The organism is Winogradskyella sp., assembly GCF_028282165.1.
GTDB lineage: Bacteria > Bacteroidota > Bacteroidia > Flavobacteriales > Flavobacteriaceae > Winogradskyella.
Map to the genome: position 1 here is coordinate 1 of NZ_JANQIM010000017.1, position 49,149 is coordinate 49,149.

Here is a 49,149-nt window from a genome sequence, read left to right on the forward strand (position 1 = left end):
TTTAATGGTAAACCAATCTTTATAGGGTGAATCCTGCTGGTTTTTTAATACATCCTGAAAGGCAAAACTGTTATAGCCAAGATGGTTAAACACACCATCAAAAATAATTTTCATGCCTTTTGCATGTGCTTTCTCTATAAGTTGTAGCGCTAATTCATCCGCGCTAGTCCATACCCATGTCGATGGGTCTATGGGGTTTTCTGTGTCAATTAGCTTTCTGTCTCCTTCTGGGTCAGGACCAAAGTTAGGATCGATGTGATGATAGCTTTCCCCGTCGTATTTATGCAACGAAGGCGCTTGAAAAACTGGGTTTAAATAAATTGCAGTAATACCCAAACTATCCAAGTAATCTAGTTTATCGATAACACCTTGTAGGTCGCCACCATATCGTCTTCGTAAAAGGTGTTTCCATTTTTCAGGTTCGCCGTTGGCTATTTCGTAAGGTTGTGGTTTATACCAATCGCTTCCCCAAGGATGAATTTGCCAAGCCTTGGGCGGTTCCTGTGGGTCAGCTCCAAGAATATCATTTACGGTTGGGTTATTAGAGGTATCGCCATCTCTAAAACGCTCAGGGAAAACTTGATACCATACGACTGTTTTTGCCCAATGTGGCACGAATTCTTTGTCTTTCATTTCTGGAATGGGGTCTTTTTTAGATTGTTGACAGGCACCAAACAATAGGATGATAAAACCAATTGTTGTAAACAATGATAATCTTTTGGTGGACTTCGTATTCATGTTTAGTTTTTTTTAAGGCGGACTCAGTTAACATTGCTGGAGTATTTCTACTAGCAAACCTTTCAGTTTATGATCGACCTTTGTTTTATGACTTAAATGGTTATTACTTACATCTGTTGCGCATTTGAAAAGATTTATGTTCAAAAAACCGTTAGTTCGAGTTTTTTCTATAAGAAAAAAGTATCGAGAACCTTTCCGTCTCGCAGGAGGGCAAGGTTTTTGCGGGTTAAAATTCTATTCTCGATACAATTTTCCTTCATTCCATTTCGAAAAATCACTCGAATTGACGAATTTTATTCCAAATGCACTACTAGCTACTTATATATTTCTAGTTAATGCTTTATTTTTTAATTGAAAAGTATATCAGCGTTCACCCAATAAACTTCACCTTTTTCAACACCTGCCCAACCTTTTTTTTGAGGATTATTATATCTTCTAGAAAAGATAAAATATTTTCCATCCGAAGACATATACGGGCAATAATAACGCCAATTGCTTTCATATTGTAATGGTACTTCTTTCGGTTTTGTCCATTCACCATTATCATTAAACGTTATTTGAAATTTACCTTGTCCATTAGTAATTGCATACTGTTCATCTGGTGAAACATAGGTTATGAGTTCATTTCCCTCTGTATTGATATTTACCATAACAGGTGTTTCAAATGTTTCATTCCCCAAATATTGTGCACGATATGTGCTCATACCGCCATAGTCACTTGGTCTATTTGAGCGAAAATATAAACTCCCATCTAACGTAACAACCGGATAGGTTTCAAAGTGCTCCGTAGAGACTGAAAAATCTACTTTAGAGGCTAATTCCCATTTTCCGTTCACTTTTTTACTCTTATAAATGTCTGGAGGTATCGCGTAAAGTTCTTCTCGGGTTACATCATTTTTATAACGCTTAGGATCAACCCCAAGAAAATACATTGTTTTTCCGTCATTGGTAATTGTAGGGTCACAAGCCACTGAAACTAAGACAGTATCCTCATACATTGCAATGGGTTTAATATCAGACCATTTCCCATTAATCAATTCAGAATGATGAATAACAAAACTGTTGTCTACAATTCTTGAAAAGAACATTTCAGTATGGTCATGATTAAAAACTACATTAAGTTCTATACTATCAGTATTAACGATTGATGGTGCAAATAGTTTTGGAGTTGTAGAGGGAGGTTCTTGATAAAAATATGAAATGGTATTGTTTTTACAACTAAAACATACTTGGATGATCAAGAATACGAATAAAAATTTATTCATCACTTTCAATATTGCTAATGATTTATGCTTTGACAGTTGCGTGACCATTAATAATTGCCCGTTTTCAAGAATAAACTAGCCTCTAGTTTAGTACGCTTACCCTGGCAACCCAGTCATGGTAAATATCATCACAAAAAGGGCAACCGTTTCAACCACACCGATTATCATAATATACTTTGCCGTATCATTAGCACCCGATGCTATAGCGTCACAAGCTCTTGCACCTGCCTTTCCTTGAAATATTGCAGAACCTGCCATAGCAGCACCAGCAAACAAGCCAACGATAATTTGCCAGATATATGAATCAGGACTTAAATTAGCATCAGAAATGGCATTTTTTAAGATCATACCATAAATCACTTGTGATAACGGTGCACCAACAAAAATCAATAAAGCTGTTGCTGCTTTCTGGCCGCTGGTTATCATTTTTTTCCAAGCGCCAATAGCTGCCATTCCGGCAATACCTGTTCCAATGGCAGAACCAATAGCTGCAATGCTTAAGGACATACCCATATCACCTAAACCTTCGACTGATGTTTGTATAAATGTTAAAAAACCCATAGTTATCTTGTTTTAAAATATTGTTATTAGTTAAAATTCTTTTATTCTATTTTCTTAAACGACGTTAGTTCGAGTGTTCCGACGTTTACTGTCGGAATGTATCGAGAACGCTATTAATTGCTTACTCGAACATCTCGATACGATTTGTCAAACGCCAAATCACTCGATGTGACAGTTTTTCATTTTTCATTATTTACCATTAACTTAAATGGTTTATAGGCTTCTCCCGAAAACTGTACACCTAAATGGCCAGCAAATTCCAGCATGTTCAATCGTATACCGTGAACCATAACTGCCATTAAAGCTAAAGCAATATTCAAAGTATGCCCTAGAAGTAATGCAATAGCAGCCATTACAAAATCCAAAACACCCATTCCTGCTATACCATCGGGCAATGCCATATTGTTAAAACTTGCAGCAACCGCAGCAGTAGCCATACCTACGGCAAACAGTCTCACATAAGATACAATATCCGAAAATCCGCTAATCAAGCTCAAGGGCAAATTAGCAATGGATGCTCCCATACTCTTTAAGAAGCTATTGCTTTCCTTGGAAAACAGCACAACCAAAGTTGCCCCAACAATAAACAACCAATTATACCAACTTGGTGCTGGATTTCCTAAGACTAATTGTTCGGTTATAAAAAAGAGTCCCCAAACCAGTGCTATCCATCCGACTTCGCTTAAAGCCTTAATAGAGTTGATAAACTGAAAGACTCGAATGCCATGTGCAACGGTTAAATGAATGGCGCCTATCAAAAACGACAAATGCATCATAAAGTTGATGTTATCAACACCAAAACTTGAAATGTTTGGAATCACCATATCCTTCAAAAACGGTAACTGTGCAATTTGCTCAGCACCAAAATAAGTTCCGCTCAACACGCCCCAAATGATAGTTGATCCACTTAAAACAAAAATCAAAGTGCGTAGCTGTGGAGCCATTTTTTTTCTGAAAATAATAGCCAGTACCAAAAAAATGAGACCATAGCCCGCATCACCAACCAACATAGCAAAAAACAAAGCAAAAGCAATCAAAAAATAGATAGACACATCAATTTCCTTATAACCGGGAACAATGTCGATGAATTTCATCATCGGATTGATAATGCTAATCCATTTTGGATTTTTAATGTATACTGGTACTTCGTCCACGTTAGTTGGTTCGGAAATAGAATAACCCCAATCTTCTTTTTTAGCGATTGAAGTAAACCTGTCCACAGCATCTTTAGGCAGATATCCTCTTAAAAATTTCACCTTGCCTTCAATGTCTCCCATACTTTCTAGGGCTGTTTCAGAATTTAAACGATCCTCTAAAAATTGGCTGTAGTCATTCAAAATAGCTTCGTAGGCTTTTTGCTCATTTAAAAAAATCTTTAGTTGATCTAGCTGACGCTCTTTTCGTTGTTTTACGTCTAGCAAAGCCGGGTAAGATAATTTAGGAATGGTCACTTCCTTAAAGTCAAGTCTATCCTTAACATTTTGAGAAAATAAAGCTACTGGTACTTTTCCTTCTTTCTCCGGGAAAGTGACAATAGTTTTGTCTTCTGGAAGTGTTTTTGCCTGAGATTTTCCGATATAATACAACCTAATGAAAATATCCTTTTGCCATAGAAAATCAAGATCTTTTTTAAGGAACTGTTTTCCCCAAGTATCGTAAAATTTCAATTGGCTATTGATGTCTTCAATAGTGTTATGTATGTTTTTCTCAACTGTTTTGGACTTTAGCAAACGACCAATTATACGCTTAGGATCTTTTCCATTGGTATCTACGGTGTCTTTGGAAATCTTATCAGATAACTCATGCTGTTCTAAAATAGACAGTGCCTGATTGGTATTGTCAATATCTTGCAAACAACGTTCTATAGTATCACCCTGAGGTGGATTCACCTCTTTAATATCCACAACACCCAATTCCCCTAATTTTTGAATGGTGGCATCAACAGTGTGAGCACTGGTAAAGAGCAATATTTCCTTCATCCGTACTATCATACAACTTCGCTTTTTACCTGTTTTTTCTTTTTCACCAGTTTGGCGCATCCAATCGCTAAGCGTTCCACATCGCCTAAATAAATTTCAATCTTACGAATATTATTTTGCGTTTCTGGAATAAAGACTTCTTTAAGTGCATTTTTCATACGTCTAGCTTCCGCCAATTCCTCACGAACACTTTCTAAGTTCTTCAATTCCAATTTCAGCATCTCCTGATTGGTAGTTTGGTCTTTTATAGAGCCTAAAGCCGCATCGACCCAAAGCGGTGTTTCAAAGTAGTCTATATCTCCTTCATCAAAATCAATAGAGACAAATTTCTCTATGATAACTCCTGCTATTTCACGGGTTTTGGTTTTAAGTTCCTTTACTGCAACCAATTGACCTAAATCTATGGTAGGTTCTGTCATAACAGCTGCCCACTGTTTAACATCGGTATTGGTTGTTTCAATGGCTTTCTGCAAACGTTCTACAACTGCTTCTATAGTCTGAATAACTTCCTTCAACTGTTGTTCCTTCATTTCAAAAACTGGCAGCGCAGTTCTGTAGCCTTTTAATTCGTTCTTTAAGGCAGCTAAGGTATTTTTGTTCATCAAAATCTTATCTGCCATATCACGCTATTTTTAAAGATTGTTGAAAAACTTGAAATCCAACTTCTGAATCGAACTGCCACCAACGTAATAAGACTTCTAGTTTTAGTTTGTAAAGTACCAAAGCTGACAGGTTTGAATAATGACCAATAGACAAAGTATCTAGTTTTTGCCATTGGATATCGAGTAAATATTCCTCAGCTTTTAATGGATTTTTAGGCAATTCACCTAATAGTTCGTAATTGATCTTACCTAGTGGCTCTTCAGATTTTCGGGCTATACGAAAAGCTTTCAATTCACTTTTTAGTCGAAACATGAATCTTGAAAATTCCGAAACAACTTCAATATTGCTATTTTGAAATTGCGCTTTATGTATGGTATTTAAGCTAATACTATCAAACTTCTGAAAATCTCGTAAGGAGAGATATTTGGATGCTTCATTGTTTAATATGGAAACTAAACTATCAGATGCTTCCGAAGTAGAGGCATATTTTTGAAACAGTACCTTAACGTTCTGCTGAACTGTTTCCGAATCGCTAAAGGACAAATTCGGTAGGCTACTGATAAGATATTCTAGGTTTCCAGTAAACATGTTCTATTCATTTAAAGACCTCTCGACTCCGCTCGAGGTGACATTAGCTTCAAATAATTATGCTCTAAATTTATTTATGCTTTAATAATTCTACCCATTTCTGGCTTAAGTGCTGGCTCAGCAATTCGGATACTTCTTCAGCCGTAATATCGTAACTCCAACCTTCGTCAGTTTTTGTTACCGAAAGACCAGAAAGCAATTGCTCTTTCTTCAGAATTTGAGGTGTTGCTTTAGATACAGCTACTTTCTTTTGAATCGTCTTTACTAATTGGTCTTCAGTATCTGCGGGTAAATCAATGGCAACATTGCTTCCTAAACTGTCCATGATCTTCGAGATTACAGTAGTGTACAAGTCTGGTGTAAAGGCTTCTTTTACCTCTGCTTCTAATACCAACTTGAACAATTTCTGAATGTCGTTTTTTACTGAAATCTCAACATCACGCGCTGCTTGATTCAAGGCTACCTTGCCTTTATCCACTAAAGCTTCAGCTTTAGTTTGGGCGTCATTAAGAAGTGTTTCTTTTTGAGCTTCAGCCTCAGTCACTATATTTTGTGCTTTCTGCTTGGCGTCATCAATGATTTGCTTAGCTTCTTTTTCTGAAGCTTCAATAGCCTCAGATTTCACCTTGGCAATCAATCCATCTAAAGTGTGCTCACTCATACGTACTGTGCTTTTAAAATCTTAAACTTTCCTTTTTCGGGCCAATATTTTTCTACTAATTCTGATGATAGTCCGGCTTCCTCTTTCTTAAAATGATTGGATAAAATATCCCAGCATAAATCCAACGCATCCTCTAGTTCCAAATACCGAAATGGGTCCATCAATTCACGCTGGAAGGTTTTACGATAGTCTAACAAGCGTAAAGAATAATCATCCTTAACCGAACCAAATTTTTGTGCCTTAACGCGCTCTTCAGCTTCTGAAAGTAAACGTGCCATGGCATTCATAATTCCACGATGATCATCGCGAGTCTTATCATTGACCTGTTGTTTCAGTCGGCTTAGCGATCCAAACAATTCCAAATAACCATCTTTCATAAAAAATTGACCCTCAGTGATATAACCCGTATTGTCTGGTACAGGATGCGTCACATCGTCCATAGTGGTTACCCCTAATATGGTTAAACTACCAGAACCTTCAATATCTGCTGCTTTTTCGTAACGGCTTGCTAATTGAGAATATAAATCACCTGGATAACCTTGATTTGCAGGAATCTGGTCTTGAGCATTGGCCACCTGACGCAAATAATCGGACCATTGGGTCATATCGGACAATAAAACAAAGACGTTTTTACCTTGCAAGGCAAAACGTTCTCCAACGGCCAACGCCAAATCTGGCACCATCAAACCTTCTACAATAGAATCACGGTGGGTATGTATAAACATAATGGTTTTACTCTTGCTACCTGCTTCCTCAATCCGCTCTTTAAAATAATGGTACTCGTCATACTTTAGTCCAACACCGCCAATTATAATGACATCGGCATCGGTCTGTGTGGCCACATTTGCTAATAAACGGTTGTATGGTTCGCCTGCTCTAGCAAAAATGGGTATCTTTTGTGACCGTACCAAGGTATTAAAGACATCAATCATTGGTACACCTGTACGAATCATACTCTTTGGAATAAGCCGTTTCACGGGATTAATAGATGGGCCAGCAACACGCGTCATATCTGAAGTCAGCTGTGGTCCGCCATCAATGGGTTGGCCATTTCCTGCATATACACGACCCAGCATATCATCCGAAAACCCCACTTGTACTGGATGTCCTAAAAAACGCACTTTACAATCGGTAGACACCCCAAAACCACCACCAAAAAGTTGTAAGGTGACCTTGTTATCGTTAAGAGCAATGACTTGGGCAAAAGCCTTTTTACCATCTGGGTAAATAACTTCAGCCAATTCTTTGTTGTGCACATCTTTAGCTTCAATCGTTAAAATGGCTCTTCCTATACTATCTATATTTTCATACGTTTTCCTTAGCATGTGCTTTTTGTTTAACCAGATTTACAATTTTAGATTTTTGGTTCTCGAATTTTGGATCATCCAATTTTAGGTTATTCCAATCGATAAATGCCTGACGTAAAAAGTTGAAATGCGAGCGTATGTCATCCTTAGTATCAATATGGACAGGCGCGTCAATAATGTGCTTTATCATATCGAACATCATACGCAAACGCTCTGGATTGGTTACACCATCAATAGGATGAAAACTGTTCTGTTGCAGAAATACTGCATCCAACAATTCGGCTTTTTGATACGCGATATAAGCCTCATTAGTGATACCGCGTTCACCCATGAGCAACAAATTTGAGGCTATGGTTTTTCCTTCTCGAAGCAGTTCTTTTAAAAACTGTACTTCTTCCTCTGTGATGAGCGAGGGGTATTTTGAGCTACTATCTATACGATCGATAGCAGGATATTTCCTTGCATCCGACAGTTCCCTAGATAAGCCTAAAAAAGCACCTGTACTCAATAAAGTAGCTTGGGTTACGGGCTCGTCAAAGTTTCCTCCTGCTGGTGATACAGTACCTATAATACTTAATGAACTTTTGGTACCGTCTGGTAAAATCTCTACACCTGCCCTATCATAAAATGCTGAAATCAATGTCGAAATGTACATTGGAAAGGCTTCTGGCCCTGGAATTTCCTCTTTTCTACCTGAAGTTTCCCTAAGCGCTTGTGCCCATCTTGATGTAGAATCTGCCAAAATCAGTACATCCAATCCTTGTTTGCGATAATACTCACCAACGGCTGTAGCCATATATACGGAAGCTTCACGCGCTGCCACTGGCATGGACGATGTATTCCCAACGATATAGGTTCTATCCATTAGGGACTTTCCTGTTCTTGGATCAATAAGCTCTGGAAAATCCTTAAAGACCTCTACAGCTTCACCTGCTCGTTCACCACAAGCGGCTATGATAACGACATCTGCTCTGGAATGCTTAGCGATGCTGTGCTGTAAAACAGTTTTTCCTGCACCAAATGGTCCAGGACTACATGCTGTACCGCCATAAGCTATTGGAAAAAGTGCATCTAGAATACGCATCCCTGTTGGCAATGTTTCTGTGGGTACAGAACGTTCATGAAATGGCATAGATTGCTTTACAGGCCAATCAAAGGTCATAGTTAACGCAATAGTGTTCCCAGAATCGTCTTTTATTGTAGCTATGGTCTCTGAAATTGTATAATCGCCTTTTTCAACTATTGTATCGATAGTATATTCTCCTTTTAATGAGAATGGGACGAATATGTTATGGGTAAATAATTTTTCAGGAACCGAGCCTAAAATTGAACTGGCACTTACAGTATCTCCTTTTTCAACTTTGGGTGTAAAATGCCATTTTACTGTTGCATCGAGAGGTTCAACGACCATACCTCGTTCAAGAAACCATTCTTCTTTAGCCAATTCGTAAAGTGGATTTTGAAGACCGTCTGTAACCGTGCCTAAAATACCTGGACCTAGTTTTACGGATAAAGGCAAGCCAGTAAATTCTACTGCATCACCTACACGCATCCATGAGGTATCTTCAAATACCTGTAGATAGACTAGCTTACCTGGTTTTACATCAATAACCTCTGATTTTAATCGTTTTCCATCTTCTAGGATGATATACGCCACCTCGCCGTTCATTACTGAACCTTCAGTGTTTTCCACACCTACTAAGGATTCATTAACACTGACGACTTTACCTTTTGCTTTTTCCAAGTCCTTTGCGTTTATTTCTTTTTTACAATTTTTATTATTTCTAATAATCAATACAATTAGCTTTTGTGCGTCACTAAACTAACTAATTGCCAAATAGGCTCTACAATTTTAGCTTCCTCTTAACTTACGTACTTCCTCTTCAACTTTACTATACCAAATTCGCTCTTTAATTTCATTCGCACTTTTTCTGTAAAGTGCTGCTTTTTCTGGTTCTCCTAACTTATCAAAAAGCTTGGCAATGGCACTATATGCTGGTACATGCATCGTATTAATACCCAAACTGGCCTTGTATTGTTCTATAGCCTCTTCAAAGAAACCATCTTTTTCCAACTGTTCACCAGCGGCATACAGCGTCTCAAAATCCTTGATATCAGTTTCTAAATGTAAGCTAATGACATCTTGAGATTTTAAGGTTAGGAAAGAACACGGTACTTCCCGTATTACTTTTTCTGTAACACTACCTACTACCAAGCGGTTTAGACCAGTACGTCCTGCGGTTCCCATTATGAGAAGATCCACGTTATTTATAGTTATGGCATTCAATATTTCTTGTGCTGCATCTCCAGATGTTTCCATTCTAGACCAGTTTAAATTTCCTAGCTTAAATTGCTCTAAAAATTGGTCAAATTCCTCTTTGTTTTTTTCAAAACGTTCTGCATTTTCTTTTTGAAGGTCTTCTTTGGAACTGAACCATGAAGATGTTTGCTCTTCAGACACACTTAAGATAATAAGGTGGGCTTCTAAACGTCTGGCTATAATGATAGCATTGTTTAAGGCACGCTTTGATGGATCTGAAAAATCCACAGGACAAAGAATGGTCTTTATATCAAAGTTGTCACCTTCTTTAATGACCAAAACAGGTTTTTCACTATTTTGAATAACGCGTTCTGTAGTAGTTCCTAATTTGAATTTATCTTCCAATTTATTTTCGCCAGAACCTATCAAAATCATATTTGCGTTTACGGCTGAAGCCGACATGACAATTTGGTCATGAGCCGCACCATACTTTATAAGTGGTGCTTCTACACTAACACCTTGCGCCTTCATAGTCTCAGACATCGCGCCCAATCTATTCAATGCTGTATCATCTAACAAAGCTTTGACTTTTGAATTCACAATATCATCTGGCAGTACGTGCATTGGCACGATGGTTGATTTGAAGGTTTGGGCTAATGAAATAGCCACAGATTCTAGATTTTTTGAGTTAGTCATAAAATCCTGAGCGAATACTATTTTATCGAGTATTTTCATGTAATCTATTACAACGATTTAAAGGTTAATTATTGTATTAAAAGATACCTTAAAAATACATTTTTTAAGACATTTTTAATCTACTCAAAATTAATAAAATCTCAAAACAATTAAATGACTTATCTCATGTTTATTCTAATATATTACGGAGATATTTACTATATCAATTTTAATAAAGCGTTAAGAAACTAACAATTATTGAATTTGCTTGATTGTTTCGATTAGTTCTTATATATTTAGTTGAAACTTTAATACACTTAACTTTGAAAATGAAACGAATTCTAGTCCCAGTAGACTTTTCTGATACTTCTAAAAATGCTTTGCGCTACGCTATTAGCTTATTTGATAACGATCAATTAGAAATCACAGTTCTTCATATTTATGGCACGCAATCTACAGCTCTAATGATGAAATCAATCGATAGAATTCTCATTAGTGATGCTGAAGATCACATGAATACTCTTATCAAAGAAATGGAAGCTGAGGCACCTCTTGTTGTGTTTAAAACTAAGCTATCCAAGAATTATCCTGTTTCGACCATTTCTGAGATGGCCTCTAGAGGTAACTTTGATTTTATAGTAATGGGCACTAAAGGCGTTAGCGGCTTAAAAGAAGTTTTTATGGGCAGTGTCGCTGGTGGTGTAGTTTCTAAATCCATTGTCCCTGTGATTGTGGTGCCACTCGATTACGAGTTAAAGGCCATAAAAAATGTTGTATTTGCCATAGGTGATGACTCCATTGATGATATTGCTGTTCTAAAATCGCTACGGGATATAGTGGAGCTACACAATAGTCATCTAGAAATTCTCCACATTTCAGAAAATGGCCTTCCAGATTTCAAAGACACTATTTCATCCCTAGAAGATTTAAATCCTACGTTTACTAACAAAAAAGCAAAAGGAGAAGATTTAAACAAACAACTCAATGTGCACATTAATAATAATGATGTTGATTTATTATGCTTAGTAAATACAAAAAAAGATTTTTTTGATAGATTGTTGAGCGGTAGTGTGACATTAAAACAAACCTTCAATAGCCCTGTACCTATTTTGGTTCTACACAAATAATTATACTCTGGATGATAGACCTGAATATTTAGTTGAATACTATTTGTTTTAAAACATAAAAAAAGCCTGAAGTGTTACTTCAGGCTTTCTTGAATCACTAACCTTATTTAAATGGTAGTTTTTATAGCCGCTTGGGCAGCTACCAATCTCGCTATTGGTATGCGATATGGTGAACAACTTACATAATCAATTCCTGTGTTATAACAAAATTCAACAGAGGCAGGTTCGCCACCATGTTCGCCACAAAGACCTACTTTTAGATTTGGTTTTGTACTGCGTCCACGTTCTGTTCCAATTTTGACCAATTGCCCAACACCTTCCTCATCTATAACTTCGAATGGGTCAGCTTTAAGGATACCTTTTTCAATATATATTGGCAAGAACTTGCTAGCATCATCTCTAGAATAACCAAAGGTCATTTGTGTGAGGTCATTAGTACCAAATGAGAAGAAATCGGCCTTTTTAGCAATAATATCTGCCATTAATGCTGCTCTTGGGACTTCAATCATAGTACCTACTAAGAAATCAATACGCTCATTACGTTCTTTGAAAATGATTTCTGCCGTTTCTCTAATAATGCCATCTTGAACCTCAAACTCCCGAACTGTTCCCACTAAAGGAATCATGATTTCTGGTTTACAAACAATTCCACGTTCTTTGAGATTAAGTGCAGCCTCAATGATAGCACGCGTCTGCATTGCCGTAATCTCAGGATAAGTATTACCTAAACGACAACCTCTATGACCGAGCATGGGGTTAAATTCTTCCAACTCCGCAACCTTATTCTTTACTGCTTGTAATGAAATGTGCATATCTTCGGCCAGCTCTTTTTGAGTGGCTAATTGGTGTGGCACAAACTCATGTAATGGTGGATCTAAAAGTCTAATGGTTACGGACATACCATCCATAGCTTCAAAAATACCCTCAAAATCAGCACGTTGCATAGGTAATAACTCTTCCAAGGCCTGTTTACGCTCCTTAACAGTATCTGCTAAAATCATTTCGCGCATAGCCTTAATTCTGTCGAGTTCAAAGAACATATGTTCCGTCCTTGTTAATCCTATACCTTCGGCACCGAAGCTTCGTGCAGTTTTAGCATCTCTTGGTGTATCTGCATTGGTACGAACCTTCATTTTGCGATATTTATTAGTAAGTTGCATTAGTTCTGCAAAATCGCCACCTAATTTGGGCTCCATAGTTTCTACTTTACCTTCAATCACGTTACCTGTTGAACCGTTTAATGAAATCCAATCACCATCATGATAGACGTTACCATCAACAGTTAAAGTTCTATTTTTGTAATTGATTTTAAGTGCACCTGCTCCAGAAATACAGCATTTACCCATACCACGAGCTACGACTGCAGCATGCGAAGTCATACCTCCACGAGCTGTAAGGATACCCTTAGCGATGTTCATACCTTTTAAATCTTCTGGCGAAGTTTCCATACGTACCAAAATGGTATTTCGATACTTATCTGCATCATCGGCAAAGAAGACAATTTTACCAGTTGCTGCTCCTGGTGATGCCGGTAAGCCTTGGGCAATTGTTTTAGCACGTTTTAAGGCATTAGGCTCAAAAACAGGATGTAACAATTCATCTAGCTTATTGGGTTCCATCATCAATATGGCCTCTTTTTCATTAATCATACCTTCTCTAAGTAAGTCCATTGCAATTTTCACCATGGCTGCACCGGTACGCTTACCATTTCTAGTTTGTAGAATCCATAATTTTCCATTTTGAATTGTGAATTCCATATCCTGCATATCACGATAGTGCTTCTCTAGTATATCCTGATAGCGATTTAATTCATCAAAAATGGATGGCATTAATTCTTCCAAAGATGGAAAATCGTTTAGTCGATCGTTCTCTTCAATTTTGGCCAATTCTGCCCAACGCTTAGACCCTAATTTAGTAATTTGCTGTGGTGTTCTTACACCTGCAACGACATCTTCACCTTGTGCATTGATTAGGTATTCTCCATTAAAAACATTCTCACCAGTACCTGCATCTCTTGTAAAGCAAACACCTGTACCAGAATTGTCGCCCATATTACCATAAACCATGGCTTGTACATTCACAGCTGTTCCCCAATCGGCTGGATAACCATGCATGTTACGATAGTAGACTGCTCTATCGCCGTTCCAACTATTAAAAACTGCTATAATAGCACCCCAAAGTTGATCCCATGGATCGGTTGGAAAATCCTGACCTGTGCGTTTCTTTATAGCATCTTTAAAATCATATACCAAATCTTGTAAATCCTGAATTGTGAATTCAGTATCAAGTTCAATACTGCGCTTATGCTTAAGATGTTCCATGATTTCCTCAAATGGGTCAATGTCATCTTTAGATTCTGGCTTCATACCCAAAACTACACCGCCATACATCTGAATAAATCTTCGGTATGAGTCCCAAGCAAATTTTTCGTTCTTTGTTCGTTTTGCCAAACCAAGGACTGCTTCATCATTAAGTCCCAAATTAAGAACTGTGTCCATCATACCTGGCATTGAAACACGTGCACCAGAACGCACTGAAATTAAGAGTGGATTTTCTTTGTCTCCAAAGATAGTTCCCATCTGCTCTTCTATACTAGCAATGGACTTTTCCACCTCATCTTTAATCAATTCTATAACAGCTTCTTTACCAAGTGCATTGTATTCTGTGCACACTTCTGTTGTTATAGTAAATCCAGGTGGAACAGGAATGCCTATAGCGCTCATTTCTGCTAAATTAGCCCCTTTGCCACCTAGTAAATTTCTCATTTTACTGTTTCCGTCTGCAGTTTTGTTCCCAAATCTGTAAACTCGGGTTTTTAACCCTTCGAGTACTTCCATTTTAATATGTATTTATGATTCTTATTCCGTGTGAAGTGATGTTGTAATAACATGGTATAAAGGTACTTTCAAACACTTATAAATTAGCTGACAATTGTCAGCAAATAGATTTTTTTTGATTGAAAATGAGCTAATTTTTTCTTAAAAATTTTGATTTTGAAAGCTAGAAATGTGAATAGCGGATTTTGAAACATTAAACCGCTTCGCTTTGTAGTAGCTTCTGAGATTTCTTAACTGAAAACTGCATGGCAATAGCAATTAAAAATGCTAACACAAACAACCCTGAAAATACCTTTAAAGTGATATCTAGTGAGCCAGTGGTTGTCTTCACATAATCATAAATGGCTGGGCCAAGCAAACCTGCAAATCCCTTTGAAATCAACACCACACCAAGGATAGTTCCCAGTTGCTTGGTCCCGAATAGATCACTTAAAAATGCAGGGAGCGTGGCAAAAGCACCACCATAGATAGTTATGATTAGCATTAAAACGCCAAGGAACAAAAATTCTTGGCCGATTTGAGCCAAAAAGAAAAAGGCTATCATTTGAATTAAAAAGAAAATAATAAAGGTGATTGGTCTCCCAAAGAAATCTGAAAATGCCGACCAAAAAATTCGACCTAAGCCGTTAAATGCACCTATTAGGCCGACAACACCAGCAGCTTGCATTGGTGTATAGCCTAATTGGAACTGTGAAATCTGACTAGCTTCAGCAATAAGAGCAATACCACAGGTAATGTTGATAAACATCATTATCCAGATATAATAAAAACGCTTAGACTTTAAAGCTTGTTTAACCGTGAAATCTATAGATTCCGAAGTTGTCGATTTTGTCTTGATTAGTTTAAATCCTTTGGGTCGATACCCTTCAGGTGGGTTTTCAATATACGATGCAGCCAAAAGAATCAACAGTGTATAAATGACACCCAAACTATAAAAGGTTGAAGTTACACCAATAGTTTCGAATAAATATTGCATCAAAGGGCCAAATACCATAGATGCCAATCCAAAGGCCATAATGACAATTCCTACCGCTAAACCGCGCCTATCAGGAAACCATTTTACTAAGACACTAACAGGGGTGATGTAACCAACACCTAATCCGATGCCTGCGACGAGGCCATAGGCAACATAAAATAAAAATAAGGATTGTAACTGCAAGGCAAGTCCGGTGCCCAAAATACCAATACCATAACAAACACCTGCAATTGTGGTACTTCTTTTTGGTCCCATCCTAGTTACCCATTGCCCAAGAAAAGCTGCTGAAAAGCCCATAACTAGTATAGCAATTTGAAATGCCCACTTTACAACTGAAGCATCAACATTAAAAATAGTTTTCACAGGATCGGTAATTACAGAAAAGGCATACACCGAACCTATGGAAATATGAATTCCGATGGCGCTTAGAACCATTAACCATCTATTCTTCATATTCTTTTGCATTTCAATCTCTAAAAAGCTATTTTATTCTTGTAGTTTGTATTTTTTGTTTTGGCTTCTTCCGTACGTTTTGCATTGGCATTGTAGACCAAATTCACAGAACGTTTCATTAATAAAGATACTATAAAAGCGATTAAAAACAGACCCGAAAATACTTTTAAAGTAATATCCAAAGAACCTGTAGTGCTTTTAACAACATCGTAAACCGTTGGACCAACAACACCGGCCAAAGCCCATCCTGCTAGTACCATTCCATGGATAGCACCTAACTGTTTGGTTCCAAACAAATCGCCGAGGAATGCTGGCAATGTTGCAAATCCGCCGCCATACATAGTGATAACCGTAAAAAGAACGACAAGAAAGACTAATTCTATGGTAATTTGCGGTAAGAAGTAAAATGCTAATATCTGAAAGGCAAAGAAAATCACATAAGTATTTGGACGACCTAAATAATCGGACAATCCAGACCATAAAATACGTCCTAAACCGTTAAAAACACCAATCAACCCAACTACAGTTGCAGCTTGCATTGGCGTATAACTTAGTTTTTCTTGCATCATTGGGCTAGCAGCTGCAATAATGGCAATACCACAGGTTATATTTATAAACATCATTATCCAGATGTAATAAAAGCGTCTTGAGCTTAAGGCTTCCTTAGCTGTAATATTAGAAATATCTGCCCTAACTGTTTTTGATGCTTCGTTCTTAAAACCTGTTGGTATATAACCTTCAGGTGGCCTTTCAATATATCTAGCTGAAACCAAAATTAAAATCATATAAATGAATCCCAGTAAGTAGAATGCATTGGAAATCCCAACAGTTTCAAAAAATGATTGCATTACGGGACCAAATATCAATGCGGAAAATCCAAAGCCCATAATGGCCATTCCTGTTGCCAATCCGCGTTTATCTGGAAACCATTTTACTAAGGTACTAACTGGTGTAATATAACCCAATCCAAGACCAATACCACCAATTACGCCATAACAAATATAGAATAAAACCAATGACTCTAAATGCACCGCTAAACCTGACCCTAAAATACCAACACCGTAAAACAGACCTGCTGTAGTTCCGCTAATTCTTGGCCCAACTTTCTCGACCCAAGGTCCTAAAAATGCTGCTGAGAAACCAAGGAATAAAATAGCTATTTTAAATGCCCACTTTATGGTACTCCCCTCAACATCAAAAATATCCTTAACTGGGTTTGTAATTACTGAATATGCATAGACCGATCCAATAGAAATATGGATTCCGATAGCAGACAATGCTATCAACCAGCGGTTTTTTATCTTATGAGTTGCCATAGTTTTTAGTTTTTAGCGTAGGTTAGTTAATGCTAATTGATTTGAAATAAGGTTTTAAGACCATTTGGGCAGTATGAAGTTCTTCATCAGTATTCTCTCGAGCGTCTTTAAGTTGGTATTCCCATCCTAGGGCTTCCCATTTGTGGACACCCAATTTATGATACGGCTGAATCTCTAATTTTTCAATTGTTTTGTAATCCTTAAAATAATGACCCATAGATTCTAGCTGTTCGGGATGGTCGGTTAAGCCAGGAATTAACACATAACGCAACCACATGGGTTTACCAGAGGCTTCTCTATGCGTGGACACATTAAATGTAGTTTCCTTGTTTTTCTGTCCAGTGATTTGCTGATACCCTTCTTCGGTCATGGATTTAATATCTAACATCACCAAATCGGTATAATCATCCATCAATTCCTTAGCAAAGTGATTCAGTATGCGACCATTGGTATCTAATGCGGTATGAATGCCTTCAGCCTTTAATTTTTTGAACAATGGAATCAATGCTTTAGCTTGAAGCAAAGGCTCGCCGCCTGAAACTGTTACGCCACCATTTTTTCCAAAATAGGGTTTGGACTTTACGACAATTTCATACAACTCATCAACTGTGTAAGGTTTACCTCCATCCATAGCTATAGTATCTGGATTATGGCAATACAAACATTTAAGTTTACACCCTTGCAAAAAAACAACACAACGAACTCCTGGCCCATCATGGGTACCGAAAGTCTCGATGGAGTGTACATTTAATATGTTTCCTCTTGATTTGATAAGCCTAGAATTAAAAAAGCATCTGAAAACAATTTAAAGCTTTCAGATGCTTTTAATCAACCTAATTACATTGTTTCATGGAATGATCTTGAAATGACCTCAAGTTGCTGTTCTCTTGTAAGTCTTACAAAATTTACCGCATAACCAGAAACCCTGATTGTTAATTGTGGATATTCTTCAGGATGCTCCATGGCATCACGTAGTGTTTCTTTATCTAACACATTAATATTTACGTGCTGTGCGCTATTTTCAAAATAACCATCTAAAATTGCCGTTAGGTTTTCAATTCTGGTTTCAATATCAGAACCTAATGATTTAGGTACAATTGAAAATGTATTGGAAATACCATCTTGGGCATCTTCGTAATTAATTTTTGCTACTGAATTTAAAGAAGCTATAGCACCTAATTCATCACGTCCGTGCATAGGGTTGGCACCTGGTGCAAACGGAACACCTAAAGCTCTACCATCTGGTGTAGCACCAGTTTTTTTACCATAGACTACGTTAGATGTAATGGTTAAAACAGATAATGAAGGTTCTGCATTTTTATAAACCTGAAACTGTTTCAATTCATTATTAAAATCTGCTACCGCATCTGCTGCAAGCATATCTACTCTATCATCGTCATTTCCATATTTAGGGAATTCTCCTTCAATTTCAAAATCAACAGTCAATCCCTTTTCATTTCTAATAGGTTTTACTCTGGCATACTTAATTGCTGATAATGAATCTGCTACTATGGACAATCCTGCAATACCATAGGCAATATTAACATGAGGATTAGTGTCTATCAGTGCCATTTGCGCTTTTTCGTAATAATACTTATCGTGCATGTAATGAATAATGTTCATGGCATCGGCATAGACTCTTGCAATTTCTTGCATGGCAATTCTGAAATTGGTCTGCACCTTATCGAAATCCAAATATTCATCTTTATCTTCGGGTACACCTTCAAAGATTTGAACACCTGTTAATTCGCATTTACCGCCATTAATAGCTAGTAATAATGTTTTTGCCAAATTGGTACGTGCTCCAAAAAACTGAATAGATTTTCCTAAATCCTGATGAGATACACAGCAAGCAATACCATAATCGTCACTGTAGCGTACATCTCTCATTAGTCTATCATTTTCAAACTGTAGTGATGATGTTTCTATAGCTACTTTAGCACAGAATTTTTTAAAGTTTTCTGGTAAATCATCAGACCAAAGCACTGTCATATTTGGTTCTGGTGATGGCCCTAAGTTATAAAGTGTATTTAAGAAACGGAATGATGTTTTGGTTACCTTGGTTCTACCATCATTAAACATCCCTCCAATCGCTTCAGTTACCCAAGTTGGGTCACCAGCAAAAATCTCATCATAAGCTTTCATTCTTAAATGGCGTACCATTCTTAGTTTCATCACAAACTGATCTACAAGCTCTTGTGCTTCAGATTCTGTAATTAAACCCTCTTCCAAATCATTTTCAATAAAGATGTCTAAAAAGGTAGATACATTTCCTAGTGACATTGCCGCACCATCTTGTTCTTTTACAGCCGCTAAATAGGCCATGTAGGTCCATTGCACAGCTTCTTGAGCATTCTCTGCTGGTCTACTGAGATCCAAATCGTACTTGTCACCTAGGCGTTTCATGGCCTTTAAGGCTTTGATTTGTTCAGATACCTCTTCACGTAACCTTATGACTTCATCAGTCATTGGCCCAGTTACTTTTGCTAAATCTTCTTTTTTCCTTTCAATTAAGAAATCTAATCCGTAAAGTGCTATACGTCTATAATCACCAATAATTCTACCTCTTGCATAATTATCTGGCAAACCTGTTAGAATTCCCAAAGAGCGGTATTTCTTTATTTCATCATTATACGCATCAAAAACACCATCGTTGTGCGTTTTTACATATTTAGAAAACAACTCTGTTAGTTTTTCGTTAGGCTCTAGACCATGCTCAGAAAGTGCTTTTTGTACCACTTTAAATCCTCCGAAAGGTTTCATAGTACGTTTTAGTAACTCATCTGTTTGTAAACCTACAATAACTTCATTTTCTTTATCAATATAGCCAGGCCCAAAAGCATCAATTGTAGAAATTGTATTTGTATCTATGCTCCTAACACCATTATTAGCGCGTTCTTCTGCCATGGCTTTTTTACAAATGCTCCATAGCTTCTCGGTTTTAGCAGTTGGACCTTCTAAAAAGTCAGCCGTGCCATAATAAGGCGAGATATTATTAAAAACAAAACTTCGCACATTAACTGTATTAGTCCAAAGGCCTTCCAAAAATTGTTTTACTTCCATGATCGTATGATATTTATATCTAATAAAAATTGTCTTTTTTCGATAATACAAAATTAGATATGATACAAATCATTAATGCTGATTTTTGTCATGTTTTGCTTTTTCAAACTCCTTAAAATCAGAGGAACAACGAGCGAAAACGTTTGAATTAAGGCACTTCAGTGTTTATTAAAATTCGAAATGTTTTATCTTTTTAGTGTTTAATGAAGAATTATTAAAGCTAGAAATCATTATCGTTCAGAATCAACCAACTAATCATAAATTATTATTACTTTTGCCGGGATACTTTTTTACTAATAATATTGATTAATCACTTAGGGTTAATGACTTAAATTTTATTAGTTGTTAGGGTGAAAAGTATCATATTTTTAAAGGGCTTTATTTGATAAAGCCCTTTTTTATGCCTCTTTTAAAAAGTTTTAATATTCAGTTTCTTCTTATAAATCAACAGAGGTTAAAAAAATCCCCCTAAATTTCTTATTTTCGTAAAAATCCCTATTAATTTTTGCAGATTTTAGATTATGACAGACGTTAAACGCCTCTTTGATTTCCCTTACTATCAATTAAAACATAAACCAAATAGTAAAGCCTTGGTTACAAAATATAATGGTGAGTGGACAGCCTTGTCTACTCAAGAATATATAGATAAAGCCAACGCCGTAAGCCGTGCACTCATAAAAATGGGCGTACAAAAAGATGATAAAATTGCCGTAATATCTTCTACTAATAGAACCGAATGGAATATCATGGATATAGGTGTGCTTCAAGTTGGGGCACAAAATATTCCTATTTACCCTACGATTTCTCCCGAAGATTACGAATACGTATTAAATCACAGTGAATCCATTTACTGTTTTGTATCAGATGAAGAAGTTCTTGAAAAAGTAAAGAAAGTACAAGGCAACACTAAATTAAAGGAAGTCTATTCTTTTGATGAAATTAATGGTTGTAAACATTATTCTGAACTGTTCGAATTGGGTAAAGATGAAAGTACACAAAACGAGGTTGAAGCTCGAAAAGATAATGTGAAACCTGAAGATTTGGCAACCATAATATATACGTCTGGTACAACTGGTCAACCAAAAGGCGTTATGTTATCGCACTGGAACATAACCAGTAATGCCCTAGATGCGTCTAAACGCCTTCCTCCTATTGATGGTGAAACAAGAGTTCTAAGCTTTCTACCTATATGCCATATTTTTGAGCGTGTGCTCATCTATATATACCAATATGCTGGTACTAGTGTTTATTTTGCCGAAGGTTTAGACAAGATTGGAGATAATGCCAAAGAGATAAAACCGCATTTAATGAGCGTTGTACCCAGACTTCTGGAAAAGGTTTTTGATAAAATTATGCTCAAAGCCGATGAATTATCTGGTATAAAGCAAAAGCTTTTTTATTGGGCAGTAGAGCTAGGGGAAAAATGGGAACCATATAGAGCCAATGGATCGTGGTACGAATTTAAACTAAGCATAGCCAACAAACTCATATTTAGTAAATGGAGAGCAGCACTAGGTGGAGAATTAAAAACTATGGTTTCTGGTAGCGCCGCGCTTCAACCTAGATTATCTAGAGTTTTTTGCGCCGGACAAATGCAAGTTATGGAAGGCTACGGATTAACAGAAACCTCACCGGTTGTTTCTGTTGGAATGTACAGTGATACACATTACAAAGTGGGAACAGTAGGAAAACCTATAGATAATGTTGAAGTTAAAATTGCCGACGATGGTGAAATTTTAATCAAAGGCCCTAATGTTATGCTGGGCTATTACAAAGATCCAGAAAAAACTGCTAGTGTAATGACAGACGATTATTTCCATACTGGTGACAAAGGCATAGTCGATGAAGATGGTTTTCTAAAAATTACAGGGCGTAAAAAGGAAATGTTTAAAACTTCAGGAGGAAAGTATATCATCCCTACATTATTGGAAAATGACTTAAAACAATCTTTATTTATAGAGCAAGTAATGGTTATTGGAGAAGGCGAAAAAATGCCTGGTGCAATTATTCAACCAAATTTTGAGTTCATTAGAGATTGGATAGAGCATAAAGGTCATGATATCGGAACTTCTGAAAAAGAAATAGCTACAGCAGATAAGGTTATAAAACGCATCCAAAAAGAGGTTGATAAATACAATAAGAACTTTGGAAAATGGGAGCAAATAAAACGTTTCGAATTAACTTCTGAAGCTTGGACTATAGATGATGGGCACCTTACACCCACGATGAAAATGAAACGAAGTGTCATTAGGGAAAAATACGACGATTTATATGAAAAAATATACAGAAGTTGATAGCTGATTCATCTGAAAAAATCTAAATAAAACAATTTAAATTTTAATCAATACGCTCATTCATTTTGGAATAAAATTTGATGCTAATTTTATGAATTATTAAATCACAGAAGGCATGAAACATCTTAGAACATTAATCGCATGTTTTGTCATTTTAGTTATACCGACTACGGTAGTTAGTCAAGATACTTTTTCCAAAACCACAAGCGAGCTTGTTTTTGAAGGTAGCTCTGAAGAACGTTTTATTGAAACATACGTTACAGAAGATGCTCTAAGTCTTCATTTCATAGTCAATTGCAAACTTACTGAAGGTTTAATCGCTGTTGAAATCACAAATGCCGAAACAGGAAAAAATTATGGTGCTTTCACCATAGGCGGATCAAAATCTGACGTTCCAAATCAAAGCTCCTCTGTAAAGGAAAATGTATTAAGCGATATTAATAAGGTGATTAAGAGTCCCGCAACCGGCTACTATAGGATAAAGGTAAAAGCCAAAAATGCTAAAGCCCAACTTAAGGTCATTGTGGAACAGTTTTACAACTAACGCGCAAAAACATTTCTTATCCTTAACTAAAACATATGATATAGTTTTATATCCATATTGTTTCTGGCCAATAAGGTTACTGCTTAAATCTTACTGCATTTTGTGCTGTAGTTAAAACATCTATCGTTAAGGTTTTTCATAAAAACTGACCTCTGGTTTACCATATAAACCACGGTAAAATTAGGTATCTATCATCAATACAATTTCATGAGAGCTTATTCAATTTAACTATTTCCAATAGACTTTAATTTTTTTAGAAAAATTTATTATGCATGCATAGTATTTTTTACTATATTTGGATCAAACTAAAAAACATGAAAGACAAAACTATAGATTATGTACTGAGAACCACTTGGTTAGCAGTTAACAAAATGTATAACGAAGAAGCTTCAAAATTCGATACTACAATGGCTACCGGTTTTGCATTGCTAAGTATCGATCCAGAAAAGGGCACACCTTCCACATCTTTGGGGCCAAAAATGGGCATGGAAGCAACAAGTCTTTCGCGTACGTTAAAGACTATGGAAGAAAAAGGCTTAATTGAACGTAAACCAAACCCTGAAGATGGTCGTGGCGTATTAATACACTTAACGGATTTCGGTAGAGAAAAAAGAGACTATTCTAAAGAACGTGTCTTGATTTTTGATAATGCTATAAGGTCTAACATTTCTCCTGAAAAAATTGAGCATTTCTACGAAGTCGCCGAGCTTATAAATAACATGATATCTAACAAAAAAATATACAATCAAAAAGAACACATTTTAAAATAATGAATAAACGAAGAATAAAGAAAATCGCCATTATCGGTTCTGGTATTATGGGAAGCGGCATTGCTTGCCATTTTGCTAATATTGGTGTAGATGTACTTCTGCTAGACATTGTTCCAAGAGAACTTAACGATAAAGAAAAAGCTAAAGGATTAACTTTAGAAGACAAAGTCGTAAAAAACCGTTTGGTCAATGATGCCCTAAACACATCTATTAAATCTAAACCCGCTCCACTATATCATCCTTCATTTAAAAACAGAATTACTACAGGCAATCTCGAAGATGACATCGCTAAAGTTGCAGATGTAGACTGGATTATGGAAGTGGTTGTTGAGCGCCTAGACATTAAGCAACAGGTTTTTGAAAAACTTGAAAAATACAGAACACCAGGCACATTGATTACATCCAACACTTCAGGAATTCCCATAAAATTCATGAACGAAGGTCGAAGTGAGGATTTTCAAAAGCACTTTTGCGGAACACACTTCTTTAATCCTGCTCGATATTTGAAATTGTTCGAGATTATCCCAGGTCCAAAAACCGATACATCAGTTTTAGAATTCTTAAATGGTTATGGAGAACAATTCCTTGGGAAAACTTCGGTAGTTGCAAAAGATACACCAGCATTTATTGGTAACCGCATAGGCATATTTAGCATTATGAGTCTGTTTCATACCGTTAAGGATTTGGATTTAACTATAGAAGAAGTTGATAAACTATCAGGTCCTGTTATTGGTCGTCCTAAATCAGCGACTTTTAGAACTGTAGATGTTGTTGGTTTAGATACTTTGGTTCATGTAGCTAACGGGATTAAAGAGAATTGTCCAAATGATGAACGTCACGAATTATTCCAATTACCAGATTTCATCAATACCATGATGGAAAACAAATGGTTAGGAAGTAAAACTGGACAAGGATTCTATAAAAAGCACGTATCACCAGAAGGTAAAAAAGATATCTTATCGTTAGACCTAAACACCCTAGAATACAGACAAAAACAACGTGCAAAATTTGCAACTTTAGAGCTTACTAAGACTATTGATAAAGTCGTAGATCGTTTCAAAGTGTTGGTAAAGGGCAAAGACAAAGCCGGTGAATTTTATCGTAAGACGCTTTCAGCTTTATTTGCATATGTATCTAATCGTATTCCCGAAATTACAGATGATCTATATAAAATTGACGATGCTATGAAAGCAGGTTTTGGTTGGGAACATGGTCCTTTCCAGATTTGGGATGCCATTGGTGTTGAAGCGGGTATAGCTATGATGAAAGCAGAAGGACTAGAGCCAAATGCTTGGGTGAATGACATGCTAGCTTCTGGTAGCTCTTCATTCTACACCGTAGAAGACGGTGCAACTTATGCTTACGATATTCCAAAGAAATCACAAGAGAAGATTCCTGGTCAAGACAGCTTTATCATACTCGACAACATCAGAAAATCTAATGAAGTATTTAAGAATTCAGGAGTGGTTATTGAAGATTTAGGTGATGGTATTTTGAACTGTGAATTCCAGTCTAAAATGAACACCATAGGTGGAGATGTGTTAGCCGGGTTGAACAAAGCTGTGGATTTAGCAGAAAAGGGTTTTGAAGGTTTAGTTATCGGTAACCAAGGTGCCAACTTCTCTGTAGGCGCTAACATTGGAATGATTTTTATGATGGCCGTAGAGCAAGAATATGACGAGCTAAATATGGCCATTAAGTATTTCCAAGATACCATGATGCGTATGCGCTATTCGGCAATACCAACGGTTGCCGCACCACATGGCATGTCGTTAGGAGGTGCTTGTGAATTATCAATGCACGCCGATAAAGTAGTCGCAGCGGCAGAAACATATATAGGTCTTGTAGAATTTGGCGTAGGTGTCATTCCAGGTGGTGGAGGTTCTAAAGAAATGGCATTAAGAGCATCGGACACTTTCAGGAAAGGTGATGTAGAATTGAATGTACTTCAAGACTATTTCTTAACCATAGGAATGGCTAAAGTGGCTACTTCAGCTTATGAAGCTTTTGACCTCGGTGTGCTTCAAAAAGGAAAAGATATTGTGGTCGTTAATAAAGATCGTCAGATCGCCACAGCCAAAGCACACGCTAGATTAATGGCCGATGCTGGCTATACGCATCCTGTAAAACGTAAAGATGTAAAAGTACTCGGTAAGCAAGCCTTGGGTATGTTCTTAGTAGGAACTGACGCTATGGAAGCAAGCCATTACATAAGTGAGCACGATCAAAAAATCGCTAATAAGTTAGCTTACGTTATGGCTGGAGGTGATTTATCAGAGCCCTCCTTAGTGACGGAGCAATATTTATTGGATTTAGAGCGTGAAGCATTCTTGTCGCTTTGCACAGAGCGTAAAACTTTAGAGCGTATTCAGCATATGTTAAAGACAGGAAAACCACTTCGCAACTAGTTGCGAATAGTATTGATATGTAAGTAACAAGCCATTACCCTTATAAAAAACAATTTAGATGCTAAAAGCCAAGAGCCTATAGCAAAAAGCAAAAAATGATGAAACAAGTATATATAGTAAAAGGATATAGAACTGCCGTAGGTAAGTCCAAAAAAGGTGGTTTCAGGTTTAAAAGAGCTGATGAACTCGCGGCAGAGACCATTCAATATATGATGAATAAACTACCAGATTTTGACGTTACCCGCATAGACGACGTTATTGTTGGTAATGCCATGCCAGAGGGCTCTCAAGGGCTTAATATGGCACGAATCATTTCGTTGATCGGTTTAAACACTGTTGATGTTCCTGGAGTCACAGTGAACCGTTTTTGTTCTTCAGGATTAGAAACCATTGCCATGGCCGTAGCAAAAATACAAGCGGGTATGGCAGACTGCATCATTGCTGGTGGTGCCGAAAGTATGAGTTCGGTACCTATGACAGGCTTCAAACCTGAACTTAATTATGAAATCGTCAACTCTGGACATGAAGATTATTATTGGGGAATGGGCAATACTGCAGAAGCCGTTGCTGAAAAGTATAAAGTATCTAGAGAAGACCAAGACGAGTTTGCTTACAACTCCCATACGAAAGCTTTAAAAGCTTTGGAAGAAGATCGTTTCCAAGATCAGATTGTACCCATAGAAATTGAAGAAACTTATGTCGATGCTAATGGTAAAAAAGCTAACCGCAAGTTTACAGTTTCTAAAGACGAGGGACCAAGAAAAGGAACTAGCAAAGAGGCTCTCGCCAAATTACGCCCTGTTTTTGCCCAAGGTGGTTCGGTTACTGCTGGCAATTCATCACAGACAAGTGATGGTGCAGCATTTGTATTGGTAATGAGTGAGGATATGGTGAAGGAACTAAATCTAGAGCCTATTGCCAGGTTAGTAAGTTATGCCGCTGCTGGTGTACCTCCAAGGATTATGGGTATTGGCCCTGTTGTCGCTGTTCCAAAAGCATTAAAACAAGCTGGCCTTTCACAAAATGATATTGAACTGATTGAATTGAACGAAGCCTTTGCTTCTCAATCATTAGCAGTCATGAGAGAATTAAGCTTAAATCAGGATATCGTCAATGTTAATGGTGGTGCCATAGCCCTTGGCCATCCTCTAGGTTGTACTGGTGCTAAGCTCTCAGTGCAATTATTTGATGAAATGCGTAAGCGTAACATGCAAAGCAAATATGGCATGGTAACCATGTGTGTAGGTACTGGACAAGGCGCAGCGGGAATATTTGAATTTTTGAATTAATTAGAATTGAGATATGAAATTTGAGTAGTGAGACAAATAAGGAATTCATCTCTATACTCAATACAAACTACTAAAATCTATTAAATATGGAAACTATAGAAAAAGATATTTTAAGAGGTGGTCAATTCCTTGTGAAGGAAACCAGTTGTGACGATGTGTTCACGCCAGAAGATTTTTCCGAAGAACAAAAAATGATGCTAGAAACGGTAAGGGAGTTTGTGGACAGAGAAATTTGGCCCAACAAAGAACGTTTCGAAAAGAAAGATTATGCCTTTACGGAAGAAATTATGCGCAAGGCAGGTGAATTAGGATTATTGGGTATTGCGGTACCAGCAGAATACGATGGATTAGAAATGGGATTTGTATCCACAATGTTAGTCTGTGATTATATTTCTGGTGCTACAGGATCTATTGCTACTGCTTTTGGAGCACATACAGGGATTGGCACCATGCCAATAACACTATATGGTACAGAAGAACAAAAGAAAAAATACGTACCAGCCCTCGCGACTGGTGAAAAGTTTGGAGCGTATTGCCTAACAGAACCAGGCGCAGGATCTGATGCTAACTCTGGTAAGACTAAAGCCGTTTTATCTGATGATGGAAAGCACTATTTAATCTCAGGACAGAAAATGTGGATTTCTAATGCTGGTTTTGCCGAGACCTTCATTGTTTTTGCACGTATTGAAGACGATAAAAACATCACTGGCTTTATTGTAGAATATGACAAAGACAATCCCAACGGAATCACTTTAGGTGAAGAAGAACACAAACTAGGTATCCACTCCTCCTCTACACGTCAGGTATTCTTTAATGAAACCAAAGTACCTGTCGAAAATATGTTATCAGAACGTGGTGGCGGATTTAAGATTGCTATGAATGCACTTAATGTTGGTCGTATCAAATTAGCAGCAGCGTGTTTAGATGCACAACGCCGCGTGATTACTGAGGCTATAAAATATGCTAACGAACGTGTTCAGTTTAAAACACCAATTGTAAAATTTGGAGCTATTAAATCTAAACTTGCTGAAATGGCCACAAGTTGTTACGCTGGTGAATCAGCCTGTTATAGAGCTGCTAAAAATATAGAAGATCGTATAGCTATCCGTCAATCCGAAGGCAATTCGCATCAAGAGGCCGAGTTAAAAGGTGTTGAAGAGTACGCCATAGAATGTTCTATATTAAAGGTTGCCGTTTCTGAGGATATTCAAAACTGCTCAGATGAAGGTATTCAAGTTTTTGGAGGCATGGGCTTTTCTGCAGACACACCTATGGAAGCTGCATGGAGAGATGCTCGTATTTCTCGTATTTATGAAGGAACCAACGAAATCAATAGAATGCTAGCTGTTGGTATGTTGGTTAAAAAAGCTATTAAAGGACATGTTGACTTACTGGACCCTGCTATGAAAGTTGCCGACGAATTAATGGGTATTCCATCTTTTGATACGCCTGACTATTCAGAATTATTCTCTGAAGAAAAAGAGATGATCGCAAAATTGAAAAAAGTATTCTTAATGGTTGCTGGTTCTGCTGTTCAGAAATTTGGACCAGATTTAGAGCAACATCAACAATTATTGTTAGCGGCTTCTAATATCTTAATAGAGATTTACATGGCTGAGTCTACGATTTTAAGAACCGAGAAGAATGCAAAACGTTTTGGAGAAGAGGCACAAGCCCATCAAATCGCTATGGCAAAATTGTATTTGTACAATGCCGTTGACACAATAACCAAAAATGCCAAAGAAGGTATTGTAAGTTTTGCTGAAGGTGATGAGCAGAGAATGATGCTTATGGGTTTAAAGCGATTTACAAAATATACCAACATGCCTAATGTTGTGGCCTTACGTACACAAATTGCGGATAAATTATCTGAAGAAAACGAGTACTGTTTTTAATTTAGTTTAAGTTAGAAATGAAGAAGCCAATTCTCCTGATAGCTATCGGATTGGATTGGCTTTTTTTGATTTTTTCAATAACTACGATTATTCAGTATTCAATAAAATAAAACCTTTTTAGAGACGGCTCCTCTATCCGTTTCAATAAGTACAATATATGCACCCTGAGACTGTTGATTGTTAAATTGTACATTAAGCTTTGATGAGGCTTCATTTAACGAATCAACATAAACTAATTGACCCGCAATATTATAAATAGATAACTTCTTTAGCGTAACACCCAGAGGGTTATTTAATGTTAATGTATTTATATCGCTGTTATAGTATATCTTTAACTTATCGATTTCATTTTCATCTACTGACAAGGCTTCTGAAGATTCTTGTGGTATAGAGAAAACCAACTCAAAGCGTTCTAGATATTCGCCTGCCTCAGCAAAAAAATCGTATCCACCATCTCTTAAATTATGATAAATTCCTAGTTCACTATCATAAAGATAAAGGTTAAATTCATCAGAAATATTTTCTAATGCGTCTATACCTATGGTACTAATACCATCATTATTAATGTGGAATCCTAAGGGAAAATTTGAATCCTCATTCACCACATTTGTTCCCTGAATGGTAAAAAACTGATTCTCTATCAACCAGTACATATCCGCATAATCCGTTTCGTAGTATGCCCCATCATAACCCCAATCAATACCAGGGGTTGCATTTTCATCTTCTGTTAATAATAACTGCCTATGCATTGTACTTGGTGCTGTAAAGCCTAATCTAATTTTACGCCTCAAATCATTGGTTGGTTGCTCCAAATCAAGGATGTCTTTATCAATACTTTTATTGTTGTTAGTAGCATATACATTTACTACAGACAACAATAATGTCAATAAAGCTATCGATATGACTTTTAGATTAGAAGAATTCAATGAGGTTATAGTTTAATAATTAATAGGCTTATCAAACTAAACCAATATCTCTTACAAATACTTAAATATTCCCATGAAAGCTCATATTAGACGATGAACTTCTCTAGTATGCAAATAATCTCTACAAAATGCATAGCATTAATTTGATTTTATTCCAAATCCCAAAGTGAGATAGCAATTAAGAAGACAATAAGTCATTAACTGATTCTTGAAGTAACAATGTAAAAAAGTCTCAAAATAGAATATCTTGAGACTTTTCACTAACTAACTAAAATATGAAGATCAAAAAAATTACTCAGAATTATTTATCACGGTTTGATCTTAAATGTCTATAACAGATTAAACCGATATTTAAATAATTCAAGACTATCCATATCGTTAAAAATACAAAATAAACGATTAAAAGCATAATTTATTCGATAAAATACATATATATTATTATTTTTCTTACAATTTTAATTAAAATTCACTAAATCAAATAGCCTTGAAACTAGATAATCATTATATTTAAGCAATCATTCTTGCTAAATCATGAAATATTATTTTTTAATCCTATTTTCCCTTCTTTTCGCTACTTATTCCTCTTCTCAATCCAATACCGAAATCTTTTTATTCGATTTAGAATTTAAAAATTCCAAAATTGAAGTCACTAACGGTATTAACATATCTAACAACGAAGGCTATGACAATCAACCTTCGTTTATGGATGGAGATAAAGTCCTTTTTGCATCAGCGAGAAATGGGCAAACCGATATTTCCCAATATCATATTAATTACAAATCAAAGACATACATCAATTATACCAAAGGGGGAGAATATACACCTCTTAAAATCCCAAATAAAAATGCGGTTTCTGCAGTTAGATTAGATGACGACGGGAAGCAACGCCTATATTCTTATAATTTAAGCAATGGTGAACCTACAGAGCTTATAAAAGACTTAGTTGTGGCTTATTATACTTGGTATGATGAGAACACTACGGTATCTGCAGTCATAGAAGATGAACAATTAAATTTGTTTGTTACGGACATTACCAAAGGAAAAAGCAGAAAGTATGCTACAAAAGTTGGGCGTTCTTTCCATAAGATCCCAAATTCAGATTTGGTGAGTTTCATATATAAAGAAAATGATAAACGCTGGCAAATACGTTCTCTCAATCCAAATAACGGTATTACCAGGCTCATTGCAAATACTATGCAGGGGATTGAAGATATCTGTTGGCTAGACAGCAGAACTTTATTATCCGGAAAGAATGGTATTCTGTACAAATTAACTTTAAAAAAGGATAACAACTGGAAAAGAGTAGCGGATCTATCATCTTACGGTATTACTAAAATTACACGAATCGCTATTAATCCCAAAGGAACAAAGCTGCTGATTGCAGGCGATTTAGACTCTGGAGATTCTACCCAAGAAAGTAGTAGCAATTCCAATACAACCTCTAATGAGTTAAGTGTTGAACCTATATTAAGTGAAGCTGAAGCCTCCGCTGTGGTTCAAAAACATGTGGAGCCTTTTAACACAAGACGATTGAATGATTTTGCAAATGCCTTCGACGACAATGTCATAGTCAATCGATTTCCTAAAGACTATATGTATTCTAGTCGAAAAACGCTAAAAGATAATTACAGGCAATTTTTTAACAATAACAAGAAAGCCAATGTCAAGATATTAAATCGTATGGTTTTAAAAAACAAAGTTATTGATGACGAATTGGTAACTATCAACAACATGACCATTAGACAAGCTACCATATATGATGTAGATAAAGAAGACATTAACTCTATGACATTTATTAGAAACAGAAAAACAACATCTAATCCAGAAACCATCGTTAACAAACAACTCGAGGCTTATAATAATAGAGACGTTGAAGAATTTGCAAAAACTTATGCCAAGGATGTAAAACTCTATTTACTTCCTGATAATTTAACAACTGATGGGAATGCCGCACTAAAAAAACGCTACGAAACTATGTTTAATTCGGTACCAGACTTAAATGCAGAAATTATGAATAGAATTGTCTTGGGCAACAAAGTGATAGATAAAGAAAAAGTGACCATTAATGGAAAAATCTATTATGCTATAGCCATTTATGAAATTAAAGAAGGCTTAATTTCTAAAGTTACCTTTATACAATAGATAACTATTTGTCCATTTTTAGTGATGATAAATGTCTTTAACATAAAAAATAAAATGAAATACATTGCCAATATTTTAATTGTCCTGATAAGTACTTTTGCTTACTCACAAGACAAAACCTTAGAACCCAAACTAGAGAACATCAAATGGATTTCTGGTACTTGGCATGGTGAAGCTTTTGGAGGAATTATAGAAGAAATCTGGAGCGAACCTTCGGGTGGCTCTATGATGGCAACATTCAAACTCATTAATGATGGTAAAGTCTCTTTTTATGAGATCGAAGTTATCCAAGAAATTGAAAATAGTCTTATCCTTCAATTAAAACATTTTGGAGAAGATTTAAAGGGATGGGAAACCAAAAATGAGACCGTAGATTTTCCCTTAAAGTTCATTACCGAAGATAAAGTTATTTTTGAAGGCATGGCATTTGAAAAAGTGAGTACTACTGAAATGAATGTTTATGTCGATATTGAAAATGAAGGCAAAGTTGAAACCGTAAAGTTTAACTACCATAAAAAGGAAAACACTAAACCAACTAAACAGCTTATAAAGGTAAATTACGCCAAAGAACAACCTATCATTGATGGTAAAGCAAATGAGACGATTTGGACAAACACTAAGTGGTATCCAATAGACCAAATATGGCTAGGTAGCAACTACACCCCTGAAGATTTTGAAGGAAGATACAAACTAGCCTGGACAGAAAAGGCGCTGTATTTGCTTGCAGAAATAAAAGATGATATATTATTAGACAACACTAAGGATCCACTAAAAACGTGGTGGGATGACGATTGCCTAGAGATATTCATAGATGAGAATAACAGTGGCGGAAATCATCAGTATAACCATAATGCGTTTGCCTACCATATCGCTCTAGATGGTAATGTCGTGGATATGTCGACGAAGAGAAAAGGCAAACTCTACAATTCGCATATAGAATCTAAACGTATTACCACAAATAAGATTTCTATCTGGGAAGTAAAGATTCTACTATTTGATGACAGCTATACAGACGATGCAAAAAATACACCTGTAAAACTAAGTGCCAATAAAAATATAGGTTTTGCGTTGGCATACTGTGATAATGATCATAGTGAGCATCGCGAAAATTTTATTGGATCTGTAGAAGTTGAAGGCGATGATAAAAATCGTGGCTGGATCGATGCCAATATCTTTGGTACACTCATCTTAAAACAATAGTTTTAATTATGAAACATTCAAAAGGTCGAGTAGCAACACTCAGTGATGGGATTTTTGCATTTGCTTCAACTTTAATGGTCGTTGATGTCGGAACGACTATAGACATCAAAAATATTAATTCGCAGTTACCCTTATTTATCAGCTTTGGGGTAGCCTTTTTTGTAATGATGATGCTATGGAAAGCACACTATAACTTTTTTCAACGTACCAAATATGTTGACAATTGGATTATCAGTGCAAATACATTACTACTATTTACTATTTTATTCTACTTATTTCCGTTAAAAACCCTTATCAATTCGATAACACAACAAATTGGCATGACCATGGACGATTTAGCACAACTGTTTATACTTTATGGTGTTGGATTTATCCTTGTATTTATCGCATATTCATTTTTGTACTGGAGAGCCTTTAAAAAAGATAGTAATAACGAAAATCCGCTTAAGCTCAAATTTTATTATAAGCATTTTTTAATATTTGTAATAATTGGATTTGTATCTGTAATACTTTCTATCTTTCAGATTGGTATGCAAATTGGGTTTCCAGGCTTTGTATATGTATTTCTAGGTCCCATTTGTTATTACAACGGTGTACTGTTTAGAAAAAAATATCCAAATGTATTTTAAAAGGTAAATGAAAAACATAAACATAATAATCGTCTATTTAATTTTTTGTGGGTATTGTAAAGCTCAATTACTTCAAGACAGATCTAGCTTTACTATGCAAGACACGCTAAGAGGAAGTATTACACCTGAGCGTGAATGGTGGGATTTAACGTATTATGACCTAAATATTAAGGTGCAACCGGATAAAAAATATATTGCGGGTTATAACGTTGTACACTACAAGGTTTTAAAATCACATAATATCATTCAGATTGATTTACAAGAACCATTAGAAATAACTGCGATTTCTCAAGATAATGAGGATTTAGACTACAATAAAATTGGTCCTGCATATTTCATAATCCTTAAAAAGAAACAAGTTCCTGGAGAATACAATGAACTATATATTCAATATGCCGGAAAACCAAAAGAAGCGGTAAATGCACCTTGGGATGGTGGCTTTTCATGGAAAAAAGATAAAAATGGAAAAGATTTTATTGCTACATCTTGCCAAGGTTTAGGAGCCAGTGTTTGGTGGCCTAATAAAGATCATATGTATGATGAAGTAGACAGTATGCGCATTGCCATAGACGTCCCTAAAGATCTAATTGCCGTTGCCAATGGTCGCCTGCGTGACACTCACGAATATGAATACGGTGGTTTCAAATTATACGAGTGGTTTGTATCTAATCCTATAAATAATTATGGAGTGAATGTTAACATTGGAGACTACGTTAATTTTTCAGAAGTCTATCAAGGGGAAAAGGGCCCTTTAGATATGGACTATTGGGTTTTATCCTATAATCTGGAAATTGCTAAAAAACAGTTTAAAGATGCACCAAAAATGATGAAGGCTTTTGAACATTGGTTTGGTCCTTATCCATTTTACGAAGACAGTTTTAAGTTGGTTGAAGTCCCGTATTTAGGTATGGAACATCAAAGCTCGGTAACATATGGCAACAAATACCTAAACGGATATTTGGGCAGTGATTTGTCACGGACCGGATGGGGTTTAAAATTTGATTTTATCATAATTCATGAAGCTGGTCACGAATGGTTTGCCAATAGTATTACCAACAAGGATATTGCCGACATGTGGATTCATGAAAGCTTCACTAATTATTCTGAAAATCTGTTTTTGGATTACTATTATGGCAAAGAAGCTTCAGCAGATTACGTAATTGGTTGTAGAGCTAATATTCAAAATGATCGACCAATCATAGGATATTATAATGTAAACCATGAAGGATCTAGTGATATGTATTACAAAGGTGCCAATATGTTACATACCTTACGCCAGCTTATCGAAAATGATGAGTTATGGCGACAGATTCTAAGAGGATTGAATACCGAATTTTACCACCAAACGGTAACTACAAAACAAATTGAGGACTACCTTAGCGAAAAGACCAATAAAAACCTCACTGCTTTTTTTAACCAATATTTAAGAGATATACGCATTCCAACCTTAGAATATACGATTAAAAATGGTGAACTTAAGTTTAGGTATATCGATATTGTCAAAGATTTTGATATGCCAATTGAAGTAGAAATCGATGGAAAAACCGAATGGATATTCCCAAGTTCTGAATGGAAAACTAAACCTTTTGAAGGTAAAGATTTTAAAATTGACAGAGATTATTATATCTATTCTAAGGAAATTTAAATACCACTGCTACTGTTATTCCTGCTTTCACAGGAATGACAAATACACTATGAAATATGGAATTCCCAGAACTTTATTTTGAACGCGACACCGATTGGTACGACTGGTTATTGCACAACCATGATAAGCATCAAGCTGTATATCTTATCTTTTACAAGCTCGACACAGGAATGCCTACCATGCGATGGGAAGACGCTGTAAAGGTAGCCTTGTGTTTTGGGTGGATAGATTCCACCGTAAAAAGCCTAGGTCATGGAAAACGTAGACAATATTTTTCGCCACGGAATCCTAAAAGCACTTGGAGCGCACTCAACAAAAAATATATCGTAGAACTTGAAGCACAAGGCTTAATTCAAGAAAGCGGTTATAAGATGATTGAATTGGCCAAAGCTACTGGAACATGGACAGCCATGGACGATGTTGAAAATGGTATTATACCACCTGAACTTCAAAAAGCCTTTGATGCTAATCCGAGAGCGTTTGAAAATTATCAAAACTTTAGCAAAGGTTATAGAAAAAGTTATTTATCATGGCTTAACAGTGCCAAGCGCGAAGCGACACGACAAAAGAGAATCGCAGAGATCATAAGACTCTGTGATGCAAATATTAAGAGTAGAGATAGTTGGTAATGATACTATAATCCACTTATATAACTACCATAAGGATCCTTAATCTGTAGGCCTTCTGAATAGCGATACTTACTCAACTTCTTATACTGTACCAAGCCCCAAAGCACAAATTCTTTTTCAAAGTAGATATCCCTTGGATCAATATCAGGTTGATGCTCTGCTATTAAAGTATCCAAAGGCTCTACCTCATCTAATTTAGATTTGTACTGCGCATCGTTAAAATAATCTAAAAGCTCAAATCCATCACCATTAAAGAACCAAGACACAATATTATCATAAGGCGTTTCTTCGCCTTGCTTTTCTAACTTTTCAATTTTTGGAAAGTATTTTGGGAATAAGGTTTTAATGGCTTCGTCAATCAAGGTATTGGCAACAAAATCGGCTCCTTCCTGTTCGCCTTCGTACACCAACTCTACCTTACCAGTAATAGACGGAATCACACCAATAAAATCGGATAAACGTACTGCTGTACTTTCATCACCAGATAATAAGGCACGACGTTCGGCTGTACTCAATAAATTTTCAAAAGCTGTTATGCTCATACGCGCACTTACGCCACTTTTTACATCGACATATTCACTCTCGCGAGCTTCAAAGCTAATTTGTTCTAAAAGTTCTTTCGCTAATTCTGGTACATAGACCGATGCAGACTGACGTTCGTCTAGCTTTGCTTCCTGAGCAGTTATGGTTTGTGCAATGTCTACATTGGCTGGATAGTGTGTTAGAATCTGTGAGCCTATTCTGTCTTTCAAAGGCGTCACGATACTACCACGATTGGTATAGTCTTCCGGGTTAGCCGTAAACACAAACTGCATATCTAATGGCAAGCGTAATTTAAACCCTCTGATCTGAATATCGCCTTCCTGTAAAATATTAAACAGTGCCACCTGAATCCTAGCTTGTAAATCTGGCAACTCATTAATAACAAAAATACAGCGGTTAGCACGAGGTATCATACCGTAATGAATAACACGATCATCAGCATAACTCAGTTTTAAATTCGCGGCTTTAATCGGATCCACATCGCCAATAATATCTGCAACCGTAACATCTGGTGTTGCTAATTTCTCAGCAAAACGCTCATCGCGATGTAACCAGGTTATTGGTGTGTTATCGCCTTTATCTGAAATTAATTCAACCGCATATCTCGAAATTGGGTTTAAAGGGTCGTCATTTATTTCAGAACCTTCGACCACTGGGATATACTCATCCAAAAGATTCACCATCATACGAGCTAAACGTGTCTTTGCTTGCCCTCTAAGACCTAACAAATTAATGTTATGCCTCGACAAAATAGCACGCTCTAACTCAGGAATCACAGTATGCTCATACCCGTGAATGCCTTCAAAAGTTTTAACTTTATGTTTTATGTTTTTAATTAAATTATCCCTCAGTTCATCTTTTATGGATTTTGATTGATAACCTATCTTATTTAATTCTCCTAGTGTTTTTATAGTCTTCATTTTCTAGCTTTTGGCCATTGGCTTTTAGCTATTAGCAACACAAGCTCAATTTATATAAGCTAATGGCTAATTCCTAAAAGCTAACAGCTAATAATTATCCTTTAATTCTTCTTTTCCTATTATTTTCGTAGTCTTCAAAAATCATTTCACCTAAACCTTTCAATCCTGTGTAAAATGCTTTTCCTCTATTAGCTTGCGTAAATTCTCTTATAAATCGCATAAGATAAGGATCCTCGGCGATCATAAATGTGGTAATTGGGATATGCAAACGTCTGGCCTGTTGCGCCATAGCATAACACTTATTAGTAATATAAGGATCTAGACCATTACTGTTTTTGTAGTATTGCCCATCTGGTAATCTTAAACAGCTAGGCTTACCATCAGTGATCATAAAAATTTGCTTGTTAGTATTTCGCTTTCTGCGCAACATATCCATGGCTAATTGAAGGCCTGCTACTGTATTAGTGTGATATGGTCCTACTTTTAAATACGGTAAATCCTTAATCTTTATGGGCCAGGCATCATTACCAAACACTAAAATTTCTAGACTGTCTTTTGGATATCTTGTTGTTATTAATTCTGACAAGGCCATAGCTACTTTTTTGGCTGGTGTAATACGGTCCTCACCGTAGAGGATCATACTGTGGCTTATATCAATCATCAACACAGTACTCATTTGACTTTTGTGCAGTGTTTCTTCCACCACTAAATCGTCTTCTGTAAGATTGAAATCCCCTACACCATGATTGATCTGTGCATTCTTAAGACTTTCAGTCATTGATACTTTTTCTAATGCATCCCCAAACTGATAAGCTCTAAAATCACCTGTATGTTCGTCGCCTAATCCAACACCTTTACTTTTGTGATTACCAGACCCACTTCGTTTTATTTTACCAAAAATATGATTCAAAGCTTGTTTGCGAATGGCACGTTCGGTCTTAGCCGTTATTGTTGTTTTTCCTTTTCCACTGCCATCACCCGTAGGATCAATTTCTTCTCGTATATAGCCTTTATTTTTTAAGTCTTCAATAAAATCGTCAATGGTATACTCCGGAGTGGTTAAGTTATACTCTTTATCCAACTGTCTTAACCAATCAATAGCTTCGTCAAAATCACCAGAAGTATAGGTGATGAGTTCTTTAAAAATCTCAAAAAGTTTCTCGAATGGTGATTGGCTTGGTGCTTCATAGGTCTTAAACACAAAACCCGATTTGTTTATTTTCTTTTCCATCTACATGTAAAAATAGTGCTTTTTCTCCTAGTGCTCAAAGCACCATTGTATTCTAACAATTTATTAACTTTACTTCGAAATAATAGAATCTTATGGGCAAAAAGAGAATAAAATGGACTACGGAAAAAATAATGAGCTCTTCTGCCTTATTTATAAGTGTTATTTCACTGATTGCCCTGCTCTACCAATCTTATCTCGCCAGAGAAGAAAACAAACTGATGCAAAAACAGCAGAGTGCTAGTGTATTACCCTATCTCAGTCAGTGGATTAGTAATTCGTCGGAAGGCCATCAAATTGTTATAGGAAATAAAGGCGTTGGACCCGCTTTTATTGAAAAGGTTGAGCTTTCAATTAATTCCGAGTATAGCTTTAACAATACAGATGACTTATTTACTCATATCTTAAAAGCAAATAAAGGAATGGATAGCATAAATTATTTGACCAGCACTTTCTAGTACCTGCGAATGAAATGATAAAACTCATTCATATTATGGACGAGAAAGACATACAATCTTTTAGTGATGCATTAGCGGCTAGCGATCTAAAATTCTTAATAGAATACGAAGATATCTATGGATCGCGTTGGTCCATAAGTAATACCCATGATGATTCCGATATCCCTCTATTATTAGGCGATCTATAATTCCTTAACACCACATTAAGACTTCTCAATAATCTTTTCCTTAATTTTAGGCTTCATTTAACTAACCCTAAACTAATGAATCGATTTTTTTCATTGCTTTTGCTCATTTGCACGGCAACTTTTTCTGCACAAGAATTTTCGATGGACATGGTAAAAAATATGACTCCAAGGAATATTGGTCCTGGAGGTATGTCTGGTCGTGTCACTGCTATAGATGTTGTTGTTGACAATCCTGACATCATGTATGTTGGAACGGCCTCTGGCGGTCTTTGGAAATCAACCTCAGGAGGTATAAAATGGGAACCTATTTTTGATAAGGAATTGACCGCTTCCATAGGCGCCGTTAAAATTCAACAGTCTAATCCTAGTGTCATATGGGTAGGGACAGGTGAAGGCAATCCTCGCAATTCATTAAATGGCGGTTATGGTATTTACAAGTCTTTAGATGGTGGAAAAACCTGGATGGCTATGGGTTTGGAAAAAACAAGGCATATCCACAGAATCATCGTCGATCCTACAAATCCCGACGTTGTTTATGTTGGAGCTATTGGTTCTCCTTGGGGCATACATCCCGAACGTGGCGTTTTTAAAACTATTGATGGTGGCAAAACATGGAATAAGATACTTTTTGCCAATAACAAAACAGGTGTAGCGGATTTAGTGATAGATCCAACTAATCCCAACAAGCTTATTGCTGCACTTTGGGAGCACAAGCGTGATCCTTGGTTTTTTAATTCTGGAGGCGAAGGTTCTGGACTTCATATTACCCATGATGGCGGAAAAACTTGGAAAAAAATAACGGATGAGGATGGGCTGCCTAAAGGAAACCTAGGTCGAATTGGTATAGCCATAGCCCCTGGAAAACCTAATATCGTTTACGCTCTTGTAGAAGCTAAGAAAAATGCTTTATATAAAAGCACCGACGGCGGTTTTAAATGGGAAAAAATAAACGATAAGAACGATATTGGTAATCGACCTTTTTATTACTCAGACATTTATGTCGATCCACAAAATGAAAACAGAGTTTATTCAATTTTTACTTACGTTAATGTCTCAGAAGATGGTGGTAAAAATTTCGTTCAATTGATGCCAGCATATGGTGTTAGCAATGGTGTGCATCCCGACCACCACGCTTGGTGGATACATCACGAAGATGGAAGCTTTATGATTGATGGTAATGATGGTGGTATGAATATCACTAAAGACGGTGGCAAAACATGGCGTTTTATTGGCAACTTACCAGTGGCACAATTCTATCATATTGCAATTGACAACGAATACCCTTACAATGTGTATGGCGGCATGCAAGACAACGGATCTTGGCGAGGACCTGCCTATGTTTGGCGTGCTCAAGGCATTAGGAACAGTTACTGGCAAGAAATAAGTTTCGGCGATGGTTTTGATGTAGTGCCGGACAGAGATGATTCGCGCTATGGTTGGTCCATGAGTCAACAAGGTTACGTTAGTCGCTACGATTGGCAAACAGGAAATAATTATGGTGTACGGCCTACACATCCAGATCCAGATGTGCGTTTACGATTCAACTGGAATTCGGCCATAAATATTGATCCTTTCGACAATAGCACCATTTACTTCGGAAGTCAATTTGTGCATAAATCAACTGATAAAGGAGAAACGTGGACCGTCATTTCCCCTGACCTATCCACCAACGATCCAGAAAAACAAAAACAAGCTGAAAGTGGTGGATTAACCATGGATGCCACTGGTGCCGAGAACCATTGTACCATTTTGGTGATAGAACCTTCAGTATTAGAAAAGGATATGCTCTGGGCCGGAACAGACGATGGTCGTGTTCATTATACAACTGATGGTGGTAAAAATTGGACTGAAGTGACCAAAAATATTAAAGGGTTACCTAATGGAAGTTGGATAGCCCAAATAAAGGCTTCGAATAAGAATAAAGGTGAAGCCCTCTTAATTGTAAACGATTATAGACGCTTCAACTATGAACCCTATGCTTTTAGAACAAAAAACTATGGTAAAACTTGGGAGCGCATTGTCGATGGAAATGATGTACAAAGCTACACATTAGCCATTGTTGAGGATTTGGTTGAACCTAACTTAATGTTTTTAGGTACCGACGATGGCTTATATATCTCTATCGATGCAGGTGAAAAATGGGCCAAATGGACAGAAGGCTTTCCTACGACTTCCGTCAAGGATTTGGTGATTCATCCAAGAGAACATGATTTAGTTATTGGAACTTTTGGAAGAGCAGCTTGGGTATTGGATGATATTAGCCCGTTACGCGAAATGGCCAAAAACAAAGCAGTGATGAATTCAACTATTAAATTGTTTAATCCGCCAACAGCTTACCAAGCGGCATACCAGCAACCAACAGGAAGTCGTTTCGGCGGAGATGCCCTATATAATGGAGAAAATCGTGATTATGGTGCAAGATTCACCTATCTTTTTAATAAAAAAGAACAGCCTAAAAATGAAGATACAGAAGATGACAGTATAGATGATGTGGATGAAAAAGAAGAAAATGTTGTCAAATGGGATTCGCTAACATTAAAACTGTACGATGGAGATCGTTTAATAAGAACTTTAAAACAAAAAGCCCCCGAAGAAAATGGTATTCATAAATGGACATGGTACATGAATGAAGCTGGTGCAGACTATCCATCACGCACCATTAGAAAGCGAACTAGAGAACCTCGCGGTGTCAATGTTATTCCAGGAATCTATAAAGCGGTTTTACACTATGGTGATTTTATGTCGGAAACTAAAATAACAATTGAATCCGACCCAAGACTTAATGTATCCCAAAACAATATTAATGAAGTGTATGCTTCGGCTAAGCAATTAGAAAAATTACAACAAACAGCAGCTGATGCAGTAAAACAGTTAGTTGAAAGCAAGACTATTGCTGAGGATTATAAAAAAGAACTCTCTAAACTAGATAAAGATAATTACAAGGACGAAATAGAGCTTTCAAAAGAAACTATAAAAGCTATAGATAGCCTCATTGATAGCTTTTTAGGCAAAGAAGATAAACGTCAAGGGATTACCAGAAATCCTGAGGTTACACCAATGCAACGTCTAGGATTGGCCAGGAATTATGTAAACAATAGTCAAACAGGGCTAACCCCAACAGAGACAACACTTATTAAACATGCAAAAGACGCTTTGGATAAAGTATTTGGAGACACCAATAATTTTTTCAATACCACTTGGAAAGACTATCAAACCAAGATGAGCCAAATTCAAATCAATCCGTTTAAAGAAATAAAAATTTTTAGTACAGATTAATCAATAAAATCAATTATATGAAATCAAAAATTTTAACCTTAATCATTCTTCTTTTTGTTTTCTCTTGTAAAGAGGACAAAAAAGATAAGGACGTCGCTGAGCGCGAAGTACAGCTTTATACGATTGAGCAATTTATGGACAACGAAGCCGTTGGTGGAGGAAGTTTCTCTTCGGACAATAGTAAACTTTTAGTTTCAAGTAATCGTACCGGGATCTACAATGCTTATACGGTTCCTGCAACAGGTGGTGAGATGACACCTATTACACAATCGGATAGTACATCTTATTTTGCAAATTCTTATTTCCCTGAAGATGACAGAATGTTGTTAAGCGCAGATGGAAATGGTGATGAAATTGATCATTTATATGTTAGGGAATTAGATGGAAGCATTAAGGATGTTACACCATTTGAAGGAGTTAAATCGAGTTTTTACGGATGGTCTAAAGATGATAAACATCTATACTATGGGTCCAATAAAAGAGACCCCAGATTTTTTGATGTGTATAAAATGTCCATAGACGATTACTCGTCAGAAATTCTCTATCAAAATAATGACGGCATGAATTTTTCGGGCATGTCCGAAGATGAGACCTACTTTGCACTATCCAAAACTGTTAACACCAACGATAGTGATTTGTTCATTTACGATGCCAATACAAAGGAAACCATTAAAGTAAATGATAATTTAAGTGCCAATTCTGCTCAGGATTTCTCTAAAGACAATAGTAAATTCTACTATACTACAGACGACGGTTCTGAGTTCTCTTATTTAATGTCTTATGATCTAGCAACGAAAGAAAAGAAAAAGGTCGTAGAAAAGTCTTGGGATATTCTAGGCAGTGGCTTTACTTCAGAGGGTACCTACATGGTCGTCTATGTTAATGATGATGGTAAAAATGTAATTGAAGTTACTAATACCGCAACTTCCCAGCTGTTAGACCTTCCAGACTTCGGAGATAAAAGTATAACAAGTGTTAGTTTTAGTGATGATGAAAAATGGATGCGAATGTACGTAGGTGGCTCTAATGCACCTTCAGATTTATACACGTATAATCTTGAAACAAAAGCACAACATAGAATCACCAATGTTCTAAATGACGATATTAATCCAAAAGATTTAGTAACTGCAAAAGTGATTAGATACAAATCATTTGATGGTGTTGAAATACCAGCCATTTATTATTTGCCGCATCAGGCATCAGAAGACAACAAAGTCCCTGCAATGGTTTGGGTACATGGGGGGCCAGGAGGGCAGACACGTCAAAACTTTAGTTCTTTAATGCAATATATGGTAAATCAAGGTTATGCTGTGTTAGCGGTCAATAACAGAGGAAGTAGTGGATATGGAAAAACATTCTTCCAAATGGACGACAGAAACCATGGCGAAGGTGATTTGCAAGATTGTGTGGAAGGCAAGAATTGGTTAGCTACACAACCTGAAATTGATGGTAATAAAATAGGTATTATTGGTGGTTCTTATGGTGGTTATATGACTATGGCCGCTTTAACTTACACTCCAGAAGAATTTGATGTTGGTGTCAATCTCTTTGGTGTTACCAACTGGATGCGTACCATGAAGAGTATTCCACCATATTGGGAATCCTTTAGAGAAGCGCTTTACAAAGAATTAGGCGATCCTTATTCGGCAGATTCGGTACGCTTAAAACGTATTTCACCTTTATTCCATACTGACAAAGTCACTAAGCCTTTAATCGTATTACAAGGTGCACAAGACCCAAGAGTGCTACAAGTGGAGTCTGATGAAATTGTAGCTGGCGTGCGAAAAAATGGAGTTCCTGTAGAGTATGTGCTATTTGAAGATGAAGGTCATGGCTTTATTAAAAAGGAAAATCAGATTGAAGCTTACAGCAGTATTGTGAAATTCTTGGATAAATATCTTAAAGAAGATAAACCCCTCGATGGTGAAATCGAGTCGCAAGAAATTGAAAGCGAATCCGAATAAATCATAATTTTACCGAACAAAGCTAAATAAGCTGTCTGGAATGCATGGATGAGATGTATTTCAGGCAGTTTTTTTACCCAAAAGTGCTTATGATAACGACTTTAGCTCTTCAATATTACCTACACCTAATTGAACCATATTATTCTTTAAGTCATCACTGAGAATATGGGTGACATGATCGGGACCATACCTACCTAATGCTGCAACTCCATATAAAAACGGTCGACCGAGCATCACAAAATCTGCACCTAGATATAAGGCACGCATTACATCCAATCCTGTACGCACACCACTATCAAACAATATAGGAACTTGCTTATCTACTATACACGCAATATCAGATAAAACCTCTATTGAAGCAGGCGCACCATTAAACTGACGTCCACCGTGATTAGATATCCAGATACCATCCAAACCGACCTCGATGGCTTTGTCAGCATCCTTTGGATGTAGAATTCCTTTTATTAGCACGGGACCATCCCAATAGGCCTTTAATGCTTTACAGTAATCCCAATCTAAAGTACCTCCTAATCGATTGCCAACAAAACCACTAACAAATTTAAAATCAGTTTGTTCAGTATAATCTTGAAGAGTTCGAAGCCTTGGCAACCCTCTGCGCAACGTATGATAAGTCCAAAACGGTTTCTTTATCCCATCCCATATTAGACCAGCTGTTATTTTTGGTGGCATACGCATTCCAGCTCGTTTTGTACGCTCGCGACGACTGGCCATTGGTACATCTGCTGTCACCACTAGGGTATGAATTCCTGATTGCTTTGCCCTGTCCAACAGTGCAAAGGCTAGTTCTAAAGACTTAGGTGGATATAATTGAAACCACCCTTGCTGTCCAACTACAGGACCAATGCGCTCAGGTGTTTCAGTGGCAACGGTACTAAGGCAAAATGGAATTTGAAGTCTATTTGCCGCTTTTGCAAGGATAAGCTCAGCTTCAGGCCAAATAAGACCAGTTAATCCTACTGGTGCTATACCAATAGGACTAGGATAGTGCCTATCAAACAATGTAGTACTGATATCAGCTTCTAAATGTCCTTTACAAAATCGTGGTTTAAATTGAACATTTTTAAAAGCCTGTCTATTGCGCTCTAATAAAGCTTCGTCACCTGTTCCAGACTCCAAATACTCCCATGCAACATGAGGTATTCTTTTCTTTGCTTCTCTGGCCAAATCCTCTATGGCAGGAAACTGATTAGAATACTGAGTTAGGTACTTTTGGTAAGACATTAAAGCAAATTAAAGACAGATTTATTCCATCCATTTTAGACTGCCATAGTCTTCTATTCTTATTTGTTTGCCTCGTGTTGAAATTAAGCCTTCCTTTTTAAACTGAGACAAAATTCTTATGGCAGACTCTGTAGCTGTACCCACTATACTTGCATAATCCTCACGAGATATTACTATGCTTAGATAATCTTCATCATCTGTACCAAAGTTATCATGGATGTACATCAAAATCTCTGCCATTCGACGCTTCACGGACTTCTGGGCCATATTCACCAAAGACTGATCCGATTCCTTTAAGTCGTGGGCCATTTCGCGTAAAACATCCATTGTGAATTTCGGATTTTTAGACAAATCCTCCATGATTTCGCTCTTTGGAATAAAGCACATCTCCATGTCGTTAAGTGCAACAGCACTAAGATTTGTCTTCTGCTCCGTTACTAAAGAACGTTTGCCCAACAAACCTCCTTTAACAACAAGTTTCACAACCTGATCCTTTCCGTTTTCACTTAACTTTGTTAATTTACAGACACCCGATTTAACACAATAAACCCCATTGAGTGTCTCTCCTTCTTCAAAAATTACCTGACCTTTTTTGAAGAATTTTCCTGTTTTACATGCCGAAACTCTAACGAGCTCCTCTCTTGTTAAGGATTTTAATGAATTAAATTCCCTAACAATGCATGATTCACATTTACTCATACCGATTTCATTAGTTCTATAAAGGTATGAAAAAAGCTGATAATTATCATCTTTTATATGTTAAGGATATATCACTTTTGTAATTGGGTATTAATGAGCAAATTATATTATGGAAAACAAGACCTGTTTTCATTGTGGTGATAACTGTGGTGACCATCCTATTTTATTTCAAGAAAAATCATTTTGCTGTAATGGCTGTAAAACAGTATTCGAAATATTCAGCGAGAATGATCTGACCTGCTATTACGATTTGCAGAACGCACCTGGTGCTATCCCAAAAGAGATTGAAGGCAAGTATGATTTTCTATCTCAGGAGAACATCATTGAAAAACTTACAGAATTTAGAGGCGATGCTGTTGAAATCGCGACACTTTATATTCCCCATATTCATTGTAGTTCGTGTATCTGGATTCTTGAAAACCTAAATAAGCTCAACCCAAATATCGCAGCATCTCAGGTAAATTTTGGAAAGAAAACTGTAAGAGTCACCTATAATTCTGAGACTACCGATTTAAAATCCATTGTTATATTATTAAGCTCTATAGGTTATGAACCCTACATTAGTTTAGACGATTTTGAATCTGGTAAAAAACACATTAACCGAACACTCATTTACAAACTTGGAGTCGCGGGTTTTGCCTTTGGAAATATTATGTTCTTGTCTTTCCCAGAGTATTTTGAAATTAATGAATTTTGGTTAGAAAAATACAAGCATTTTTTTAGGTGGCTCATGTTTGCATTAGCCGTTCCTGTGGTATTTTATTCTGCCCAGGATTATTTTATTTCTGCATTCAAAGGTCTAAAAGCAAAACTTTTGAATATTGATGTACCCATAGCCCTAGGTGTTTCAGTACTCTTTATTAGAAGTACGGTTGAAATCGCATTTGATTTAGGGTCTGGTTTTTTTGATAGTCTAGCCGGACTGGTATTCTTTCTTTTAGTAGGGAAATTTTTCCAGCAAAAAACCTATAATTTCCTTTCTTTTGAGCGCGATTATAAATCCTATTTCCCGATTGCCATCACAAAAATTGACAGAGATGGCAGCGAAAATGCCATTCAAGTCTATGATATTAAAAAAGGAAACCGTTTATTAATTAGGAACGAAGAATTAATTCCTGTAGATGGCATATTGATCAATGGAAGGGCAAAAATAGACTATAGCTTTGTTACCGGTGAATCTCAAACTGTTTCAAAACAATCTGGAGATAAGCTTTTCGCAGGAGGCAAACAAACAAATGGAGTTATTGAACTCGAAGCTCTTAAATCTGTTGAACAGAGTTATCTCACTCAGTTATGGAGCAATGATGTATTCAATAAGAATAAAGAAGATGACTTTACCAATATTACCAATGCTATCAGCAAACATTTCACTATAGCTATTCTTACTATTGCTATTATAGCAACAAGCTATTGGCTATTTACTGATGCAAGTAAAGCTATGAATGTCTTTACGGCGGTGTTGATTATTGCCTGCCCTTGTGCCATTGCGCTTTCCGCTCCATTTACTTTTGGAAATCTGTTGCGCATTTTTGGAAAACTGAAGTTCTACATTAAAAATGCTAGTGTTATTGAACAACTAGCTCGAATTAACACCGTGATTTTTGATAAAACTGGGACTATAACCTCTAATCAAAACAGCCATGCAGAATATGATGGTGACCGACTATCCGAGTCTGAAAGCTTAGTACTGAAGAATTCACTACGCGGATCCAATCATCCATTGAGTAGGACTTTATATAATATCCTAGAAGAACACAACATTATCACTCTCGATCAGTTTGAAGAGCATGTTGGTAAAGGTATTGAGGCCAAACACAACAATCTACATCTAAAAGTCGGATCTGCAACTTT

Annotated in this window: 37 protein-coding genes; 17 read left to right on the forward strand and 20 right to left on the reverse strand. The window is 36.6% G+C overall.

Annotation, left to right across the window (positions count from 1 at the left end; genetic code table 11):
- The 10 genes from Q0972_RS07430 to Q0972_RS07475 all read right to left on the reverse strand — a co-directional run.
- Positions 1-738: alpha-amylase family glycosyl hydrolase (locus Q0972_RS07430; RefSeq protein WP_299364338.1), on the reverse strand; the 738-nt coding region annotated here is incomplete at its 3' end.
- Positions 739-1,085: 347 nt separating this feature from the next.
- Positions 1,086-2,003 carry a hypothetical protein gene (locus Q0972_RS07435; protein ID WP_299364340.1) on the reverse strand — a complete coding sequence of 306 codons (918 nt, stop codon included), beginning with the start codon at positions 2,001-2,003 and terminating at the stop codon, positions 1,086-1,088.
- A gap of 96 nt (positions 2,004-2,099) precedes the next feature.
- The gene (locus Q0972_RS07440) at positions 2,100-2,564 is read right to left on the reverse strand and encodes a hypothetical protein (protein ID WP_299364342.1); all 465 of its coding nucleotides are present in this window, start codon (positions 2,562-2,564) and stop codon (positions 2,100-2,102) included.
- Between the two features lie 179 nt (positions 2,565-2,743).
- The gene (locus Q0972_RS07445; RefSeq protein ID WP_299364344.1) at positions 2,744-4,555 is read right to left on the reverse strand and encodes a hypothetical protein; all 1,812 of its coding nucleotides are present in this window, start codon (positions 4,553-4,555) and stop codon (positions 2,744-2,746) included.
- Positions 4,552-5,163 (reverse strand): V-type ATP synthase subunit D, encoded by a 612-nt coding sequence (locus Q0972_RS07450; RefSeq protein ID WP_299364345.1) that lies wholly within the window; start codon positions 5,161-5,163, stop codon positions 4,552-4,554. The genes Q0972_RS07445 and Q0972_RS07450 overlap by 4 nt, the downstream gene beginning before the upstream one ends.
- A gap of 1 nt (position 5,164) precedes the next feature.
- Positions 5,165-5,734 (reverse strand): hypothetical protein, encoded by a 570-nt coding sequence (locus Q0972_RS07455; RefSeq protein WP_299364347.1) that lies wholly within the window; start codon positions 5,732-5,734, stop codon positions 5,165-5,167.
- Between the two features lie 70 nt (positions 5,735-5,804).
- Positions 5,805-6,395: a hypothetical protein gene (locus Q0972_RS07460; RefSeq protein WP_299364348.1), complete on the reverse strand. Its 591-nt coding sequence runs from the start codon at positions 6,393-6,395 to the stop codon at positions 5,805-5,807.
- Entirely contained in the window at positions 6,392-7,720 is a 1,329-nt protein-coding gene (locus Q0972_RS07465) for a V-type ATP synthase subunit B (protein ID WP_299364350.1), read from the reverse strand. Before Q0972_RS07465 ends, Q0972_RS07460 begins: the two co-directional genes overlap by 4 nt.
- Entirely contained in the window at positions 7,701-9,446 is a 1,746-nt protein-coding gene (locus Q0972_RS07470) for a V-type ATP synthase subunit A (protein WP_299364351.1), read from the reverse strand. The genes Q0972_RS07465 and Q0972_RS07470 overlap by 20 nt, the downstream gene beginning before the upstream one ends.
- 108 nt (positions 9,447-9,554) lie before the next feature.
- Positions 9,555-10,697, reverse strand: coding sequence for a universal stress protein (locus Q0972_RS07475; RefSeq protein ID WP_299364353.1), 1,143 nt, complete (start codon positions 10,695-10,697; stop codon positions 9,555-9,557).
- A gap of 269 nt (positions 10,698-10,966) precedes the next feature.
- Here Q0972_RS07475 and Q0972_RS07480 point away from each other — a divergent pair, with 269 nt between their 5' ends.
- Positions 10,967-11,764 (forward strand): universal stress protein, encoded by a 798-nt coding sequence (locus tag Q0972_RS07480; protein WP_299364355.1) that lies wholly within the window; start codon positions 10,967-10,969, stop codon positions 11,762-11,764.
- A gap of 107 nt (positions 11,765-11,871) precedes the next feature.
- On the opposite strand, the gene ppdK is transcribed toward Q0972_RS07480, so the two are convergent.
- The 5 genes from ppdK to pflB all read right to left on the reverse strand — a co-directional run bounded on the left by ppdK (position 11,872) and on the right by pflB (position 20,409).
- Positions 11,872-14,601, reverse strand: a complete 2,730-nt coding sequence (gene ppdK, locus Q0972_RS07485) for a pyruvate, phosphate dikinase (protein ID WP_299364357.1) — start codon at positions 14,599-14,601, stop codon at positions 11,872-11,874.
- A gap of 193 nt (positions 14,602-14,794) precedes the next feature.
- Positions 14,795-16,030, reverse strand: coding sequence for an OFA family MFS transporter (locus Q0972_RS07490; RefSeq protein WP_299364358.1), 1,236 nt, complete (start codon positions 16,028-16,030; stop codon positions 14,795-14,797).
- 20 nt (positions 16,031-16,050) lie between these two features.
- Positions 16,051-17,346 carry an OFA family MFS transporter gene (locus tag Q0972_RS07495; RefSeq protein WP_299364359.1) on the reverse strand — a complete coding sequence of 432 codons (1,296 nt, stop codon included), beginning with the start codon at positions 17,344-17,346 and terminating at the stop codon, positions 16,051-16,053.
- Positions 17,347-17,368: 22 nt separating this feature from the next.
- Entirely contained in the window at positions 17,369-18,151 is a 783-nt protein-coding gene (gene pflA, locus Q0972_RS07500; RefSeq protein WP_367182397.1) for a pyruvate formate-lyase-activating protein, read from the reverse strand.
- 32 nt (positions 18,152-18,183) lie between these two features.
- Complete coding sequence (gene pflB, locus Q0972_RS07505; RefSeq protein WP_299364361.1) at positions 18,184-20,409, reverse strand: formate C-acetyltransferase; 2,226 nt, start codon at positions 20,407-20,409, stop codon at positions 18,184-18,186.
- Positions 20,410-20,930: 521 nt separating this feature from the next.
- On the opposite strand from pflB, the gene Q0972_RS07510 reads away from it, so the two are divergent.
- From Q0972_RS07510 to Q0972_RS07535, 6 genes are all read left to right on the forward strand, one after another.
- The gene (locus Q0972_RS07510) at positions 20,931-22,703 is read left to right on the forward strand and encodes a long-chain fatty acid--CoA ligase (protein WP_299364363.1); all 1,773 of its coding nucleotides are present in this window, start codon (positions 20,931-20,933) and stop codon (positions 22,701-22,703) included.
- 115 nt (positions 22,704-22,818) lie between these two features.
- The gene (locus tag Q0972_RS07515; RefSeq protein ID WP_299364366.1) at positions 22,819-23,247 is read left to right on the forward strand and encodes a hypothetical protein; all 429 of its coding nucleotides are present in this window, start codon (positions 22,819-22,821) and stop codon (positions 23,245-23,247) included.
- A 314-nt stretch (positions 23,248-23,561) separates the two neighbouring features.
- Positions 23,562-24,017, forward strand: coding sequence for a MarR family transcriptional regulator (locus Q0972_RS07520; protein WP_299364368.1), 456 nt, complete (start codon positions 23,562-23,564; stop codon positions 24,015-24,017).
- Entirely contained in the window at positions 24,017-26,425 is a 2,409-nt protein-coding gene (locus Q0972_RS07525) for a 3-hydroxyacyl-CoA dehydrogenase/enoyl-CoA hydratase family protein (protein ID WP_299364371.1), read from the forward strand. The genes Q0972_RS07520 and Q0972_RS07525 overlap by 1 nt, the downstream gene beginning before the upstream one ends.
- A 98-nt stretch (positions 26,426-26,523) precedes the next feature.
- On the forward strand, positions 26,524-27,714 hold the full coding sequence (locus tag Q0972_RS07530) for an acetyl-CoA C-acyltransferase (RefSeq protein WP_299364423.1): 1,191 nt from the start codon (positions 26,524-26,526) through the stop codon (positions 27,712-27,714).
- An 86-nt stretch (positions 27,715-27,800) separates the two neighbouring features.
- Positions 27,801-29,609: an acyl-CoA dehydrogenase family protein gene (locus Q0972_RS07535; RefSeq protein ID WP_299364373.1), complete on the forward strand. Its 1,809-nt coding sequence runs from the start codon at positions 27,801-27,803 to the stop codon at positions 29,607-29,609.
- Between the two features lie 98 nt (positions 29,610-29,707).
- Here the strand turns inward: Q0972_RS07535 and Q0972_RS07540 are convergent, their stop codons facing one another.
- A complete protein-coding gene (locus Q0972_RS07540; RefSeq protein WP_299364376.1) occupies positions 29,708-30,535 on the reverse strand; it encodes a T9SS type A sorting domain-containing protein in 828 nt (275 codons plus the stop codon).
- A 531-nt stretch (positions 30,536-31,066) separates the two neighbouring features.
- On the opposite strand from Q0972_RS07540, the gene Q0972_RS07545 reads away from it, so the two are divergent.
- From Q0972_RS07545 to Q0972_RS07565, 5 genes are all read left to right on the forward strand, one after another.
- Positions 31,067-32,677: a nuclear transport factor 2 family protein gene (locus tag Q0972_RS07545; protein ID WP_299364378.1), complete on the forward strand. Its 1,611-nt coding sequence runs from the start codon at positions 31,067-31,069 to the stop codon at positions 32,675-32,677.
- 54 nt (positions 32,678-32,731) lie between these two features.
- Complete coding sequence (locus tag Q0972_RS07550) at positions 32,732-33,877, forward strand: DUF6265 family protein (RefSeq protein ID WP_299364380.1); 1,146 nt, start codon at positions 32,732-32,734, stop codon at positions 33,875-33,877.
- An 8-nt stretch (positions 33,878-33,885) separates the two neighbouring features.
- The gene (locus Q0972_RS07555) at positions 33,886-34,506 is read left to right on the forward strand and encodes a TMEM175 family protein (protein ID WP_299364383.1); all 621 of its coding nucleotides are present in this window, start codon (positions 33,886-33,888) and stop codon (positions 34,504-34,506) included.
- 94 nt (positions 34,507-34,600) lie between these two features.
- A complete protein-coding gene (locus Q0972_RS07560) occupies positions 34,601-36,151 on the forward strand; it encodes a M1 family metallopeptidase (RefSeq protein WP_299364386.1) in 1,551 nt (516 codons plus the stop codon).
- A 56-nt stretch (positions 36,152-36,207) separates the two neighbouring features.
- Complete coding sequence (locus Q0972_RS07565; protein ID WP_299364389.1) at positions 36,208-36,780, forward strand: YdeI family protein; 573 nt, start codon at positions 36,208-36,210, stop codon at positions 36,778-36,780.
- A gap of 5 nt (positions 36,781-36,785) precedes the next feature.
- Here the strand turns inward: Q0972_RS07565 and Q0972_RS07570 are convergent, their stop codons facing one another.
- On the reverse strand, positions 36,786-38,243 hold the full coding sequence (locus Q0972_RS07570; protein ID WP_299364392.1) for a magnesium chelatase: 1,458 nt from the start codon (positions 38,241-38,243) through the stop codon (positions 36,786-36,788).
- Positions 38,244-38,337: 94 nt separating this feature from the next.
- Positions 38,338-39,474, reverse strand: a complete 1,137-nt coding sequence (locus tag Q0972_RS07575; RefSeq protein WP_299364395.1) for a VWA domain-containing protein — start codon at positions 39,472-39,474, stop codon at positions 38,338-38,340.
- A 92-nt stretch (positions 39,475-39,566) separates the two neighbouring features.
- Between Q0972_RS07575 and Q0972_RS07580 the strand changes: the two genes are divergently transcribed.
- The 4 genes from Q0972_RS07580 (at position 39,567) to Q0972_RS07595 (ending at position 45,357) form a co-directional block, all read left to right on the forward strand.
- Positions 39,567-39,929 (forward strand): hypothetical protein, encoded by a 363-nt coding sequence (locus tag Q0972_RS07580; protein ID WP_299364398.1) that lies wholly within the window; start codon positions 39,567-39,569, stop codon positions 39,927-39,929.
- A 35-nt stretch (positions 39,930-39,964) separates the two neighbouring features.
- A complete protein-coding gene (locus Q0972_RS07585; protein WP_299364401.1) occupies positions 39,965-40,117 on the forward strand; it encodes a hypothetical protein in 153 nt (50 codons plus the stop codon).
- A 75-nt stretch (positions 40,118-40,192) separates the two neighbouring features.
- Positions 40,193-43,393, forward strand: coding sequence for an exo-alpha-sialidase (locus Q0972_RS07590; protein ID WP_299364404.1), 3,201 nt, complete (start codon positions 40,193-40,195; stop codon positions 43,391-43,393).
- Positions 43,394-43,410: 17 nt separating this feature from the next.
- A complete protein-coding gene (locus tag Q0972_RS07595; protein ID WP_299364407.1) occupies positions 43,411-45,357 on the forward strand; it encodes a prolyl oligopeptidase family serine peptidase in 1,947 nt (648 codons plus the stop codon).
- A gap of 87 nt (positions 45,358-45,444) precedes the next feature.
- Here Q0972_RS07595 and Q0972_RS07600 read toward each other — a convergent pair whose 3' ends face one another.
- The gene (locus Q0972_RS07600) at positions 45,445-46,599 is read right to left on the reverse strand and encodes an alpha-hydroxy acid oxidase (protein WP_299364410.1); all 1,155 of its coding nucleotides are present in this window, start codon (positions 46,597-46,599) and stop codon (positions 45,445-45,447) included.
- A gap of 21 nt (positions 46,600-46,620) precedes the next feature.
- Positions 46,621-47,298, reverse strand: coding sequence for a Crp/Fnr family transcriptional regulator (locus Q0972_RS07605; protein WP_299364412.1), 678 nt, complete (start codon positions 47,296-47,298; stop codon positions 46,621-46,623).
- A 109-nt stretch (positions 47,299-47,407) separates the two neighbouring features.
- Between Q0972_RS07605 and Q0972_RS07610 the strand changes: the two genes are divergently transcribed.
- On the forward strand, positions 47,408-49,149 hold a 1,742-nt coding region (locus Q0972_RS07610; RefSeq protein WP_299364416.1), incomplete at its 3' end, for a heavy metal translocating P-type ATPase metal-binding domain-containing protein.

What these genes read in the sequence shown, in the direction of transcription:
- Q0972_RS07435 (WP_299364340.1), bottom strand. Translation starts at nt 2,003, where the DNA reads ATGAATAAATTTTTATTCGTATTCTTGATCATCCAAGTATGTTTTAGT.
- Q0972_RS07440 (WP_299364342.1), bottom strand. Translation starts at nt 2,564, where the DNA reads ATGGGTTTTTTAACATTTATACAAACATCAGTCGAAGGTTTAGGTGAT.
- Q0972_RS07445 (WP_299364344.1), bottom strand. Translation starts at nt 4,555, where the DNA reads ATGATAGTACGGATGAAGGAAATATTGCTCTTTACCAGTGCTCACACT.
- Q0972_RS07450 (WP_299364345.1), bottom strand. Translation starts at nt 5,163, where the DNA reads ATGGCAGATAAGATTTTGATGAACAAAAATACCTTAGCTGCCTTAAAG.
- Q0972_RS07455 (WP_299364347.1), bottom strand. Translation starts at nt 5,734, where the DNA reads ATGTTTACTGGAAACCTAGAATATCTTATCAGTAGCCTACCGAATTTG.
- Q0972_RS07460 (WP_299364348.1), bottom strand. Translation starts at nt 6,395, where the DNA reads ATGAGTGAGCACACTTTAGATGGATTGATTGCCAAGGTGAAATCTGAG.
- Q0972_RS07465 (WP_299364350.1), bottom strand. Translation starts at nt 7,720, where the DNA reads ATGCTAAGGAAAACGTATGAAAATATAGATAGTATAGGAAGAGCCATT.
- Q0972_RS07475 (WP_299364353.1), bottom strand. Translation starts at nt 10,697, where the DNA reads ATGAAAATACTCGATAAAATAGTATTCGCTCAGGATTTTATGACTAAC.
- Q0972_RS07480 (WP_299364355.1), top strand. Translation starts at nt 10,967, where the DNA reads ATGAAACGAATTCTAGTCCCAGTAGACTTTTCTGATACTTCTAAAAAT.
- ppdK (WP_299364357.1), bottom strand. Translation starts at nt 14,601, where the DNA reads ATGGAAGTACTCGAAGGGTTAAAAACCCGAGTTTACAGATTTGGGAAC.
- Q0972_RS07490 (WP_299364358.1), bottom strand. Translation starts at nt 16,030, where the DNA reads ATGAAGAATAGATGGTTAATGGTTCTAAGCGCCATCGGAATTCATATT.
- Q0972_RS07495 (WP_299364359.1), bottom strand. Translation starts at nt 17,346, where the DNA reads ATGGCAACTCATAAGATAAAAAACCGCTGGTTGATAGCATTGTCTGCT.
- pflB (WP_299364361.1), bottom strand. Translation starts at nt 20,409, where the DNA reads ATGGAAGTAAAACAATTTTTGGAAGGCCTTTGGACTAATACAGTTAAT.
- Q0972_RS07510 (WP_299364363.1), top strand. Translation starts at nt 20,931, where the DNA reads ATGACAGACGTTAAACGCCTCTTTGATTTCCCTTACTATCAATTAAAA.
- Q0972_RS07515 (WP_299364366.1), top strand. Translation starts at nt 22,819, where the DNA reads ATGAAACATCTTAGAACATTAATCGCATGTTTTGTCATTTTAGTTATA.
- Q0972_RS07520 (WP_299364368.1), top strand. Translation starts at nt 23,562, where the DNA reads ATGAAAGACAAAACTATAGATTATGTACTGAGAACCACTTGGTTAGCA.
- Q0972_RS07525 (WP_299364371.1), top strand. Translation starts at nt 24,017, where the DNA reads ATGAATAAACGAAGAATAAAGAAAATCGCCATTATCGGTTCTGGTATT.
- Q0972_RS07530 (WP_299364423.1), top strand. Translation starts at nt 26,524, where the DNA reads ATGAAACAAGTATATATAGTAAAAGGATATAGAACTGCCGTAGGTAAG.
- Q0972_RS07535 (WP_299364373.1), top strand. Translation starts at nt 27,801, where the DNA reads ATGGAAACTATAGAAAAAGATATTTTAAGAGGTGGTCAATTCCTTGTG.
- Q0972_RS07545 (WP_299364378.1), top strand. Translation starts at nt 31,067, where the DNA reads ATGAAATATTATTTTTTAATCCTATTTTCCCTTCTTTTCGCTACTTAT.
- Q0972_RS07550 (WP_299364380.1), top strand. Translation starts at nt 32,732, where the DNA reads ATGAAATACATTGCCAATATTTTAATTGTCCTGATAAGTACTTTTGCT.
- Q0972_RS07555 (WP_299364383.1), top strand. Translation starts at nt 33,886, where the DNA reads ATGAAACATTCAAAAGGTCGAGTAGCAACACTCAGTGATGGGATTTTT.
- Q0972_RS07560 (WP_299364386.1), top strand. Translation starts at nt 34,601, where the DNA reads ATGCAAGACACGCTAAGAGGAAGTATTACACCTGAGCGTGAATGGTGG.
- Q0972_RS07565 (WP_299364389.1), top strand. Translation starts at nt 36,208, where the DNA reads ATGGAATTCCCAGAACTTTATTTTGAACGCGACACCGATTGGTACGAC.
- Q0972_RS07570 (WP_299364392.1), bottom strand. Translation starts at nt 38,243, where the DNA reads ATGAAGACTATAAAAACACTAGGAGAATTAAATAAGATAGGTTATCAA.
- Q0972_RS07575 (WP_299364395.1), bottom strand. Translation starts at nt 39,474, where the DNA reads ATGGAAAAGAAAATAAACAAATCGGGTTTTGTGTTTAAGACCTATGAA.
- Q0972_RS07580 (WP_299364398.1), top strand. Translation starts at nt 39,567, where the DNA reads ATGGGCAAAAAGAGAATAAAATGGACTACGGAAAAAATAATGAGCTCT.
- Q0972_RS07585 (WP_299364401.1), top strand. Translation starts at nt 39,965, where the DNA reads ATGGACGAGAAAGACATACAATCTTTTAGTGATGCATTAGCGGCTAGC.
- Q0972_RS07590 (WP_299364404.1), top strand. Translation starts at nt 40,193, where the DNA reads ATGAATCGATTTTTTTCATTGCTTTTGCTCATTTGCACGGCAACTTTT.
- Q0972_RS07595 (WP_299364407.1), top strand. Translation starts at nt 43,411, where the DNA reads ATGAAATCAAAAATTTTAACCTTAATCATTCTTCTTTTTGTTTTCTCT.
- Q0972_RS07600 (WP_299364410.1), bottom strand. Translation starts at nt 46,599, where the DNA reads ATGTCTTACCAAAAGTACCTAACTCAGTATTCTAATCAGTTTCCTGCC.
- Q0972_RS07605 (WP_299364412.1), bottom strand. Translation starts at nt 47,298, where the DNA reads ATGAGTAAATGTGAATCATGCATTGTTAGGGAATTTAATTCATTAAAA.